Genomic DNA, 50378 nt, shown 5'->3' with positions numbered 1-50378 from the left:
ACTCTGATCCCGCCTCACGTCTGGTCTCTTTCAACGTATCTGCTCGTACCGTGACCGATAGAGTGGACAACTAGCGACTATACTATCGAGACGGCAGCCGACTTCTTCACTGAGTGGGGCGTGGTCGGGTCGACAGGGATTGCGGCGAGGAAACTGGCTGGCGTCATCGCGGGAATGGTACCAGGCGTCGGACAGGCGGTGAACGCAGCTACTGCGGCGGCAGTCACGTACGCGATCGGACGATCAGCAGAAACATACTACTTTGACGACAGATTCGTTCGACCATCAGAATATATGTCTGTTGATAGATTCACCGGCGAGTTTTGATATCAGCTCAACTTCTGTATAGGAGCAACCTATCGATGAGGATTGGTCGAATTAGTGGAGACATGGGTTGAACTTGTTATTCCTATTTGCGGTTACGGAGTGTTCATTGATCGAAAATTGACGGCATACGGTCCCGTGAGTTCTGGGAAGCAAAGAGCTGGCATTGGGCCCAACGCCTGTACTGTTGAACGACAACGCCCTCGTCGTCAGTGCGGAATTCACCCTCTACATCTCGCCCGCCGTATCCGCCAGAAAATCGGTAGTTTTCAATCGAGTTGAGAGGCGGATCTAAACCATCGGTCCCTACCATACAACACCCAGTAATCGAGTAGCCGAGTGCTCGTTCGTCCCGAGCTGTCCATAGCGAACGGCATAATGCTCAAGTCTATCCCCAGGTATTGGCTTCGCAATGAAATTCTTCACCGCTGGCGACGTCCTCGACCAACAATCCGAGATCGACTTGCGAGCGCCTGTCACTATCGACATCGGAGACACGATCTACGACGCGGTGGTCAAGATGTTCAGGCACAACTTCTCGCAGCTCCCGGTCGAAACCGACGAGGGAGTGTCTGGTGCGGTGACCTACAAATCCGTCTGTCGCGTTCTCAGATGTGTCCCTGATTCAAATATCGAGTCCATGTCCGTCCGAAGCGCCCGCGTTGACCCGAAGTTCGTCGGCGAATCACAGGACATCTTCGGGCTATTCAGGACGTTCGCCCGCGACGAGTACGTCCTCATCGGATCGCCGCCCGATCTCAAAGGCATCCTCACACGCTACGATGTCTTTTATTTCCTCCGTAACCAATTCGAACCGTTCATCAAGATCGGTGAGATTGAGCGGAGCCTCAGACGGATGTTCGTCGAATCGATGGATGACATGGATAGAGCGATCGAAGAGACGTTCAGTTCCCGTGATAAGGAGGATTCGAGCTTCTCTGCACCCGACTCCGTAGAGATGTTCACCTTCGAAAACTACAAAATGTTCATCTCTCAGAACATGCAGGACCTACCGGATCAGCTTTCCGACGAAAGTGAGTTCGTTACCGATCTTCTCCAAGAGGTCCAACGGAATAGGAACGCCCTGCTGCATTTTCGCTCTGGCGTCGACGAGATTGACCGCGAGGTAATCAACGTGGCGCACAGCTACTTTGACGGCATTACCGAGTAAGTTAGCTTCAGAGGGGCTGTTGTAAGTCCTACCGTATTACGCTGAGACAGAGGTCACCGAGTACCGGAAAGCAGTCACAACAATCCCTAGCAAGCAACCATTTATCAGTACCGAGATCGGATGAGAGATGTACGCGAGCGGCTGGAAATCGTCCTTGATGCAACGATCGAGTAGCCAGGGTCAGAGCAAAATACCACCATGAAAGGAGTCAAAGGAACGGAGTTAGAGCAGGCGGTTGCGGAACGAATCGGGGACGAACGCCACCGATGGGTCGCCATCGAGTTCCGCTGTCAAGGTGAGGTCAACTCACACTATCAAATTCTCGACGTCCATCATAACGTCACCCGACTGGATGCCGAGTCGATGACGGAACTCGACGATATCATCGACGAGTGGGATTTGACGGTACAGGAGAAGGCGAACCCGCAACCGGGGTTCGGTTACCGAACGTTGACTCACGATTCGGAAAATCCCCGCGAGCACCGCCACCTCGCCGAAACGATCCTCCGTCGAGTCTACGGTACGACACTCGCGAATGTCGACGGTATCGAGCAGGCCGACGGAACCTGACAGGTGTGACTGAGATCCTCATCGCAGTGCCGTTCGCCGATACGGTTATACACCCCGAAAGAAATGATAGCAATGGACATAGCTGAGAAACCAGGGGAACGAGAGGGCGAAGATGAAATCCAACTTTGAGAGAGGGAAGTTATTCGAGTCGAGGAGGCGGTACTACTGGAACGACCGAAGCGACGTTCTGGATGTTCATTCGGACACGTATGGACCGACGGATCTCGCAGTGATATTCAAGCAGTACGTGGACCGGGAGGCCAAGGTGTTGGTCATCGAGATAAAGACGAACGGCTCTCTCAATCCCGGAGAGCGTAGCGAGCTGAAGGAATTTCTTGATTACAAACCAGACGCCGTCGGGTTGCGGATCGAATACCTGAAAGATCTGGACGGGGGACACGGCCACGGCAACACGACATATACCGAACTCAAGACACCCGAAGACATCGATCGACACATGGAGAAGATCAGGTAGCGTTTAGAATAACCTACTGGCGACAGGGCGAGAGAGGATCTGTTTGCTCAGACGACAGCCTCATTCATGGCGTGATATCGCCGAGCCGACCCACCCGTTCGATGTTCTCGACGGTAAATCACTACATCGTGTCAGGGTGTCATAGAACTCTTCACATACCTCACCAGCGGCCTGAGAAACGGTGTCTGATAAGCAGCAGGTGTTGTCGCAATTCAGGGCCAGCGGTAGCGGATCTCTTGACCGATACGCGAAAACCATGCCAACGGTTCTATGACACCCTATCGTGTATGAATTGGGAGCGGCGGATCCCGCCGCTCGCCGAGGACGCTCTGTTTGTTCTTGTTGAGGTGATCGGCCGTGCAGACGATGATAGCCCGAAAGACGATGTGAAATTACTGCTAGCTGACGATGTGTGATTCACCGAGGCCGGCGTTGAGTACGCGCTTGACGTGCTTCAGAATCGGGGCTGCATCTACTACGTCAGCGAGCGGATCTATACCACGCCCATGGACGAGTAATCGACAGATTCCCACCGAATTCACACTACAGGAGCAACCGCCTGGGGAGTTTTGTGAGGTGCTGGGCATTGGTTACTACGGTCGACGCTGAACTGTGCCTAAACGCGCCGCTACGGTTCCCGTAACTCCTCAGAAGCTCCTATCTGGTTCATCCGTTCTTTGGCTTCCTCAAGAGAATATCTTCTCTCTCTCACTCCTATTGCAACATCATTCACGTCCATGACAGGACCATGGGGTGCCGATGAATCCATATTCGCGAACATCCTGTTTGCAAGTGCAGTCACGTACTCATCGTATTCTTCAGGGTCCTCTATATCCTCATGGGTTTCCCACTCTTCTACTTTTTTATGGTGCTCATAGCCATTAATACGTGAAGAAGTGAATGCAGCTTTATCCATCGTGAGAATATTCACCTCATAGGTGCGCTCTGATATCAGGTCGGCACCGAAGAGAATCTCGTTGACACCCATAAGGAAAGTCTTGATTTCTTTTGGGCTTTCTAATTCCATTCCGCGGTCTGCATCGATAATCAACTTCTTTTTGTTGTATGCAAATTCTATTCTCTCAGAGATGTCAATATCATCTCCGAAAGTCGACAACAATCTCTTCAGTTCCGTTCCGTCTTCTATCTTGATTTCTTTTGACGCATCAAACTCTTCGCTAAGCTCATCATTGGATGTGTTGAGTTCTACACCTACGGGTTCAGGGATTGGTTCATCGTACTGATATTCGTCTTGATATGGAGTGTCAGTCATATCCGATTTAATAGTAGAATCTACTTCAATCTTTCCGGGATCTACTATTGACTGCAAGAGCGCTCGCAGGACCACATTACCAACTCCATGAGTCCCCTGTCAATAGCCACATGACTACTGACAGGCTGTCAGTAACCCCGGTTCTTTATATGCAATCCACCCTGTCAGAAAGACGCCCTCAGAATGGCCCGCTACGCCACCTATATCCGTGCGTCGACCGACGACCAGGAAACCTCTCACCAGCGCGATGCGATCGACGAGTGGCTATCGCAGCATGAGCTTGATCCCTCGGAGGTCGATCACTTCGTCGACCTCGCGCAGTCGGGTGCCGATCCCGGTCGCGAACAGTTCACCGAGCTCGTCGAAGCGATCCAATCCGAGAGCTACGAGTACGTGGTCGTCTGGGAAATCTCACGGCTCGCAAGACTCGGGAGCATCTACCAGCATTTCTTCGAGCACTGCGAGGATGCTGGCACCACGGTTGCGATCACGGATGGATGGGTCGAGGAAGTCCACCCGGATGGAACTGGGAAGCTCATCGCCGACATCTCCGCAGCGGTCGCCGAGGAGGAACGACGCCGACTCACCAAACGGATCGAGTCGGGAGTCTCTCGCGCGCAACGCGAGGGCAAGTGGCTCGGAAGAGTCCCGAAGGGCTTTCGTCGCGACAACGACGGGTATCTCCAACTGATTCACGAGGCCGATCGAGATGCCGGCGAGATCAGCTACCTCGAGATGCGTAGTGCAATCGAGCGCGTCGATGACGGCGAATCCTACCGATCGGTCGCAGCGGATACGCCGAACATCGGCCGATCAACCATCATGAGCATCGACAAAAACGAGGACCGCCGCGCGTGGTATCTCGACGCCGAGGCCGACGACGATCGAATTGAACAAGTGCTCGTGGGTGCCACAAACTGATCCTGAAACAATCACTGTTGACAAACCGAGGTCTCGGTTCCCAGATCCGAATTCGCTGCACTCACTCGTCGAAGAAAGCCACACGTGGAACTTCGTGGCGATGCGTTCGCGGCACTCAGCCTCTTCGGGCTCTCGGACGGTCTCAGGCCTTCTCCTCGACCCCACTCCCCAGATGCAACTCCTTGAACTCGGCCTGCACGTCGTCGAGGATGTCTTCTCCATCTGCGTCGACATTGGGCTCTTCTTGCTCGTCTACGGAGTCGGCACGAGCGGCGGACCTGATCTCGGGTTCTGCCGGTGTCGCGTCCTCGTCCAGTAGCGCATCTACTGCGGCCCTGTCCTCCTGCCAGTCGTCGACATCCTTGATAGCGTACTTCTGACGCCGACGCCACTTCCCATCAACCTGCTGCCACAGGTATACAATCACTTCCTGCGTTTCGTACGACCCTTTCTGGTCGATAGTGACGATTGCTTTCCACCAGTCATCCGTCTGAAAGACGGTTTCCCCGCGGGCTACGCGATAGTAGTCACTCACTGGAAACTCGTCCTGCACGTCGACTTGCTTGCCTCCTCCCGAGAGGTACTCATCGACCAGTTGTTTGTCGGAATTCCACGCCTCCGCAGTCTTGACTTGGTACTTGTTCTTCTGCGTCCACTCGTCGTCCCTGTGCCAGAGGTAGATCGCGATCTCCGATTCCCCGGCCTCGTACGAGTTGGTGACCGCTGCCTTCCACCAGTCGTCAGTCCTGTAGATGGTCTCGCCGGCGTGAACATCAACCGACGAGTGGACTGGATAGTCCTCAGTCGACATAGCTCTACAATCGCCCGCCGAGAAATCAACCTTTCGTGGGATTCCACGAAGGGTGACACGTTCTGCAGAAGACGAAGCGACGGATCAGACACCGAGGCCCTCGAAGTTCCTGAGGATGGTCTGGAGTTCGTCGTCCTCGCGCTGGGGGTTCCCGTCCTCCGTACAGGAGTTAATGTAGTTCGCAATGGCATCCGTCGGGTCTCCGGCGACGTCTCCGAACTTCTCCTCGTACACCTCAAGACCGCCCGCCGCGTACTGAGGAATCACATTTGCATGGACCTCCACGTCGGCCATCGCCTCCGGGTTCCCACGACGCTGGTAGGCGAGACTCGCAACGATGGCGTGGTAGTGGCTGTTGCCGTGGAAGCGCTCGATGCCGATCGACCCACGCTCTCCCTCGCCCCCACCCTTGTAGTCGTCCGTCTTCGGTTCGCCCTCCCGGTAGCACAGTACCGCGAGGAACATCATCACGTCGTAGTAGTGCTCGAAGATTTCATACCCGTCTGTGAGTTCGTCGTACAGTTGCGTTTTCTTGTAGGGGACGTTGACCATGGTCAGTACGTGGTGGGGGTCTGTTCCTGCTTGATTCTGGTGCATGGATACTCTCCAGAGCCGGTACCGGGGTCGAAGTCGAACCGGTAGTGTTTCCCGACTACATCGGACATCTCCTCCTCGACCGGACCCTCCCACTGAGAGTCGGTCGCAAAGACGACTACCTGCGACGCCAGTGTCGGGAGAATTCGGCTAATCTCCCGTCTATGGCTCTTATCGAGTGCGCCGAACGGCGAGTCCATCACGAGTGGGTATATTCCACCGGTGAAGTACTCGCTATTGCCGTCCGACTCGTATCGCTGGCGGGCGATCTTGACGAGACTGCCGATGAACGCAAGGCTGGCGATCTGCCGTTCGCCCGTGGACTTCTCGACCTCAACGCGCCGGTCGGGGAGGTCCTGGTAGATCTTCAATCGGAACTCCTTGGTGATCTCGGCGTGGAGGTCCTTGCTGGCGACCGACCCGAACGTCCCGCTGACAGTCTGGTTTGAAAGTTGTCTGACCCGTTGCTTGAGGTCTTCGAACTTCTCCTCGATCTCCCCGCTCACGAGTTCCGCTGCACGCTGCCGCCGCCGGGCCAGTTGTGCTTCCTGCCGGTCCTCGCGTAAGTCATTGATTTCTTCCTCGAGATTCCCGATTTCCTCTTCCTTGTTTTCGATTTTCTCCTTGAGCCGGGACCCCTCTCGGATCGCGTCATCCTTTGCTTGCGATTTCCGGTCGCGCTCGGCTTCCCACTCGGCAATCGACTTGCTGCCCTCGATTGCGTCGTTGATCTCCCCCAATTCTGTGGAAATATCATCGATATATTCTAACAGTTTGTCGATCTCCTGCTGTTTCTCGTTGCGTTCCTGGATGTGCTGTTCGAGACGCTCGGTGAATGCGGACCGGTCATCCGAGAACTGGCTCAGTTGTCCGATAATCATCAGTGCCGCCTGTTCGACCCCTTCAGCGGGTGCGTCTCCCTTGCTAGACTCGATCGTCTGGTACTCGTCGGAAGCGGATTCTAGTGGGCGTCCGCAGATGCACTGCTTGTTCTCGAGCAGCGAATCCAGGAAATCGTCCGTCAGGTCAGATGGAATGACCCCATTCTGACGAAGTTGATCCAGTTCCTCTGCGGTTTCCCGAATCAGCGGCATCGAGACAGGAGCGTAACCCTTGTCGTTGATCTCGTCGCGGATGCGTTCAGTGATATTGTCGATGTCCGCTTTGAGTTGCTTTTCACGCTCGCGGTACTCCTTGCGTTGGTTCTGCAAGCGGCTGCTGTCGTCGAAGCCCGACAGTTTCTGCTCGATATCACGCACTTCCTCGGCGAACCGCTCCTCCTCTCGCTGCTTGTCCTTTCTCTTTCTCTCCAGGTTGTCGATCTCTCCCTCTAGATCCCGCTTCTGCTGTACCAGTTCACGGAGTTCGTCGCTTCCGTACTTCGCGTACTCGTCCTCGAACTCGCCAGCGACGTGATCCAGATGCCGGGTCGCTCGTTCGAGGATAGTGAGGCCCATGATGTTCTGGATGGCCTCCTGGATTCGGTCCTGATTGTCGACGCCCGCCAGTTCGTCGATGTCCTCGCCGTCGAAGAAGAACAGTTCGCTCAAGCGCTGGGGGATGATGTTGTTCAGTGCAGTCCGCTCGTTCTCCACCTTAGTTGCTCTTCCGTCCTCACGATACTCGACGACCACGTCGCTGTCCTCGATCTCACCGTTGAAGTCGTCGTTCGAGCGTTTCCGGAACATCGCCGTCCGGGTGACGGTGTAGTCCCGTCCCTCGTGTTCGAATTCCAGCGTCACGGATACCTCAATCTTCTCCCCAGGATTTGCTGCCGCCATCGCGCCCTCCGTCGCAAGGCGTTCGGGACGGGTGTCGAAATCCACGGCGTCGTAGAGCGCCCAGGTGAACGCGTTCAGTAAGGTTGTTTTCCCGGACCCGTTCGATCCGTGTACGACGGTAACGTTCGCTCCCTCTCCATGGGCGAACTCTATCGAATCGTCGGTAAATTGCCGGAAATTCGTGAGGGAAAGTCGCTGCAAACGCATCAGTTGATTTCTTCTCTGATTATTCGCTCGATATCGTTGTTGATGCCTCGTGGAAGCCGTAAATTGAGTTTTTCCTTCTCGGCTTCCAGAACACGTTTTCGGATGCGAGCAAGTTCTCGCTCGGAGTGCTCCATTCCATCGGTAACCTCGTCCATACTGGTCAATACTGCAGGAGCACCATATATTTTCACCCCACAGCGGCAAACTGCCCGCACTGGCACAATTCAATTAGGCGTCGAGAAGGTCGTACCGTCGCTTGAGTTGCTGGAGCGAGCCATCGGTTGTCGGAACGCCGCCGACCTCGGCGTCGGGGTGATTAAGAGCATCGTCGGCGAACATCGAGACGCGTCTGAGTTCCTTCTCGAATAGGCGTCGCTCTGCGGTGTACGAGTCCCCACTGAGCGACGTGAGGCTCCCCTGTTTCGCAGGCACCGTGATGAAATCGTGGATAACGGCGAACTGTTTGCCCTCGTAGGTTCGAAGGATTCGCCCGCGACGCTGGATGTATTGGCGAGGGTTGGAGCTACTGGCGAGGATGTATGCAGTTCGTGTCGCTGGCACGTCAACTCCCTCGTCCAGACAGCGTATCGCGGTCAGCACGTCGATTTCTCGCTCTCCGAATGCCTGGAGCAATTCCTCGCGCTCGGCCTGTGACTCCTCAGCAGTAAACGGTTCGACCTGAAGGCCACGCTCTTTTCCGAGTCGTGTGGTCGCGGCATCGACGTGGCGCTCGCCGTCCCCCTCGGGTCCCATCGACCCGTCGCTACAGTAGACAAGTGAGTAGGACACCGAATCCTGTCTGTCGATTAGATCGACGAGCACGTCGAGTTTCGTCCGTGCGGTGCCAACCAGTCGTGCGCGCTTGATAAGCAGTCGCTGGAGTCTCGGGTCGTCCTCCAGCGAGAACCCCTCCTCGTCGTCACGGCGACTCATCAGCCGCCCGATCTTCTCGCTCAACTGGAGATACACCTCCGTCTCCTCCTCATCGAGTTCGACAATGTGAGGGACGTAGTAGTACTCGCAGAGTGCGCCAACCTCGATGGCGTCAGCGAGATCGTACTCGAAAACGGTATCCCCGAAGTACGCGTGGAGCGCGTTAGTCCCCTCCTCGTCGAACCAGCGTTCTGGGGTCGCTGAAAGACCGAGCCGAAAGTCGAAGGCATCGAGCAATCCGCTCTGCATATGTTTCGAACCCAGATGGTGGACTTCGTCCGCGATGAGCATGGACGGCCCCTCGGCCCGTTGGAGTGTCGTCCGGGCCCCCTTTATTGCAAGTGTCGTATGCGTCGTGACGACTGTGCAGATCCCCCGCGAACCTGTATTGTACTCAAGTATCTCCCGTTCCAGTCGGGGCTGCCAGTTGCGGCGTGACTGGTACGCGAGCACTGGATTCATTCCGAAGTCGTACAGGTCCTCCGCCCACTGATCGACGAGATGCTGGTACGGGGCGGCAACAATCAGCAGTAGTTGGCCATCCATCGCTGCCGCGACTCGTGACGCGGCGAGCAACCCGGTCACCGTCTTCCCTGTCCCAGTAGCCATTCTCAGAATCCCCGCCCCACCTTCGTTCATCCATGCTCGAATCGCCTCCTCTTGATACTCGCGGGCTTCGATCCAATCGGGGGGTGAGAGTGAACGGGTCATTATGATCCTTTAGTTCGTCTGCTAGTCCGTGAAGTAGGACTCCCTACATCCTAAAGAGGTAACGAAGCCGGTAAGTGTTGTTCTCGTATTGCCCGGAGACGCTTCGCCGTTCCGAAGGTCTTTAGGTATTCTGCAGCTATTATCTTATATGCCAAAGATTAGCGTGGATGTTCCACAGGAGTTGCTGGATGATCTCGATGAGCATGTCGGGGAGGGGGGGAAATTTGTGAATAGAAGTGACGCCATTCGAGCTTCAATGCGCAAAACACTCGATATTTTGGATGATATCGATGACCGACATGGACGGCTTGAACGCGAAGATTGATCTAGTTTCGATAACCACCTATCTATAAGTACGCGAGAGATAATATCCCAGTATGTCCGGAGTTGCCTCGAGCGAGCATGAAGACCATCAATCATTAGTCAGTGATGAGGAACGGGTACTCTCGATTGGATCTGACCGACCTATTCGCATCAGCGCCGGCCATCGGTTGCTACATCATGAAGGGAAATGCAGTCGGCCTCATGGACACAACTACGAAATCGCTGTCACGGTTACTGGAACACTCCGAGAAGAGGGGTGGGTTGTCGACAAAGGTACTGTGACCGATATCGTCGGAGAGTGGGATCACCGGTTTCTGCTTGAGCGTGGTGACCCACTCATCGACGCGTTCGAGCAAAGCGGCGATAGCGATGCCACTGTCGTTCTCGACCATCCACCCACAGCCGAGGTGATGGGTATTATTCTTGAAAGCAGGTTACGAGACCGATTGCCTGCATCAGTTAGTGAGGTGGATGTTGAGGTGCGTGAGACAAGCGAACTGCGGACGCACCCCTCACGATAATATGCCGGTCAGTTCAGAAGTCGATACGGCCGAGAGACCGCAGGATGGATCCGAAACAGAGAGTCTCCCAATCAACGAACTCTTTTATTCGATGCAAGGAGAGGGTAAACTCGCGGGTGTCCCGTCAGTTTTCATTCGTACAAGTGGTTGTAATCTTCGCTGCTGGTTTTGCGATTCGTATCACACATCTTGGGAACCTACACACGCATGGATGAGTACCGAAGAGATCATCGAAGAGGTCTCCTCTCATGCCAAAACGGACCACGTTGTTATCACCGGTGGTGAACCGCTGATCCATGAAGAAACGACAAATCTCATCGACACCCTCGCCAGCAAGGGTTACCATATAACAATTGAAACGAACGGGACGATCTGTCCGGATGCGGCAATCGATCTCGCAAGCATCAGCCCGAAACTCTCTAGCAGTACACCCACAGCATCAAAAGATCCGAAAGGCGATGGCGAATGGAGTGAAGAGCACGAAGAACGCCGGATCGATATGACGGCACTGATGAACCTGGTTGAGAACTATCCGTTTCAACTCAAGTTCGTTGTCACCTCCTCGGCAGACATTGAGGAACTCAATGATATCATCGACCGTATTCGTCAGCAGACGAATGCTCGCGTACGAAACAAGGACGTTTTGCTCATGCCGGAAGGACAGACTGAGGCCGAAATCGCACAGAAGCGTGCAGAGGTTGCCGACCTCGCGATGGAACATGGATATCGGTACACCCCACGCTTGCACGTGAACCTCTGGAACGACGAAGCGGGACGGTGAGACGGAATAGAAAGTGATCGGACAAGCAAATGCACGCCGGTCGTTTATCTCGATCAACTCGCGCACGGTAAATGAATAACAGACACACTCCGACAATGCACGACAACAATTCCAGCGAATCGAAGGCATTCGTTCTCCTCTCAGGTGGTATCGACTCGGCCGTTTGTTTGAAGAAAGCGTCTGAAGAGCACGACGATCTCGCAGCTATCCATATCGACTATGGCCAGCAAACCGAAGACATCGAACGCTCCAACGCAGAGGAGCAGGCAGATGGTCTCGGTATACCCCTCTACACCTGCAATTATCGCGCTGTATTCAGCGAATTCGGCGAAGGGACCATTGAGGACAAAGAGTACGACCGCGAGCGCACGACCGACGATGACCACAGCGTCGGATACGTTCCACAACGAAATCTCCATTTCCTCACAACTGCTGCTGCGATCGCCGAGCACAATTCCGAGTCTGGTGAAGACATCGTTCTCTATCATGGTGCTCAACAGAACGATGGGGAGGACTACCCGGACTGTCGTCCGACGTTTATTGAAGCCGCCGAGAATGCGATCAACCGATCGACTGACCAACACATGATTCGAATCAATACACCGATCATCAACCACTCGAAGCCGGAAGTGCTGCAACTTGGTGAGCGCTTGGAGACCGACTGGAAAATCACATTCAGTTGTTACAACGATGAGAATGGAGAACCCTGTGGAGAATGTCCTGCATGTATCGAGCGGGAGGAAGCGTTCGAAAAGGCTGGCATCTCCGATCCGGTCACATAAATAGCGATTATGCAGATGTCGACTCTTTCGATTCTTCTGATACACATTTCACGGGACCGGTATTAAATTCCTCCCCGTCGGCTGAGATTTCGCAATAGAATGCATCTCCAATGGGATAGATGGCCATTCTGTCTTCCTCAGCGTTTTCGATGTGGCCCACACCGCTGATTTCCCAGTTCGATTTTTCTGTTCCCCACCATGTATAGTACTCATCCTCGCTGCTCACAGCAAAATCCAGCACGCCAGATCCACTTGACAAGATGTGCTCTACGTCTTCGAGGACGCGATCGGAAGTGATGACGGGCATGATCTCGGATTGTACGCCACTACACTTAGGCGTAGCTGCTCATCGCCACCAGTCTCTAACGAATACCACCGCTGTAGATTGAGCACCTTCATATACCAGACGTGGCAACCCGCTATCGGTGACTAACAACGGTGCGCTTCTATGTCCCTGAGTGGGACGACCACGTAGACGCGGCGTACGATTTCGTCCATGATGAGCACTCGGACCTTTCTCCTGCAGACCGTGACCTCGCATACATCTGGGATGTCTTCGATCGCGAGTCGACACCGATCGACGGTGTCCTCATTTCTCGCGAACAGGTTGAGGACTCGCCCACAAAGTTCGACCGTATCACTTCACACGGTGTTTACGATGATCCACGCCTCGATCTCCCGGAGTGGCTCCCCACGATCAGCGACTGTGGGGCATGGGGTTACAAGCAACTCCCTTTTCCACCGTACGGGAATTGGGACATGCTGGAGTTCTACGAGACGCTTGAGGTTGATGTCGGGGTCACAATTGATCATCTCGTCCTAGGCTCCGGACATACTAGCCGACTCTATCTTGATGATCGTGCCCTCGGCGACGAGTTTACCACCAGTGATCTCCCGGAATGGTTGGCCGAGAGTGATACTGACGTGATGACCGACACTTGGCCGGACGAGTGGCCAGACTACGTTGCTGAGTACGACTCTACACTCCGAGATACTGCTGATAGCGAAGTCGACAGCTTCCGCGCTGTTGATTTCGAGGGAGAGAAACAAGACGTTCTCACGCGACTCAAAGATGATCCTCGGGCAGTGTATCGAGATGACGATATGGCCTTCCGGTACGAGTTGACTCTCGACAACGCCGCCGAGATGCAGGACTTGTACCAAGATGGTGACTATTCCTTCCGACTAATGGTCGCCATCCAAGGGTGGGACCCTGACTCCTACGAGAGAGCCGTTGAGGACGTGCTTGACTTGGGGTACCAGTACATCGGTATCGGTGGAGTTGCCGGAAGCAGCGAAGATGCCGTCAAACGCACAGTCTCTGCGGTCGGGAACGCGGTCAAACATCACGAGCGCACGTATCGTACGCGCATCGATACCCACGTGTTCGGGTTTGCCAAGACCGGCGCGTTCGATACGATCGGCCGTGCTGGTATGGCGAGTTTCGACAGCGCCAGTATGCTCCGTGCGGCGTGGACCGGTGGCGATAACTACCACCTCGACAGCACTCGACGGTTCGATGCGATTCGAGTACGATACCCGTCGTACAGTGCAGACCTCGAAACCAGTATCGAGTGGGCACTTCGCGCTCAGGAACTGCTTGTTGCACTCCGGGCGTTCGATAGGGACGAGTCGATCGCCGACGCACTCCATTCGTGGCAGGATACTGCGCTCACAGCCCTCGCCAACCTCCCTATGTACCTCCGTGAGCACCGGCACGACGCTCAGTTCGACGAGACGACGCTTCGGCCGATCACGAGTTCCTTCCGTGATCACTACGAATACGGACGTGAACTCAAAGCCAATTTCAGTGATGACTTCCGGACTCGACTCATCAAACTCCTCCGCGACGACGACTCCGAGAATCCCCTTTCGTTCACTGCGTACAAGAACCTCATCGAGACGGCCACTGAGGTAACCGAGGGTCGCGCCCCGACGAAGATCGGCACTATCGAGCGCCGCGAGACAAACACTGGGACGGTCGGAACGTTCGACCAACTCTGGGTACTCCTCGAAACGTATGCCGAGTTCGTCGGAGACGGGAACAATCTTGATTCCTACGAACGCATCCTCCGGGCCGAACCCTGGAGGGAGTGTGACTGTACTATTTGTCGTGAACATGGCATTGAGGTCGCCATCTGGCGGGGCAACAATCGCAACCGTCGGCGTGGGTTTCACAACACGCGACGCTTCTACGACCAGTTCGAGCGTGCCTTGCCGAAGGTGCTGGTCATCACCCGTGGGAGCAGTGCGCTTTCACGGAGCGATACTGGCGAAGAATATCTCCGGGATGAACACGAAACGCTCTGGACGCACGTTCATGACCTGCCCGTCGCAGAGATCGGCGTCGCCACCGCCGATGGGGTCCAAGAATGGTGGGACGATCCACCGACGACGATCTCACTCGATATGGATCGGATGGCGAACGAGCTTGCGACCGTCTGTGAGCGGTATCAGGACCTCTACGTGGATGGAAGCGATTGGACGCTTCCCGAGAAGGTTCGCTCGGCCCTCGAAGAGACAGGCTGCACAGTCCACGTCCACGAGGAACCTAGCGAACTACGCAGTGCCGTGCTCAGTCGTCTGGGCTACCAAGAATCGTTCCTCCCGAAACATCTTCAGCAGTCGGGCCTCACTGAGTTTTGAGGATGCGTGTACTCGTCGTCGATCAGTGTTCGGGATCGAAGCAATCGCCCGAATGGTTCGACTCGTTTGACGCCGAGACCATCGACGATTTTTCCCTCCCCGAACTCCGTGAGCGGGAACGGACGCCGACCTATTCCGCTCACGACCTCTATACTGGCCGCCAACAGCAATATATCGACGTAGCCGTTGATCGTCTTCGGGAGTCCGGAGACACCGTTGATCGGTATTATATCAGTGCAGGATTCGGTTTCGTTGGTGAGGCGACCGAACTCCCGCCCTACGAAGTGACGTTCCAAGACTACGATACCGAGAGCGTCCACGAGCGATCCTCGGAACTAGAGATCCAGAGCGACCTGCTCAATCGACTAGACGACGACCCCGCCTACGATCTCGTCTTCCTTGCACTCGGGAGTGACTACTACGAGGCACTCGACCTCTCCCGACTGCTTGATACATTCTCCGACTCGACAATGGTCGTGCTGTTCAATCGTGAAGCCGACGCCGAGCAACGGCCAAATGTCATTTCCATCCCCGCACGAACGGCCGAGGCGAAAGAACAGGGGAGTACCGTTATTGGACTAAAAGGACAGTATCTAAAGCAATTTGCCGCACACAGGGCGGAGGGTACAACGATCGATTCTTTCACGGAAGTCGTCGAGTACTGTACGACGGAACCAACACGCCAGTCCGGACTCGGTTCGTACGACTAGTCGCCGCGGGAGTTTTGGAGAAACTCATCTACTTCTTCGAGATGGGTGAGAAACATTCCCCCATCCTGAGTGAGCGAATACCGGACGTTGCGTGAACTCCGCTCTTCGCGCTCAACTAACCCGTACTCTTGGAGCGTTTCCAATCGCTCAGTCACTACATCGCTCGATGTCGGCACAGCATCCTCAATCGTACTGAAGTTCGATTCGTCGTGTTCGCTGAGGTAATCTAAGATCTCCAGCGACCGCTTCGGACAGACTACTTCGTCGACCGCGGAGTGCATACTCTTGGCGTTGCCCCCGCTCACTATACATCCTCCGTCCTCAGCACCTCCTCGCCGTGGTTGCTTTGTCCACACAAAGCTTTAACACGGAGCCCGAGCTACCCGAGCGCGTCGCGCATGCTGTACAGACAACGAACGCTCAACACGCCACACGGGTGCGTTAAGACGCCCGTCCTGTTCCCGGTTCGGAACATCGGCAAACGATCCTCCGACAACACGCCAGCGTACGCCGATGCGATTCCGGACCTTCGGACAGCGATGGTGAATGCACGAGCGATCAGACAACGTGATCCACAGTGGAATCGCCTCCTCAACGGGGCTACTCTCCGCGAAGAGATGGACATCCCAGAGGAAACCGTCATCTTCGCCGACAGTGGGGGGTTCGACTTCCAAGCGGGAGACGTCGACACTACCCCAGCACGGACGCTCGAAACACAGCGTCAGATCGGCGCGGACATCCTCGGGACGGTAGATCGGCCCATCTCCCGAGAGAACCGAGACAGGGAAAACCAGCGGCGCATCTCCGATAGTGCGGAGTATGCCCTTGAAGCGAGTGACGAACATGACGGTGAGGAATTACTGTTCGCCAGTATCCATGGTCTCGATCCGGAGACGGTACAGAACAACGTCCGGTACTTAGAGCGTAACGGCGATTTCGACGGGTACGCGCTCGGGAGTCTCGTTCCGGTCAGAACGGATTACAAAAAGGTGACAAGTATAATACTTGCGGCCAGACGGGCGACCGACAAGCACCTGCATGTGTACGGATTGGGGGGGTTAGTATACCAACCCCTACTGCTGTACCTGGGGGTCGATAGCTTCGACTCCTCGGCATTCATCCGGAGCGCTGGAAACCGGAATTATATGGTTCCAGGGTTTGGTGGTCAGGAACTCAAACACGTCACCGAACTCTCGTACCTCCCGTGTTCGTGCCCAGTCTGTCGTGACACGCCGTTTACGGAGTTGCGTGAGGATCGTAATGCTCTGACGAAGCACAATCTCTGGGCGCTCACGATGGAACTCCGACGCTTCCGCTACATGGTTGCTGCCAACGAGGACGTGGAGGCGTACCTCGACCTACGGTTTCAGGGGAACGAGGTCACCAAACGGGCGTACCGACAGGTGAAACAGCAGGTCAGGAGACTCACGTGATAATGAGCGACGAACGCCCAACCATACGACCTGTAACGCTGGCGCGACTCGTGGAAACGTCCCATATCTGCGAGGGTGGTCCACGGACGCTAGAGGACATCAAATCGGCACTTGATGTGACCCACCGCCGCGCCCGTGAAACTACTCTCGAGACACTGCGGATCGGTCTGCTTGGATCGGAACAGCAAGAGGATGAGGACGAAACGTATGAGAGTACGCATATTGGCGATCGATTTCTTGAGGCGGTTCGTGCTGAGGAGTGGTCCAAGGTGAGTGACGTGCTTGCCACGCAAAGCCCACACTACAGTGCGTTTCTGGAAGCACTCGACAGCGTTGCCCCTGCCTCGCTTGAAGCAGTGCTTGAAGAACTCGAATCGCTTGAAGAATTTACCAACCATTCGTACAACCAAACGAGTGTCGAGGTCGTGGGCGACTGGGCTGAACGCCTCGGTACTGTTCAGCGGAATTCGTTTACGGGGGGCTACTACTCCGTCGAGCGGAACGGAGTACCGTCGAATTTCCCGTTCGCGCTGCTCGCGGTGTACGACGATCTCGAAGAGACGGCAGGCGTCGACCTCCGACAACGATACCTCTCGATCCCGTTGCTCCGAGAGCACTTCTGTGAACGTCATGGCTGCCCCCGAAGTGTCTTCGACGAGGCGCTGAGACGACTTGCTCAACAGAACGTTGGCCATATCGAACTCTCGGGAGCGCCGATGGATACGGGGGCGAAAGAGGCCCAGCTCGGTATCAAGGAGATCGACCTCGGAAGTAAGGAGGGTCTCGTCACGACCGACCAATCCACCGAGCGCGTGATGGCCGGTATCGAACAGTTCGGCAAACAATACTACTACCTCGCGGTCTACGACCGCAACCTCACCTTTACTCAGGAGAAAGAGACATGACCAACGATACATTCAGTATTACGGACGAACAGCGCGACTACTCCCAATTCGGCTTAGAGGAGAATCCCTTCCCATACAGTCCAGTTCCGGATAACGACCCAGCACTCTACTGTGGGCAGGAGCACGCCACGAGAGCCATCAGCGACACCGTCTCGACGATGCTCTCGACCGGGAAGTCGAAGCATCTCGTTGTCACCGCAAAGTACGGAAATGGGAAGTCACACACGCTCAAGTACACACGCTCGCTCGTGCGTGACCGTGAGGATGTCGTCGTCGGCTACGTCGCCCAACCAGGCGAAGGTTTCCGCGATATCTATCACGAGTTCGTCTACGATCTCGGGTTCGACCGCATTCAGACGCTCGCTTACGAGTACCTCGCTCAGGTGGCCTGCAACACCACCGATTGCAATCCAACGGACGCAAGCGCGGTAGAGCAACTCATCGATGACGGAGAAGTATTACTATCGGAACTGGTTCCGGAGGCTGTCCAGCAACTCAACAACGTGACGAAGTTCGCTGACTTCGCTCGTGCGATCGTACATATGGTGTACGAGGATACGAATCTCTATGCCTGGCAATGGCTCACTGCCGAGGGCATTCGCTATGAGCAGCGCAAAGAAATGGAGATCCATAGTGCACTCGACGACGACACTACCAGTGTCCGAGCGTTCACGGCGCTGAAAAACCTCCTGCTCGATCTGGGTTATACAGGCGTTTTCGTCTTTGTCGACGAGTTCGAGAGTATCGCCCGACTCAACACGAAAGCCGAACAGGCGACACTGAACAGCATCCGTCACTTGATGGACCAGAACAGCCATGGTCTCTGTATGCTCTTTGGCTGCGCACCGGAAGTCTGGCAGGACGTGATGAGTGAGTACCACGCGTTCTCTGAACGCATCGGTCAAGAGGTGGCACTGCGGCCGCTCACTGACGAACATATCAAAGAGTTAGTGTCGTCGTATCTTGACATCGAACGAACGGACAGTGCTAGGGACGTCGATCCATTTGAGGAGGAATGTATTGAGTTAATCCACCAGAGATCCCAGGGGAACGTCAGACAGACACTTCTACTGTGTAGTCGAGTTCTAGACGCTGCGGTGGACGATGGGCGAAAGACAATAACACTCGACCTCGTTCGCAATGTGATCTCTGAATAAAGACTGGCCCTGGGGAGAAACATTGTTGCACTTGGCGCTCGGGTAATGACTGAATGCAACTCCATCGACACCCAGGCGATTGAACAGTACGCTCTTCTCGCATAGATCACTCGCTGTCTTCGCTGATAGCGTGACCAGCACCATCACTATGGCCCTGTGGGTGATTTATCGACTATGAGCCGTATCACGCAGACGACGTGACTCGAACGGGTCGAACACATTCTCGGTATGGTACTGGAATCCTTGATTTTACCGTCGAAGGAGAATCTGCCTACCGATCATGGTAGGGGCGACGAGGACATCGACCGGGCCGTTGAGGGCGTCGACTCCGCCGAAAACACACGGATGAAGACCGATTCCCTATGCATCCCGAGGGATGCATGCTTCACGTACGAGTTCGATGCTGATTGCGGCGTCGTCCGCTGTTGGTGTGACGAGTAGCCGCTACCGGTTCACTTCATACTCGGTCGTGATGGCATGATCTCGCCGTAACTTTTGTTCGACGCGCTCACTCCGACAATCGACGTCAAGTCGACATCGCTGCCAATCGTCTCCCGACTTTTCGTTCCAGACCCCGTAGACCGTCACCTTCGGGAGTTCGAGGACGCCGAAGAGAACGGTGAGGATGTAGAGCAGGTCGTGGAGTTCGTCCCACGTCACAGAGATTTTTCGTGGGACATCGACGGGAAAGCTGATGTGCTGTGCGAGGATGTCGGCGTCGCGTGCCCGTTCGACGAAGCCATAGTCATTACTGAGGAGGATTACGCGTTTGCGGTTGTTCGCGTCGTATTCGGCGTAGGCGTCGACGATCGACTCGTCGCCTTTCTCGCTCTCAATCGTATCCGCATAGCGGTGGTCGCGGAGTCGCCGGTATTCGTAGAGGCCGAGGAAGCCCTCACGATTCGCGCCAGCGGGCTGGTTGTCAAGCCGAGCGAACTCCGGACCAAACGCGTCCTCGAGTGACCGCGTCTCGTAGTGGTTGTAGTGCCAGTTGAGTTCGTCGTAGATTCCCGTCGCGAGTGCGAATCCGTTGACCGGACTCCGGCCGGCCGAATCACTATACGTAGTCGGGTCGAGCTCCAAGACATCGGGCATTCGCCACGCCATGAGGTTCGTATCGATACCGAGCGCGATCGGTTCGTGTCCGGCGTCGAGGTCCGGATAGCCGTGCCGGCGGAAGAACGTCTCGATGTCGTTGGTGTTCTCGACGTCGATGAGGTCGGCGGCGACGAGTGCACGTGCATAGGTCTCGGCGTCCGGCAGATCGTTGTAGACTTGCTCGCCGTGTGTCGCATGCATCTCCTCACGCGTGTCCTGATAGGTGAGTGCGCCCTGCGTGAAGTGAACGGTCGTATCAGCTGGGTCCGAGATTTCGAGGCGGAGCAGTTCCCCGATGTCCTTACATGGATGTTTGACGCTGACTGTGGTAATGTCCGACGTGTAGAGGGCGTTGAGCAAATGCGTGATGTGGGTTCGTTCGAGGTGCATTAGAACACCTCTTGGAAGTCGATTAGGTCAAGCGCTTGATTCGGTACGTCCGGGAAGATACGACCGTAGAACTGCCCTTCTGAGAGGTAGAGATAGAAGACGTGCTCGGCGTCATATTTGATGCCGGCTTGGAACGCAATCGCAGACATGAACTTTCGACCTGGCGTGACGTCGACGGCCGCTATTCCGTCTGTTTCACGCGCTGCGAGCACGGGTGCACGATAGTGTTCAACAATCTGTTCGAACTCCGTCTCGCTGTCGAGGCTTGTGACGGCGATCTCGGGCTGTTCACTCCCATACTCGACGACGACGCGTTCCAGCATCGAAGTGACACGGTCGAGGTAGCCACTGAGGCCCGGGTTCTCGAGAATATAGATTTCGCCCGGAATGTACCCGGATTCACAGGCTGCGGCAAGCGGGTTCGTTACCGCTTCGACATTCGGACTCATAGACGTGACCCAGGCCCTGCTCATAGACGGACATCTCGACCGGAGGACAAAACTCTACCGTAGCCCTGTTTTGGGCTGTGTTGAGTCGCTGTAAGGCGGTGGATTTCACTGTCTGACGGAGCGCTTGATGTTGTAGACGACACACATCAGGGTGATCTCTCGGAACTCGCGGTACCAGTCACGCGCTCGCACGGCGTAGCCGAGCGAGCGCTTGACGGCCGAGTTCACGGTCTCGGTCATCGACCGCTGTGCGTAGAGATCCTCGTCGATTCGGGCGTTGTGAGCGTGGTCGTACGGTGCGCGGATGCAGTGCTTGATGAGCGGGCGAATCTCGAGCTCACGCAGTCGTTCACGGAGAGCGTTCTTGTCGTAGCCCTTGTCCGCAGCGAGGGTCCGCAGATCGCCCGCGTTTCGGCGGGCGATCTGCTCGCACAGGTCGGCGTCGCTCCCTTCGAGCGTGGTCGAGGAGTGTACATCGAGGATAGCTTGGGATTCTGTATCCACGAGTTTCGTGACCTTGAGCGTCTGTACGTGGTAGTTGGTGCGGTGGCAGTAGTGGCGACTGGCGCGGTCTCGTTCGTAGAATGTGGCGTCGAGGGCGGCGTGTTCGGATGGGTCGTGTAGCTGCGCCGACTGGCGCAGCAGCACTCGACAGAGGCTCATCTCGATCCGATCGAGTGCCTTACACAACGTCGACGGAGCAGGGAGATCGGCCGTTTCGAGGCCGATCTCCCGGGATATTTGTGGCATCTCCTTCAGCAGATCGATGGTCATGCGGTAAGACGTATCGAGGTAAATCCGGAGACAGTGGAGGGAAACGAAGGCATAGTCGGCGAATCCGCCGCCACCGTCCGGGGCGGCGGATTCGTCTCCATCGCCAGTAACTCTTTGAGCAACCAGTACAACTTCCTCGGTGAAGCGGGAGATTTGAGTCATGGACAACTGAAGTCTCCCGCTTCAACGCCTTCGGTTTAGCGACCCATCCTGCCGCCGTCTAGTGATTCAACACAGCCCTGTTTTGCGATCTCCGTCTCGGCCTCCAGTCAATACTATGTCCGAGAGATCAGAAGACATCCGCTCGTGGTTAACTCAACGACTTTTGTCTTGCCGTGCGTCTCGGATGTGACAAGCCCTTGTCGTTCAAGGAGTTTTACGTGTCGGGTGATGGTGCTCTTCGAGACATCAGCGGCGTCGGTAATCGTGGTAAGCGAGACGGGCGTGTCAAGTGCGTTGATAGTCACGAACGTCGACTGTGTTTGCGCGGGTGCGTTCGCAGTAAGGTCTGGGAGGGGTTGCTCCCGAACTTTACCGTCGATGTCGCTGAATTGGTAACTCGCGTGAATTTGGTGCGTTCGCGAGAGGGCGGCGACGGTGAGGGGTAAGAAGATGTCACGGGCACCCCCTCCAAAAATGACGACGACCTCACCATCAGCACTGTCAATGACTGAACCACAGGTCTCGATCGCCTCTTCAAACGCCTCGTGTGATACTTCGACCATCTCAATATCGACGTCCGGTTCGATTTGTTCGACCATCCGGCGAACGTCGTCGATAGCTTGCGCACTACGGCTATCGTCTGTGGTCGTGGTTGGGATGAGAAGATCGATACGGGTATCGCGCTCAATGCCTTGGCTGAGAATAGGGCGCGTTACGCGAGTGCTATCGTAGCCTATCGGAGCGATATATGTTCTCACTGCTTTATTTCCCACCCGCCACCTATGTAGTACTGTTGCGTGCTTCTGGAACGGTTCGGCCTCGCTATATTGTTCCCGCCCGGTTGTATACCGGAGTTCGGACGTTTCTATCCATTCAACATATTTCCTGTGTATAAATTGCTGGAATATTCGATATCGTCTACTGATTTCTTTCCTTACTTGCAGTGGTTGTGGCTATAGCGACAATCCTAATATGCTGTCGAGTACTATCTGCGTTCATGAACCACTATGTAGCGACGAGAGATCTAACCATGATCAACCTGCAATATAGCAGTATAAAACACTATCTAACGGTGGACTTATGACAGGCCCCTCTCCATGTGAACACGTGTCTAGTCCGCCCCTTATTGAGGATATCCTGCAGACGACGACACCAACAGTCGTCATGCGGGACCCCCAACTCCAGAAGCGTGCCCAACACGCACGCGCACAACTTCGGAGTATTCCGTTCTTCGATGAACTCGGCGTCGACACTGTCGTCCACGCAGACGTCTACGACAATGACTTCAAACTCGTTGACTACACGCGTCACTCCTCACAGGAAGTCGTAGACACCCCCGATGACGTCGAGTTCCCTCTCGTCCACATCATCACCCAACAGGGGATCGAGGAGTACGGCGAAGAAGATCTCGTTCGCGCACTGCTCAAACGTTCTGCTGAGGAAGATGCACGCTACATTCTTGTCACCGACACGACGTCTCCACGTCTCCCGACGTACATTCAGAAACCGGGGCGGTCGATCGTCGACGACTATGATGTCGCGATAAAAGGCTACGAAATACTCACATCCCGATACCTCCGAGACTACGTTGACTCTGCACTCCCGGCGTCAGTGACGCGCAATCTCCACTATCACCGTGCATCGGAGCACCACAATCAGCACGATGCACCCGCGGACACTCTCGAGAACATCTACGACTACACATGTGCTCCCTCGGGCAGTCCCATCTGGGAGTCGCTCTACTACTTCGTCGAACACGACCTCGAGAACGTCCTCGACGACTACTCCGAGCGCATCCGTGACGCACTCCGCTCGTGGACCGAACGCGGCGAAACGCAGAAAATTGCGAACCAAATGCTCGACGCACTCCGCGTCTGCGAGTTCGAGAAAGCACAACTCAAAGAGTACCAGCAGACTGACCCCAATCTTCGTTAACCATGCCTGACTATCAAAGAGCAGACGACAAGCCGAGTCAACCACTCATCAACCACAACACAGTCCGTGCAGCGGAGCTGAAGGCCGTATATAACTCGCTCGTTAGCGACCGCACGGTACAGAACATCGTCTCGGATTTCGCTCACGAAAACGGGGATAACGTCCGAGACTGCATCGGCTTCCTTCACGCGACCGATCTCATCAAACGCGGCGGCGACGACCGGATCGTCTCGCGACTGAACCACGATGTCTTTCCGGATCTTTCGTTTGAGGCGCGACTCCTCTATCACCTCCGAAAGCAGTCATACCCACAAGACCATCTGACGTGGATTCAGGACGCTGCTCTCGAAACCGCTGACCGATCGGTCACGATCGACGTGCTTCTCCCGCAGGTGAAAGGGAACCTCGATCAGTACGACTTTGCGTGGAACGAGACGAAACTCCGCATGTGGCGTGCACTCAGTACTCAAATAGGGCTTATCACCGAGACTGACACGCGTGGCGTGATTCTGAGTCCATGTCGCCGCCTCCTCTACGATCTCCTTGACCTCCACGAACAGCATCAAGACACGACCGACCTGTATGGTGCCCTCTTGTGGATCGAGGAGAACTTCTTCGACGTCTTCGAGACGACGACCGGCACGCCACGAGTGCATCCCGCGGTTTCGGACGTTCTCCAGAATATGGAATCGGAGGGCGTTCTCGAGTTCCGAGCGCTCTCCGACGCGAAGAACGAAGTCACCCTCCCTGAATCCGTACATACACAGACCTCCCGCTCGGTCAGCGTCTACGACCTCGAAGCAATGCCCGACTCGCCCGCCTACCAGTATCCGCTCACGCAGTCCGAGCAGGTGATTACGCAATGAGCACGATGCCCAAACTCTGGGACGACAGCGTCGTCCGCAACTACCTGACGCCGGAAGCCCATCAGAAGTCGCGCGAACAGTTCCTGAAGACGCACATCGATATCGACAAGATCCGAGCGGACTACCTCTTCCCCCACGAGGGCACCGACGAGTTCGTCACCCAGGGAGAGTTCCGCGACGCCATCCTCAAATCGAAGGTCGACGACGACAACCGGATCTTCATCCTCCGTGGTGAAACCGGGAGCGGGAAGAGCCAACTCTGTCAGTGGCTCGAGTATCAGATCGGCGCTGAATCCGATGAAGGCGATGAGACGCATATCGCGCTTCATGTCTCTCGGAGCAAGACAGGGATTGGGGACATTCTCGACATCATCTCCGGCCCGATCGACACCGACGTCACCGTGAGCAATGTCTCCGACCTCGATCCCGAGAAGGTCGCGGACGCGATCATCACCACGCTACAGGCGTTCGGTGCCGGAATGGAGAAGTTCAGCGAAGACGAAATCGAGGCTCTCACCGCCGACCGCTCGAGCGCGACCGACCTCCGGACGATCCTCGGGCAAAACATCGCTGAGTATCAGGAGACGGCGACGAGTGAGGGGGAAAAGCGGATGTCCGATCTCATCACGAAGACGGACTACCGGGACCTCGCGATGGCGGCTTTCGGCTCTACAAAAGGCGCTGATACACTCTTTCCCGCCTTGCAAAGCCAGGTCCACGAGATCCTCTCACGCAACCTCGGCGTCGAGGACTTCCAAGGCAAACTCGAAGAACTCTCCGAGGAATACAAGGATCGAAATCTCCGTCCCGTGCTCATCTGTGAGGACCTCACGACGTTCACGGTCCTCAAAGAGCAACTGCTCGATCACATCTTCCAACTCGATAGCGGACACTACGACGTTGTGCTCGGTTGGACGTCCGGTTGGGAGAAGGATGACCTCTCCCGCGCGCTCGGCACGAGCCAGGGCATTAGCACGTATATGGAGGATCGGGCTGAGGGCTATCTTAGCACGACCGACGAGAATGGTCGGGCATACTTCCTCGACGACGACATCACTATCCGTCTCGCCCGGAAGTACATGTCAACCATCATTGAGGAATCAGGTGCGGACGACTCTCTTCCCGATGCCGTCCTCAAGACGTTCGATGGCCTCTACCCGTTCAACGAGACGTTCATCGAGGAGTCATACAACCACCTCATTCAGGACGGGAATAAGCGCCGCACCCCCCGCCTCCTGCTGATGCGGGTCATTCGGGAGTGTCTCAGTTCGACTGTCCTGCCGTTCGACGCAATCGAGGACAACCCGTACGTCGAACCGTTCCCCTCCCCCGTTGATCTATCGTACTCGGAGAGTCTCCAGCGACTCGGCAAGTGGTATGGGAGTGCCACGACAGACCGCCGACTCCGCGTCCATCGCCAAATCTCCGAAACATTCGATGTCCCACTCACCGATGTCGACACCGATGACGACTGGGCGTACTTCCAGGCTGACGTCCCCGCACCGACACTCGATCTCGGTGTTAGTGACGGAACAACTCAGCCCGGCGAACACATCACGTTACGTGCGACACTCGATGGCCGTGGCGAGGACGGCGTCACTATTCGTCGCGATGGCGAAGAGGTCGCAGCAACCGACGAGAACGGTACTGCCTCTGTTCGGCTTCCGGACGAAGAGGGCGACATCACAGTCCTTGCCGAGAAAAATGGCGAGACGGACACGACGACTGTCACAGTCGTCGAACCAACCGATGACACCACCGTCTCACTCACCGTCAACCCGAAGACACCGACGGTGAGTGATGACGTCACGGTCACGGCGCGCGTGAACGGCGAACCGCGCAGTAGTGTTCGCATCTTGGTCGATGGCGGTGAAATCGGCGAAACTCAAGGTGACGGTAAAATTCACTTCAACGCGCCGGACGCTGATTCGGCCACCATCGAGGCCGTCTACGACGACGTGCACGACGAGGCCACGATCGATATCGAGAGCCCAGACATCCACATTCCCGTCGGCACTGACCTCGACTCATCAACGATCACGGAGTACCTCCTCCAGTATCGGAACTGGATCCAGGTCGGCGAGATGTACGACAGTTCGACGATCCTCCGAAAAGGGGCCGCTGGCGTTCTCAACGAGTGGCATGACCCGACGCTCCTCGGCAACCTCAATGCCCGGAACAATGGTGTCCACGGCATCTACTACACGCGCGGTACCGACATCCCGATCACCCTCATTGGTGCCGATGAGCGGCAGGGACTCAGTTTCGATCTCGACTTCGGCGTCGAATACGACGATATCTACGAACCACTGTTCTGGTACGGAATCAGTGAGTCCGGTGAGTTCCCACAAGAGGACAAGTACAACCTCAACTACGACCTCCTCCGTGCGTGGACCGACAAGCAGGTTGCGGATTTCCGGGCGACGATGCGCGACGAGTTAGAAGGATGTATCGACCCGATGACGCTTGAAGAGTTCGCTGTGCTCGCACAGTTCCTCATTCTCAACGCAACGACCGGCCAACGCGAGGTCAGAGCCGACATAATGTTCGAGAAACCACCTAAACAGGGGGAAGGATTCATCCCGGGTCTCGAAGATGAGAAATCAACTGATCGAAAGGGGCGTCAACCTTCTCGGCAAGACCATAGAAGTGAGACTGGAGATGGTCAACCAACTGACCTACAGGAGCACACGAACGACCTCCTCAAGTCTCGGAACGCTCCGCACAACCTCGCCCAGGGGTTGTTCCTCATCAAGTCGAACGTGATCGATCATCAGCGCCTCTCAGAGGCAGTCGAGAACGTCTCGGAGAACCTGGAGCGCTATCTATTGCAAGCCACGAAGATCGACACTTCTGGTCTGTCTGGGCCCTACCATATCAGTACGACTCGCTCGAAAGGCTACGATGTTGGCGCTCTCTTTGAGCGTGTCAAAAACTACGCGACGACGCTCGACGATGTCTCTGCCGAGCAGAACGCTGCTCACGTGATCGAGTCTATCGAGCAGGTCATAACCCACTACGACAGTACGCACGATCAGGACGATCTCCACGATACACTCATACGACTGCACGACATCCTCGACAAACTCGGCGGGGGTAAGTACGAGTCGTGGAAAGACGCCCGTGATGCGGTAGCAGGTGACAAGGATGTCGATCTAGGACGATTCCGACAGCGGATGCGGACGTTCGAGGACATCTCCGAGAAACAGGGCTATGAACTCATCGCGACGCTCCACGACCACGAGGAGAGTCGGTCGGCTGAATCGGCGTGGGAGAGCTATGAGGCGATCGCTGAGATGATCGAGGAAGCCGAGGGTATCGCGCTCCCCGACGACGTCGGCTTCCGTGATCGCGTCAGAGGCCTCTCGGAGTTCGAAACGTACGAGCAGCGGAGGAATACGATCGAGACGGCACTCAAAGGAGACTAACAATGGCGATACAGACCACATCACTCGACTCGAAACTCGATAGTCTCGAACAGAAGGCAACGGAGTACGACACACGAACGAACACCGAGCAGCGAGTCGACCAAGCAGAGAAAGACCTGAAGGAGTTGAACCGCGCCTTTCGTAAGCTCGAAAACTCACTCGACGAGTTCGAACGACACACAGGCATCCTTACTGAGATCTTCAAGCAATCGCTTCCACCAGAGGCGGCAAGTGCCCATGACAAGGCGCGATCCATCTCAGACATCACGCAGGACGATGTTCTCGACATCATCGACGACGGTAGTCGATCGCTCTCGAGCCACGTCGACGAGGTCCGGGAGACGCGAGAAACCGTGGTCGACGCACAACGCACGGTTGACGAGCAACTCAAGACGATTCAGAGCCAAAAGCTTGCCGACGCAAGTACTGCGGAGAGCATCCAGAAACTCGTCGGTGAGGATCCGGACGCGATGGACACGATCAGCCAATATCGCTCGTTCCTCAATTCAATCCTCAGTCCAAACGACTCAGTCTCATGGTTGAAGTCACGGTGGCAGGGTCTCGAGAAGGGCTTCCAAAATCTCGACACTGACTGGGAAGGGTTCCGACAACGACATGGACTCAGCCAGCAGACCGTTGAGGATCTGAAAAGGCTCAGTCGCGAGGACGAAGTCGACCTCGACGAACTCTCTGATACAAGCGTCACCGAAATGCTGGACGTTTCAGAACTCTGCTCGACGATCAAGGTGAGTCTCTAAACACCGATGGAGAACCCTGCTAGGCGTGCTGAAGCGGCGATGGAGGCTTACCGGAACCACTTCATCGGGACCGGTGGACGAGCTGCGCGAAACGTCGCCCATCGCTTCGAAACCACTGACAACGGTGAGGATTCTGTTATTGGCTTTCGTGGCCCGTATCTCCAGGCGCTCGACGTCGCGAATTGGAGCACCGAGTCGTGGCTCTCGTTCAGCAAGCACGCAGGTCTCCATCCACTTGTCCGCCTCGCGTTCGAGGATATCGGGTTTCGGCGACTCTACGACTTCCAAGAGCGGAGCATCGAGACGATCCTGAACGGCCAGGATACCGTCATCACGGCTGCAACTGGTCGTGGGAAGACTGAGGCGTGGCTCATCCCCATCCTCGACTACATCCTCAACGCGAACCAAGGGAAGGTCGCTGCAAGCGACCCCGACGACGTCAAGGCGGTCCTCACGTATCCGACGAAGGCGCTCGCCCAAGACCAGTTGAAGCGTCTGATTCAGTACCTCTACCGAATCAACTCGAATCTCCCAACGAACGATCGCATTACGGTCGGCATCTACGACGGTGACACGCCGAGCAACATGTCCTCGCGCGCGGAGGGCTACCTGAATGCGACCTTCAAGTACTTCGAGTGTCCGGGCTACAACGACGCCCTCGAGAAGTGCCAGAACTGTGGGAAGAGTGTCCACGTTCGTAACGCCGGCCAACGGTACGAACTCGAACCCGAGAAAAAGCAGTGCGTCGACGATGTCCCGCTGGATTTCCTCCGATTGACGAAGAACGAGATCCTCGAAGAGGGTGTCGACATCCTCCTCACGAACCCGGACACGATCAACCTCAAACTCATCAATACGAACGCGAGCGACGAACACGACGCGTTCGTCTACGAGCCCCAGTTTTTCGTCCTCGACGAGGTACATACCTATGACGGCCTCTTCGGGAGTTACACGGCGGCGCTCACGAAACGCATCCGTGCATTGCGTGAGGCACGCGGTGTCGACGCCCCACAGGTGATCGCGAGCAGTGCTACCGTCGAGAACGACGTCGAACTGTTCCGACGTATTAGTGGAGCGGCGGACATCGCACATGTCGACGAGAATTCACGTACTCTCGACCCACCAGTACTGGAGGAGTTGCCGTCGACGCTCTATGAGGAGTCAATCACGGCCACACGATTGCGCCATGCGGTCCGCGACCAAGAACCGTATCCGCCAGCACTCGACTCGTTCGAACCGTCCATAGACGATCCGGATACGGTCGACAACGAGAGTCTTGACGAACTGCTTGGCGACGCACTCTTCGAGCACTTCACCACGACGTCAAGCGATCCGGTCGTGCATGCCGTACAGCACCTTCACCAAGAACTCGCTGAGGAACCCCAGGCGCGCGAAGCATTCCTCGACAGTCTCCGGATGGAGTACTCGCTTACTGACGAGGAGGCGAAGACCGTCATTGAGAACTTCCGCACGCTCGGTGAGTATTCGGGCTTACTGGAGAACCGCAGCCATCTCTTCTCGTGGCCTCTCGATGGGTTCTACGCTTGTGCGCAATGTGCGGCCGTCTATCGGTCTCCACAAGACACGTGCTCGGAGTGTACGTCGGGATTCGTCACACGCGCGACGTACTGCCGTCGGTGTGCTGAGGAAGCCCTCGTAGCGTGGTATTGCCCCGAGTGCGACCAAATTGAGTCCTATACGCCGTCCGAAGAGGGGAATTTCGCCTCGCGAGACGAACAGTACTGTGGCCGCTGTCAGGCCGCCCGTGACGAGGAGGTTCGTCTACTCCGAGTGACGTTCACGCCCGATCTGGAGTGTCAGTCCTGTGGTGCCATCGAGGAGCGCAGCGTCATCGAAACCTGCACCTGTGGAGCGGCGATGACGCGTACCGCCGCCGACGCGTGGACGTGCACGAACCCTCAGTGTGCTCAAACGACACCCGCAGATGCGGGCTGTCACGAGTGTGGCGCAGCACAGCGGGTTCCCCGTAAGAGCGACGCGACCATCGAGTGTCCGTCCTGCGGGCGGACGTACGACGCTGCTGACACACCATGCCCCTGCGTATGTGGACATTCGGTCGCGAACACTCGCCTCATCCCCTGGGTATGTGAGCACGACGGCTGTACACGCCAGTATTACTCTCCGACACCGCCAACAAAGTGCCAGTGTGGTGCGGAGACGTTCCTTAAACCGGGACTTTTCGAAGTCTTCGAGAACGAGTACTGTGGCGAGTGTGATACGGCCCTCCTCCCCGGTTTATCCTGCGAGTGTGACGACCCGGAACTCCAGCGGCAAGCCGACGCCTTCCAATCCTATCAGACGGTTACCGCGGACGGGTGTATCGTATCGGTTCGTGGCCACACGTCGGTCGTCCCCTGTCGACACCAGCGACTCGGCTATCGGATTGGACAGCGCTACGACGAACTAGTCCGCAGCCCGAACAACATCGCCGTCACCACCTCTCAATACTTACTTCGCGAGGTCGCGGACGACGAGGACTATTCGTCGGCGAAGCTGCTGTCGTTCGCCGATTCTCATCGCGACATGAAAGAACTCGGCCGCGACTTCAACGAACCCGAGGTTGCAACACTCCTCGATCAAGCACTCATCGAGGCGATCCGTACTGCTGACGACTCATGGCCAGTCCTTGAGGATGTCCTGACAGAATCGCTGGCGTGCATAGACACACTTCATGACGAACTTAGCCCACCGCGAAACCTCCAGGACGTTACGTTCGACCTGAAAGACCATCTCGTCGATCGCGCCCGTCGATTTATGGATACCGAGGATGCGATCCGGGATCGACTCCGTCGGCGGGCGGTTCCGCATAGCTACACGCAGCGGTTTCGTGAGCGTGGAGGGTCACTCGCCTCGGACGGCATTATCGATATTCGAATCAATCCAACAGTACTCGCGGACCTCACCGATGGCGAGCGTGATCTGCTGGGGAGTATCATCGAGCAGGGGAGCGGCTGTCCCGTCGACTCGATCGCGGAGCGTGTCGGGGGCCAGTCTCGTGACGATGTGGTTGACTCGCTGATCGAGCGTGATGTTCTAGACGACCAGAGCGACGAGTATCTCTCCCCGAGTCCAGCGGTGCTCGAGTTGACGCTCGCAGGTGTCGATGACGGCATTCAGTACGGTCCCGAATCGGCGCGGTTCTCGCTGTCGTGGCGTGGGCAACTCGGGCTCCGATCGCGTGATATGGTCCCGTTCGAAACGGCACTCGAGGAGCGTGCTGATCCGAGCCACTCGCAGTTCCATCAGCGGGCGTACCGTGCCGAGTACTCACGAGCGCGCATCCTCATCGCGAAAGTCTACTTGGGGATGACGGACAAACGCGAGCGACGCGAACTCGAGTACCTCTTCCGAGAAGGAAACTATCCACATTTCCTCTCATCGGGGCCGACAATGGAACTTGGCGTTGACATCGGTGATCTCGATGCACTCCTCCTATATGGGGTGCCACCGAATATGAACGCGTACCTCCAGCGCGTCGGTCGCGCCGGTCGAAGCTCACACTCTTCGCTCGTTCACAGCGTCAGCCAACGCAGTCCGATCGATTACTACTACTACGAACAACCGACGGACCTCATCAGCGCGGACCCGAAACCCGTTCCGCTCAACGAGCACAACGAGGAAGTCCTTCGCGTTTCCCTCTCGTGGGCCGTCTTCGACTATATCGCAGCAAACTTCGTCGTGCCGTGGGAGATCGACGGGTGGGGACCGAACGCGACCGTTTCCGGTGGCGACGATTTCGTGCGTCGCCGCAGCGACACGGACGATAGCGATTATGGAAAGCTCACCCATCTGATGACGCTCCCCGTCTCGAAACTCGGTCTCGATACTGACGTCTCGAAACTCGCCGCACTCGGGACGATCGTCAGCGACAACGAGCGGCAGATCCGCGAGTACTTGCGCTCGCTGCTCGCGTACCAGTACTGCACTGACTGTAGCGCGAAATACGACCGCTCAACCACGATCGACACCTGTCGTGCCGAGGGCTGCAACGGGCAGATTCTTGACGCACAGACCGAATTCGGCGAACTCGTCGACGAGGCGGTGGCGTCCTTCCAGGATCGCTATCTGAATCAGTATCGGACGTACCGTGACCGACTCATGGGGGAACAGCAAGCGCTAAGCCAGGAGCGGACCGAACTCCGCCGGGAGAAACGACGAACGACACGCGACGAAGCGGCACGTCTCCGTCATCGCGAGAGCACGGTCGCAGAACGGATCCGCGCGCTTCAAGACCATCTCGACACGCTTGAGCGACAACCGTATTCCGAGTTCCTCCAGAGCGCTCGCACCAGCAAGTTCGCGTTCACTATGCGGAACGTCTCGAACAACGTCGGACTGACGTTGGTCACCGAGCAGGACGGCGAGTACGATCGCCGCGAGGTCGGTGGTAGCTATGGTGGACGGAACGTCCGTATGGCCATTCAGGAACTTCACCCCGCTGCCGCTTATCTCGACGACGGTGAGACGTACGTCGTCAGTCATCTCCGCACGGACGATTTCGAGTCCTCGACACTTCGGGAGCAAGTCATAGACATCGATACCGATCACGATGAACTCGCTGAGGAGAAGGTCTGCAGTGCGTGCCATACATCACATTCGCTCTCCGCGTCCGAATGTCCTTGTGACCACGACGCGCCGCTCAAACGCCGACGACTCGTCGCAATGGACAGCGTCGAGACCCACCGCGATGACCTTCGTATGAGTAAAGGCGGGGCTCCGGCCCGCGAACTCTATCAAAAACCCGAAGAAGAAGTCCAGAACACCTATGCAGAACGCGAGACAGCCGTTCTGGAGTTCGAGCCAGTCGATTCGTTCCACATCTGCACTGGCGACGGGACACTGGTCGGAACGCTCTCGTATGGGAACTACACCGTGCTCACGCATACGGAGAGCTATCGCGCGAAGTACAAGAACGGGGAGACTGATCCGCGTCCGTCGCCCTTCGAGGTTTGTGGCGAGGAGAACTGTACCGGCGTCGTCTATCGCGATGACGAGGGCCACGCGCAGTGTTCTGCCGACTCAGAGCACAGTCCGAACCGTCGCGGTGCTGACTCCGAGTACGTCCGCCTCGGCTACTCCTACGAGACGAGCGGCGTCCGTGTCTCACTTCCGGACGCCGAGCAGTCACACACATTCGTTCACGGACTCCGCGTCGCGCTCCAGTCACTCGGCGGAGTAAATATCAGGGAACTCAACGAGACGACGGCCGACGACCATGTCGACCTACTTGACGCCCAAGAAGGCGGTGCGAACATCGCCAAACTACTCGTCGAGCGTGACGCAGGCGATTTCCAGAACTTCCAGCACGCTATGGACCTAGTCCGCGACCACTTCGTCTGCGACTGCGAGGACGGCTGTCCGCTGTGTCTCTACCAGTACGGATGTGACGAACACAACCAGCCGCGGTCGTTCGCACGTGACTCTGTTCTCGACTATTTCGAACCCGAATTACCGACGATCGAACCGATCAATCCGGACACTACTAACCCATGAGCCACGACACACTTGAGCACGCTGAAGACCTGAAACGCGCATACGGAGACCACTACGTCGCTAGCCAGAACACTGCGACGCTGAAGGACATCGTCTCGCGCTACGAGGGCGGGGCCGAGAAGTCGCTCCATGACCGCCTCCCCGAGTTCATGCGGACGCGCGGTCCGTTCCTTCAGGCACTCGATCTGCCACAGCAGAGCGACTCCCCATGGTCGGAGTTCGCTGCGACTCGGCAGTCGATCGCCGACGACGCGCCTGCCGGCCTTCACGACGACATCGTGCGCACGTTCTCCGACGCGGGTTTCGAGCGACTCTACGCATTCCAGGAGGACACCGTGGACGCGATGCTCGCGGACGATCATACGCTCGTCACCGCCGGAACGGGCCGCGGGAAGACCGAGAGTTGGCTCATCCCGATTCTCCAGTATATCTGCGAGGCGAAAGCTGGCTATCACGACGCCGACCCACAGAGCGTCAAGGCGGTCCTCACGTATCCGACGAAAGCACTCGCACAGGACCAACTCAAGCGCCTCATCGAATACCTCTCTACGCTCAACGAAACCCGAACCGGCACTGACCGGATCACGGTCGGAATTTTCGACGGCGACACGCCCCACAACGACCCGGACGCCTATTCGTACCTCAACACCTCCTTCAAGTACTTCGAGTGTCCGTGCAGCAACTGCTCGGCCTCGCTGACGGTCGAGCGAACCGAAGACGGCTATCGAGTCACACACGACTCGCCTGTCGAGATGGGCATCGACCTCGGCTTCATCAAACTCACCCGCGAGGAGATCGTCGAATCAGAGGTCGATATCCTTCTCACGAACCCCGACACCATCAACTATCGACTGTTTAACGTCAACGAGCAGGACGAACAGGCGGTATTTGTCATGCAACCAAAATACATCGTTTTCGACGAGATCCACAACTACTCCGAACTCTTCGGGTCGTTCACTGCGACATTGATGCGGCGCTATCTCCACTCTCGGCGCTCGCTACTCGGTCTCGACGACGCGGACGACGACCTCCGACTCGTCGGCGCCAGCGCGACCGTCGAGAACAAGCGCGCGATCTTCCAGCGCATCAACCCATTCACGGACGCCGACATCACCGTCGTCGAAGAAGACCCACGAACGCTCGAACGACCACTCCCGGACGACCTCCCCGACCCACTCACCGAACATGACATCGACCCGGATCGACTCGCCAACACGACCTCGGAGTGGACACCCGCCGAATCGCTCGTCACGGACGTCCTCGGGGCACTCCCGACTGACACTGATACCAACGAACGACGACGAGTCGCTGGCGACCGACTCTACGATACCCTCCTTGATGAGTCCGGCGACGACCTTGATGTCGTGCGTGCGCTCTACACGACGCTATACGAGGAAGCTCAGCGGCCGGCGGACCTCCGAGAGACGCTCGCGGAGACCTACGCTCTCACTGAAGAGCAGGCAACTCGACTCGTGGATAATTTCGTCACACTCGGGCAACTCTCTGGTGTTCTCGAGAGTCGTGCGCATCTGTTCAGTTGGCCACTCGACGGATACTACACGTGCGTGAACTGTACCGCCGTCTACGACACTCCGCAATCCGAGTGCGGCCAGTGTGGCCATCACTTCCTCACCAAACTCGCGTACTGTAACCATTGTGGCGAGGAAGCACTCGAATCGTGGTTTTGCCCCGACTGCGAGCGACTCGCCCCACTTGCTGTCACGTCCGGCGAGGGACGCTTCGAGTACTTCCAAGACCATACGTGCAGTTGCGGAACGGAGACGATTCGGACAGTGTGGCGGCCCTACTACGAGTGCTCGGGGTGCGGTGACCGACAGAAGATTGATCGGATCACCCACTGTCCGGACTGTGAGACTGTCATGGTGCTCGACGACGACCAAGACGAACTCGTCTGTCGAAACCCGGACTGTGACGGAACCGTTGAAACCGGGACGGACATCACTTGTGAGAACTGCCACTCACATGACCTGGAACCGCTCAGCGATGACTCCACCCTCTACTGTGAGGACTGTGGAGACGCTCGCGAAGAGGAGGCCGGCCAGCAATGTAGTTGTGGGGGGACACTACGGCCGAAGCGCTATCTCGGCTGGGCGTGCAGCGATCCCGATTGTGACGCGGTCTACTTCGGGGAACCGCCGAACGCCTGTGACTGTGGGAAGCGGCGGTTCGCTCGAACTGGCCTCCTCGACATCAACGCGATCGATCACTGTTCGAACTGCGAGACCGACCTCCTACCGGGTGCTGAGTGTCGCTGTGACGACCCCGAGATTTCCTCGACCGTTCGCGGGTTCCGCGAGTACAAACTCGTCGATGAACTCGGGCAGATTCGCAAACCGTCCTCATTCCACGGCGCCGTGCCCTGCTACGACCCGCGGAAGACCTATCGGAAGTCCTCACGCTACGAGTCGATGATTCGCGGGCCTGGGAATACCGCCGTCACGACCGCCCAGTACTTCCTTCGTGAGATCGCGGACGTCAATAACCCGGAATCGTTCCGCGAGGCGAAGATGCTCTCTTTTGCCGATAGTCAGTCGGATATGAAGGAACTCAACCGGAACTTCACCGAACCCGAGCAGACGCTCTTCGTCACCCAGCTCGTCGTCGACACACTCGACGAGGCAGACGACGGCTGGGTGTCGCTCGCGGACCTCCAGTCTACGGTCATCGAGCGCGCCACCGAGTACGAGCAGTTACTCACCGAGGGAGACGGTGGACTACTGGACTCCATGACCGGCTATCGCCAATCCGTCGATGACTTCCTCCAAGAGGAGATCGCAGCACGGATCCTCCGTGGTCGCTACAACAACCGCTGGCGGAGTCGCAATCACCTCCCCTCTGATGGCGTCCTCGATGTCACACTCGATGTCGAATGGAGCAACCTCGCTTCGGCTGAACGCGCCGTTCTCGAAGCACTGAGCGACCAGAGCAAGCAGTACGTCAGTTCGCTCAGCGACGAGATCGAGGACGCGGGTCGGCACGTCGAATCACTCATCGAGCAGGACATCCTCCGTCGTATCGAGACCGACTCCGGGTATATTGTCGGCTTCGATGAAGACTGCGTGCGCTGTACGACCGTCGATACGGACACGCCGATCACGTACGTCCCTACGACGGACACCTTCTATTCGACGCTCGATGAGGTTTGCACCGACCTCGATCCGGACATCGAGACGGTCACGTTCAGCGCCGACTATGAAGCCCGCAGTGTGTTCACACACGCTCATTTCGATCTCACGGCCTACCGCGTGAACTACTCGGATCCGCTGATGCTCGTCTCCCGCGCCTACTTCGGGCTCACGGAGAAAGACGGGCGCCGTCGCATCGAGTATCAGTTCCGAGAGGGCCGCTACCCCAACTTTCTCTCCTCGGGCCCGGCGATGGAAGTCGGGATGGATATCGGTGACCTCGATGCGCTCCTCCTCTACGGCACCCCACCGAACACGAACTCGTATCTCCAGCGGATCGGTCGCGCTGGCCGCCAATCCGGGTCGTCGCTCGTCCACTCGATCAGCCAGCGCAACCCGATCGACTACTACTACTACGAGCAGCCGAACGAACTCATCAAGGCCGAACCACAGCCCGTCCCGCTCAACGAGACGAATGAGGAAGTGCTTCGTATTTCGTTGACGTGGGCGATACTCGACTATTTCGCTGCCGAATACTGGATTCCGTGGCGTCGCGAGAACAGCGACGTCGTCGACCAACTCTACTGTGAGGACGAACTTCTCCCACGGAGCGAGCCGCGGCCGAACGACATCGTGACGTTCACCGCGCTACTCGCAAGCGAGAACGAAGCTATTCAGTACGTTGACGAGGAGGCCCCGTTGCAGACGCTCAAGACAGCGTACGAGGAGCACCACTCCGACGTCCGCGCGTGGCTCGAGGATATCCTCGGGTTCAGCTACTGTCGTGATTGTGGTCGGAAGCACGACGTCGGCTACGAAGGGCCCTGTAGCCGATCGAAGTGCGACGGTCGTGTCGTCTCCGCAGTCGACGTGCACGAAGACGTCATCGAAGAAGCGATGACGGCATTCGTCGACGAGTTCGTCGAGGGATACTTCGACTTCGAGGACGACATCCTCGACGAACTGGACGAGGTTCAGACGAAACTCAGCGAACTCAACTTGGAGTCGCGCGGCCGGCGAAACCGTCGCCGACAGGACTCGAACGAACACGTTGAAGAGCGAGACCGGCGTGATCGACTACAGAGTCGAAGCGCCAACCTGAACCAGTACTTGGACCGACTCGCACGGATGGACTACGGGACGTTCCTTGAGGGCCACAGTACTACGCCATTCAGTCTCCGCTCCGTTGACGATACGGTTGAGTACGAACTCATCGGCGAGGACTTTGAGTCAGTAACTGATGACCTCCAGTCCCGGCCGATTCGGATCGCGCTCTCCGAACTCCACCCCAGTGCGGCCTACCTCCACTCGGACAACCAGCGCTACATTGTCACGGGGGTACGAACGCACTCCTATCAGAGCTCACAACTCGAGAACAGTGCTGCGATATGCCCGACGTGCGGCGGCGAATACGACCTCGGCGAAGGCCCATGCGAGGAATGCGGTGCTGACCTCAAACGCCTGAAGACGATCGTTCCCGAACGCGTCACCGCATACAAATCCGACCTCGTGCTCGGTCAACTTCCGAATGGCGATCCCCTCCTCCCGACTCGCCTGTACCAGTCGAATTCGGATATCCAGGACACCTACGCACCGACTGAGACGAGTGTCACTGAATTCAAACCCGACCCGGAGAAAGCGTTCACTATTACGACAGAGGACGGCAATCCTGTGGGACGATTCGACTATGGCGACGTCACGATCAAGTCCTCGGCCCGCCAGTTCCGCGCTCGCTACGTCGGTGGTGGATCCGATCCGCTACCGAACGTCTTTGAGCTCTGTGGCAAGGAGAACTGCGACGGCGTCGTCGCACGCGACGACGAGACCGCCTACTGTATGCGGCATCCCGAACACTCAACGGAGAATACAGATATCGTCCGCCTCGCGACCGAGTTCGACACGAAGGCCGTCCGAATCCAGTTCGATGACGAAGACCTCGAGCACGCGTTCTCTCATGGCATCCGCATGGCACTCCAGTATATTGGTGGCGTCGGCGTTCGCGCCGTCCCCGAATCACTCGGCGAAGATGGCACCTACGTCTTCGACAACGAGACCGGTGGGAGCGGTGTCACCGTCCTCCTCACCATGGGCGGCGGTGATTCGCGCGAGAAGTTCGACACTGCGATCGATCTCATCGAGGAGGCGTTCGAGTGTGACTGCGATAACGGCTGTCCATTCTGTATCTACCAGTACGGCTGCGAGAATCAGAACGACCCCGAGACGATCGCGAAAGATAACCTCATGGACTTCATCGACGCCGGTTTGACGCTCTCCCAGCGCGACATCGAGGCGAGCGATGTCGAGTAACCTCCCGGACGCGATCCATGACCTGCGGACGCGCTCCCCAGAGACTCTCTGGGGTGTCTCAGCTGAGAGTCTCTACCTTGCTGTCTGCGCCGTCGCGACCGACACAGACCTCGCACACGCGCTCAAACCACACCATACGGCCGCCATCCTCCGAACGAACGACGAACGCGCTCCCGGGACCGTCGCCGACGCCCACCATTTCCTCTTAGCCGAGCTGGGTCTCATCACTGACGACCACGAATTGACTGACCAGGGTCGATTCGTCCTCGGAACCGAGCAACCCGGTGACGCTATTCGGCTCGTTGCTGTTCGGCAGTTGCCGCGTGTCCAGCAATTCCTCCGTGAATTCGCTACTCTCGACACCGACCAACTTCCGCGGGGCGAACTCAACACGCTCCTTCGCGATACGGAAGACGAGGTCTTCATCGCACCACTTCTTTCCTCGCTCGCGTTCGTTAACCTCTATCCGGAAGGCGTCATCCTTGACCACGATACGATTACGCATACGATCCGTCGTCTCGAACAGAACACGACACGACCGACTGCGGCGATCGCGCTCATCGCCGTGCTCACGACACTCGACGACCCCCGACTCATCGCTCGTGTCGTGACTACCTACACCGACACTACCGTCACGCCGACGGGCGTCAGTCAGACGACCCCACTCGACGCACTCGCCACCACCGAGCTCGCCCCTCCAAGTCGCACACCTACTGCCGAACTCGCTGACGCGATCGACGACACGCGAACCGCCATCTTAGACGACGCTAACGCCTTCAAGACCGCCTTCGACCCCGAGGATCGAACCGTCACGCGTGAGGACGTGACTGTCGACGCCGACATCGTCACAAACTCCCTTCCGGACGACTTGTCCAGCGAGTTCGTCATGACCGTGCTTGACCTTATCGCCACTATCCACGCCCATCCTACCGTTCACTCGATTCCTCTCACCTCACTCAGCGACGCCATCGATATCGGACCCTATCCCCTCTATCAGGGCGTCTCCAGCATCCCTAGCGTCGACTGCTCGCTTCAGGACGATCTCCTCCTCATGTTCGATGCCGTCCCGAACGCCCCCCAAGGTACCGATCAATATGCCTCCGTCCGTGACGACCTCTTCGATGCTCTTCATACGCGTTTTGTGTGGCGCGACACCCTCACCGACGTTTCCTTCCGGGAAACACCGGATGCGAAGGTGGACATCATCGAGTCGATCGTCACGGGCATCAACGACGACATCATCGCCCCGACGTATTTCGTCTATACGCTCCCGGATCCGGACGCCTTGGGCCAGGAACGTATGGAGCAGTATGTCGACGACCAACCCGCGTTGCGACGCGAACGCGCGCGTCTGAAGCGCTGGAAGGACCAACGGGATAACGACCTTCGTCGCTTTACGGAAATGACTGACCGCCTCTTCACGCGCGGGCAAGAACGTGACCTTGAGGAGCGCGTCGTCCGCATCATGACGCCATACGACGACGACACGTTCTCCGAGTACACTTCCCAACTCCGCAGTCTCCTCCGGGATGGCTACGAACTCCGCCTCCTCACCCGACACACGAAGCAGCGCTGGGAGTGGGAGCGCCTCCGCGACAACCTCCTCGGCGACCTCGAGGAGAACCGCGAAAATGTCACCATCAGGACGTACTCCCGATACAAGGAGTACCAACGAATCACGAGCGAGACGGATGAAACCGACCTCGCTGAATTCGGGATTCACGCAAAACTCCAGACGATCGGACACCCAACCGAGGGTGCCGCCCTCCTCGGGTCGGCGAACTTCATGGAGAACAGCTACAACTGGAACCCCGAATGCGGCGTCTACACCGAAAACTCGAACTTCGTCGCCGCCGCGATCGATTTCTTCGACCACGTCTGGGAGCTCTCTGAGGCCGACGAAGTTGACCTCACCAGCCTCCAAGAAATCCCGCGGCGCTCCTTCTATCCCTCCTACTACACATAATTGCAGTCGGGCGAAATTGAGGCCATCAGCCGTCATTTTTGAGGTGAACAGACCTGTTGAACCCAGCGTTCGAACGTATCCCCCGACAATCGCTTTACGCTCTACATCGCGCCATAGGTCGCGCTCACCAACGATCAGGCGGATACACTCTCGGCCCTCGCTCACGGTCTCGGGTTCGGTAGCCGCGTCCGCGTCGACCAGTACACCGGCCGCCTCTCGAAATCGGAGAAGCGCGACGTCCACGACCGCCAGCCTACTGTTCTCCTCACCACGCCGGATATGCTCCACTACAAGATTCTCCCGCATGGAAGTTGGTCACTGATTTCCGACTCATGATGTCGACGACGAACTCGCGCACCCGTTTTACGAGGTATACCTCGTCGAGGGAGGAGTCGACGGCCCCGACATCGAGTGCTTCAGGGACAGACCCAACAACGCTGCGTGCAGTCAGCGAGGAGACGGGCCCAGCACCGATGAGTCCCCTCCAGTTGTGTTGTCAAGACGTCTCCTTCCGTCCTTGCGGCGGTATCGGGTTCGAGTCTCTCAAAGTGTGTCCTGACAGTGCCTTTCTGTCGGACGAAGATTGCACAAAATCAACTATTCAGTCCGGTCTATAAGTTCCACTCGTTCTACCTCAGGCACGGAGTTTATCGATTGCTGAGAATACGGGACGCCATTGCTTAGGGATTGCCGATCATCTTTGTCTGGTTGCACCCATGAATATATACGCAACCGACGGTGATAGTTTTGTGCAGATGGTTACGTTCGACCCATCAATCGACTACCCAATTGAGAGCGAAACGATAGAAGAAGTGGCTGCCGAATATGATCTGGAGACTGACGAAATTCGAAATAATTTACCTATTGCTGCCGGTGAAGAGACACACCTCGCACATTCTCCCGGCAGAAATCACGATTATTTAGAAGGAAATCCAGATTATGTGTGCTTTGCCCCGACGGGATCACCCATAGCCCATAGTTGGGTCGCATGGCTTGGCAACAGTTACGGTGCACTTGAGGAAGGCGGCACAAAAAAGGACCAACACAGGGATGCAGTGCGAGTCACTTTCAACCGCCAAGCCGAGAAATTGGGGATTCCATACGATACTGACGTTGTGTTACTATGGACTCACCCAGTAGGTAGTTTAGAACACTTCGGATTTACTCGAGATGAAGCACGCGCATATATCCGTTCTGATGCGGGAGAATCGCTCTCTGATATCGCCAACAAACTTGAAATGAGCTCTGAAGAGGTTCAAAATTTAATCAGCGAAGCCGAGAGCAAGAGAGCTGATGCCAAGCAAACACTTGAGGATCTGGATGAAGACGTACTTCAAGCTGTGATCGCTATGAGGCCTCCGATGGGTACGAGTATGGAGGACATCGCCCACAAACTTGACAAAGACACCACTGAACTTTCGGACGTTTATGAAAAAGCAGCTCAAGACGACTTTTCTGACAAAGATCCCACTTCGTCCCTCATTCTGTTCACCAAAGGAGGCGAATCGTACTCAGAAGTCTACGAAATGGCATCCCTCCATCCCGCAGACTGACAAATATACTACATTCAAAACGTGCCAAGAAGCCCTGTCTTGAGATTACAGCCGATCGTTTGATGGAGATAGTCAGATATTAAGCAAATATAGCCTCCATTGGTGCTGTAGTCTACCATTCCGAGCCAGGAATGGCTAGATGGGAAAAACGCCACAAATTCCGACCCCATGTCAAAATATTGCTTCGGGCGTGCTGAGTTTCCGGGCTAGACCGCGGAGTTCGTCGGTTTCCATGAGTGCGTCGAGCCAGCGCTCGGGAAACGCCGACGCCCCGAAGCGCGCGCCAGCAACCGCCCCGGCGACTGCCCCGATCGTATCCGTATCACCACCCTCATTGACTGCGTTCACGATAGCTGTCTCGGTGTCGTCCGCTGTCAGCGCATGGTAGAGGCCAGTCTGGAGGGTATGAAGCACAAAGCCGGAGTTCGATAACTCGCCCGCTTCGATCCCACCGGGGATCGGTTCAAGGACATCTCGAAGACTCTCCGGCGCATCCCTATTCAGAGCATCGAGAGCACTGGCGAGGGGATGCTCGTCGCCATCGAGCAGTGCCGCGATAGTGAGATTCAACGCCGCACAGCCATGCGTGCACCGCGGATCGGCGTGTGTGATCCGTGATGAGTCGCGGCTCACCCGCTGGAGGGTATCCCAGTCATCGGCGAACGCGAGCGCGAGCGGCGCACACCGCATCACGCTGCCGTTGCCAGCATTCGAACCCTCGGGCTTTACCTCCCAGACGTCCTGCCCTGCGTCGTCCCATGACGCACCGTCGTCGATGCGTCTCAGCGCGTCGGCGGTCATGATCCCGATATCGAACGGACCACCGTTGTACCACGCGACGAACCGCTCGGCGATGTCTTCCGGGTCGAACTCGCCACGTTCGACGAGGCTGCGAGCGATGCACAGCGCCTGCTCGGTATCATCGGTAATGGTCCCGGCGGGCTTGCCGTGGGTCCCGTTGCCGACCATCTCTCTGAGCGTGCCGTATTCGGCCTCGATAGCTCCTGGCGAGCGAAATTCGACGGGTCGACCGAGCGCGTCGCCGCAGGCCAACCCCAGCAACACTCCCTCGGCTCTGTCTTGTCGGTCCATAGCTGACCATATGGTGGATAACTGTTAATAGCACGCCCTCTCTGCCCGCCGTATGACTCAGGAAACGGGGCAGTATCCATGATGGTGTTCGCGTTCGACCGCGACTGGACGGTCGATGTAAATCCCCATCCTCAGCACGAGGCGGTCCCACTCGACTGGGTGCGTCACCTCGCTCACGAAACCAATCATGAGATCTGGGCGATCGGTAATCAGGACCTGAAACACGAGGCCGAGATCCCCGGAATCGTCGAGTTCGCAGAGCGCTACTACGATGAGGGTATCGACTGTCTCGGCGAACAGGACTCCAATGGCCATTTCGAGTTCTGGCCGCTCCGCCGCGAACCCCTCCGGATACTCGGTGAGTTGTTCCCCGATGCTACCGAGCATATCGTGGTCGACGACCTCGACCTGAGTGACGTCGAGGGCTGGAGTCACTACCATGCATGGAGTTCGTCCCCGCTGTTGAGGGGTGCGAGATCACGATCGATCCACCAACCAGAACGTAGCAAAGGCTTTCTATTCGCTTTGGCGACCACTATTCGTTGTAGTTGCGATCCCAGACATAGAGAAGGGTATAGACGTCAAGCAAGGTCGCGTTGTCCAGATCCCGGGCCAAATCGTCGAGTATCTGTGTTTTGCAGGCAGTATTGAGCTTCCAGTACTGATCGGTGTTGAACCCCGTACGAACGTTATAATCGGCGAATTCATCGAAGAAGTGGTTCATGCGTGAGTACTTGTAGAACACGTAGTCCTGCGGATACGCGAACGTGAGGAATACCGTTGCCAGCGAGAGAAGCGGTCCACCCGAAGTGTCCAAGTTCCGATAGAATGTCGCAAAACGGTCAAGGCGGATATTGACGTCCTCGTCCGTGTCGAAGAGATACGATAGCGTAGCGGCAGCCTCTCCTGGATCCTCCAGCGACGCATTCTTGAACTCGCTCCAGAGGATTCCTCCTTGTTGCCCACCGAGCATGTACGAAGGTACTGGAGTCGAGAGAGTCGTCGACTCCGTGAGATCGTCCAGTAAAGGTTCAACGTCCGCGGCCGAAAGGTCGGTTAGATCGTATTTTGGTTTTACGTGGGTCTCCATGTGCTGGAGGTACTCGTCCTTCCAATCTTCCCAATGTCCTTTGTTCCAGAGGTCGTCAGGCCCGTCGCGCTCGAATCCACCCTGCTTCTTTGCCGTAACGTACCCATCCAAGATAGGCATCAACCCGGAAAATTGAATATCGTTCGAGAGTGGCGTTTCATTCCGCCAACCAACGAGAGGACGATATTCATCGACACCCGCGAGGAGGGTTCGCCTGAGTTCGTCTTCATCGGTCGTTGCCACGAACCAAAGAAATTCGCTCATCTCGTGGTTGAGCGGCACTTCATGGTCGGTTCCAGCGGTGGCATGGCCGACGTGAGTATCGTAGACTGATCGAAACTCGTTCCACTCGGTCTGCGCACCCGTGTATGCCGATGGTCTGGAAAATCCCATGAACGCGAGTCCACGACTGCACTCGCTGTTGAGGATCGGAGCTGTCTCGGGATGAAGCCGTCCGTACAGTTCCCAGACCCCCTGATTCGTGAGAAAGTGCCGCTCCCAGATCGGGTCGTACTCCGTCGCTTCTTGGATCCGTTCGAACTCTAATGCCAACTCGTCTACCTCGCCGTCCCACTTCTTGAGGAGGGCAGTAGGCCCGCCGAATACCGAATCAGCGATGACATCCCGTGACCAGATCTCCTCGAGCGAATCCTCGCTCGGATTCCGGACAAATGCTTCAGTTTTCCGTTGAGCCTCAGCCGTTCTGTTCGTCGGAGTGAAATCGAAGCCGGGACCGGACTCTTCGGTCACAATGTGCTCTTTCCACGATTGGAGGAGGGCTTGTCGTCGTGGACCAAGATCAGCGGTAGTCATTCTCGTCTTCGTTTCCGCGTATTTCATCAAATGCCTTTCCCCCTACACTCGGGCACGGTTCACAGGATATTGAACTGGTTTCGATAGGACAGAGTTGACGCGTCTATTGTCGACTCAGTTGGTTCTTGGCCTGTTGATCATCGACCCTGCGTTCGACGTTGCCAGCAACTCGATCAATCGGGCTGGAGGAGGCGTTCGAGAACTCTTTGGTAGGTTTCGGCCGTTGCGATGAGTGCGTCGATGGATATCGACTCCTCGACTGTGTGAGCGTCGTCCTCAACGCTCCCAGGACCGAACAGGAGCGTCGGAATGCCCGCTTGAGTGAGGAAGCGAGCGTCGCTGACCGCATTGAACCCGGTGCGGTCGGCGTCGATCCCCACCTCGCGGGCGGCGGCAAGCGTGGCCTGTACGATCTCAGCGTCGGGATCGACCGCCGAACCGGGGCTAAAGAACTCCCGTTCGTATTCGACATCGACGGGATCGCCGTCGAGACTAACATCCTCGATAGCCTCTGCGAGTTGCTCGTCGAAAAACTCGGATCCTCGATCGGGATCGGGGAGAGTCCGCCAGTCGAGGGTCGCCGTCGCTTCGTCGGGCACGATGTTGTGTGCGAGGCCACCCTCGATCTCGGTGATACTGATGGTGGGACCGGGCGTGAACAGGTCGTGCTCGTCGATTCGGACATCATCATCGAGCAGTTTGACGTGATCGAGCACGCGCCGTAGTCCGTCGATTGCGTTGGTTGCGAGGTCTGGACGACCCGAGTGACCGCTCTCGCCGGAGACAGTGAGCGAATAGCCCACGGCACCGTACTCGGCGATGGCGACCTGGAGTTGGGTAGGCTCGCCGATGACCGCGGCGTCGGCCTCGATCCCGCTCTCGACGAGCGCTTCGGTGCCCATCCCGCCGACCTCCTCGTCGACGACGAACGCGAGGATCACCTCGCCGGTATCGTCGTACTCGTCGAGGAACGCCTCGACGGCCAAGAGTTTCGCCGCGAGCGCCCCCTTCATGTCGGCGGTGCCGCGCCCAATCAATCGGTCGTTCTCTCGGCGGAGTTCGAACGGATCCCCCGACCAGTCATCGGGACTGACGGGCACGACGTCCATGTGGCCGGTGAGGAGGAGGCTTCCCTTTGCTGGGTCACCCACTCGTGCGATCACGTTCGGCCGACCGGGCTGAACCTCCTGTAGTTCGATGTCGAACTCGACCGACGAGGCCTCGAACTGCTCGACGAAGTAGTTCGCAAGCGCGCTCTCGTTACCCGGAGGGTTGACCGTCTCCCGGGCGATGATTTCGGTGAGGAGGTCTACAAGGCCGTCTTCGGGGGCGTCGGACATTTCGAAGCGATATGGAGCACGCTCCGATAGTCTTGCCGCTGAAAACGCGTTCATCGCCAGCGACTGGCCAACTCTCCCCGAAGGCTCACCTGCAATCACCGCATGATTGGAGTCAATGGAACCCTCAACGGTCGCAGTTGTCGGGGGCGGAGCCATCGGTGTCACCGCCACTGCAGAACTCGCCACACGAGGGACGGACGTGACGTTGTACGAGCGAGGATCGCTTGCTGCCGGAAGCAGCGGACGAGCCGCAGGCGTTTGCTACGACGCATTCGGTGATCGAACTGACGCGAGAATCGGCACTCGCTCGCTGGAACGGTTTCGAGAGCTTCCCGACGTGTTTACCGAGTTACCCTACGTCTGGTTGGCCCAGTCCGGTGACGAAAAGCGGGCAGATGCGATCCGAAAGCAATCGACACGGATGCGCGAATTGGGACTCGATGTCGCGCTCGTCGATCCGGATGACCTCCAAGACAGGTTTCCGGGACTGGTCACCGACGACGTCGCCGTGGCGGCGATCGCACGAGGAGCTGGCTATGCCGAGACCGAGGAGTACGTCGAAGCGATGGCGGAACGGGCTGCGCAAAACGGTGCATCGCTCCGGACCGAGACGGCGGTTACGATCGCCACCGATCCGCTGCAAGTCGTCTCGGAGGACGGGAAGCGATCCTTCGATGCAGTACTGGTCGCCGGCGGAGCCCATTCGAAGCGGATACTCGACACCGCTGGCGTCTCGATCCCGATGAAGCCCTATCGAGTCCAGGCTCTCGTGACTGAAACGACTCCGAACAGCGAAACCGTCCCGATGTGCTATGATGCAACGGGCAACTACTATTTCCGTCCGCATACGGGTGGTCTGCTCGTTGGCGACGGGACCGAACGAGTCGAGAGCGACCCCGAACACTGGAAACGCGACGCTGACGACGAGTTCGTCCACCAGACACGCAAGCGGATCGCTGAACGGGTCCGGCAAGACGAGATAGGCGTCCGTGAGGCATGGGCGGGACTCTGTACTGCGACACCGGATGGAGATCCACTGGTTGGAGAAATCCGATCAGGACTGTTCATCGCGACGGGATTCCATGGCCACGGATTCATGCGTGCTCCGGCACTCGGTGAGCGAATCACGGACGAAATACTCGGCGATGACGGTATCCGGCGATTCGATCCGACACGCTTCGATGGGAACGAGACATTTGAGATCGTTGCCGGAATGGATATCGAGTAATATAGTGTACCACCGGAAGGAAGCATCTCTAAACCCCATACCAGGTTCCAGGCCTTTGCTCGCTCTGGCGCAGCGTGTTCTGATAACGGCGATCCCAGCCGGTTCGTCGCAGCGTCAATCTCCTCTATCAAACATCGGGCGACTGTCCTCTCATATGTTCGGCGAGAGACGAACCGAAACCGTCTGTCGGGCCCGAGAATTCGTTGACTCCATCAATAGGATAAAGTGAGCTCGCTCAGGCGTACCGATCATGCCTGAATGTGGGAACTGTGGCGCGTTCGTGACCACCCAGTATGTACGGGTGTTCGCACCCAGCGAGCTGGAAACCGTCCGAGTCTGTCCCGAATGTCCTGACATGGTCCGTAGCGGCAACGACGTTCGAGAGGCTCAGTCACCGCGTAAATAGCGGGAGAACGATTTGGCGAGACATCCTGGCTATGGCCCAGGAAAGATACCGATCACGCCACAGCCTCGGTAGTTCGGCTCCCTCGTGAGATCGCACTCGTTCGGCAAGGGAGAGCCCGATTCTGAGCGATCGAGCCGAGGACTCATGTTCAGTTCAAACAACTGTACCGAACTTCATACATGTTGTGATGTAGGAGTTGAAAACATCTTCCGCTGGTATGGCGGATCATCCGTTCTCCCTCGACAAGGAACATCCCGATCGCAAGGCTGGAACTGGCAACCCGCCGGCGCTATAACTGGAATTCAATATCTGAGTCGGCAAGGCGCGTCGCACCCTGTTCGAGTGCCTGCTCGGCCGATAACTCATCCTGCATCACGAACACGGTACTGCCTGCCTGGCTCGTGTGATACACCGAGTTCCGGAGGATGCCCGCGTGGTCGGTATACTTCTCTTTCACTACGCAGAACGGCTCAATCGCTCCGGGCGCGATACGCTGGAGGTCGTGGCAATGCTCGTCCAGGAATGGCTCGACTCGATCGATCTCCTCGGCAGGCACCTCGAAGCGATACTTCTCGCTATTGTACCACTCACGGAGTTCGTCGAAGATCTCGTCCTCATCGAAGTACTGACTGAAGATATACAGGCCGGCGTCTTCGACTTCGAACGCGTTGATGTCCGTGGTGTCAGCGTCGAACGTGGGCATGAGTTGAATGTCACTCTAATTCTGGGTGTTCTCGGTCTCCTGTACTGGTTAGGCAGCAGTACTCATCCCGAACATAAATCGTTTTGCTACCGATTACCACACTCGCAGCAATACATTCGCTAGTTGTCCACTCTATCGGTCACGGTACGAGCAGATACGTTGAAAGAGACCAGACGTGAGGCGGGACCAGAGTGTAACCCGCTTGGAAGGCAGTTCCCTGAGAGAATCTGTCGAGTTGCGTACTTCTCGTCGATCATTCCTGGATCTACGTGAGCGTAGAACGTGGCTGTCGCTCCTCGCCAGCCTCGCTTCGGTCGAAGCGAGGCGGCT

General features: G+C 57.0%; 39 protein-coding genes and 1 pseudogene. 23 read left to right on the top strand and 17 right to left on the bottom strand.

Annotated elements, in window-relative coordinates; genetic code table 11:
• The first annotated feature begins 736 nt into the window (after positions 1 to 736).
• From PHA81_RS18395 to PHA81_RS18385, 3 genes are all read left to right on the top strand, one after another.
• A complete protein-coding gene (locus tag PHA81_RS18395; protein WP_273838097.1) occupies positions 737 to 1495 on the top strand; it encodes a CBS domain-containing protein in 759 nt (252 codons plus the stop codon).
• Between the two features lie 198 nt (positions 1496 to 1693).
• Positions 1694 to 2065, top strand: coding sequence for a hypothetical protein (locus PHA81_RS18390; RefSeq protein ID WP_273838095.1), 372 nt, complete (start codon positions 1694 to 1696; stop codon positions 2063 to 2065).
• A gap of 112 nt (positions 2066 to 2177) precedes the next feature.
• On the top strand, positions 2178 to 2540 hold the full coding sequence (locus PHA81_RS18385; RefSeq protein ID WP_273838093.1) for a hypothetical protein: 363 nt from the start codon (positions 2178 to 2180) through the stop codon (positions 2538 to 2540).
• Positions 2541 to 3168: 628 nt separating this feature from the next.
• Here the strand turns inward: PHA81_RS18385 and PHA81_RS18375 are convergent.
• Complete coding sequence (locus tag PHA81_RS18375; protein WP_273838092.1) at positions 3169 to 3813, bottom strand: hypothetical protein; 645 nt, start codon at positions 3811 to 3813, stop codon at positions 3169 to 3171.
• Positions 3814 to 3996: 183 nt separating this feature from the next.
• Here PHA81_RS18375 and PHA81_RS18370 point away from each other — a divergent pair, with 183 nt between their 5' ends.
• Entirely contained in the window at positions 3997 to 4734 is a 738-nt protein-coding gene (locus PHA81_RS18370) for a recombinase family protein (RefSeq protein WP_273838091.1), read from the top strand.
• Between the two features lie 142 nt (positions 4735 to 4876).
• Here PHA81_RS18370 and PHA81_RS18365 read toward each other — a convergent pair whose 3' ends face one another.
• The 5 genes from PHA81_RS18365 to PHA81_RS18345 all read right to left on the bottom strand — a co-directional run bounded on the left by PHA81_RS18365 (position 4877) and on the right by PHA81_RS18345 (position 9771).
• Positions 4877 to 5545: a hypothetical protein gene (locus PHA81_RS18365; RefSeq protein WP_273838090.1), complete on the bottom strand. Its 669-nt coding sequence runs from the start codon at positions 5543 to 5545 to the stop codon at positions 4877 to 4879.
• Positions 5546 to 5629: 84 nt separating this feature from the next.
• Positions 5630 to 6142 (bottom strand): hypothetical protein, encoded by a 513-nt coding sequence (locus tag PHA81_RS18360; RefSeq protein WP_273838089.1) that lies wholly within the window; start codon positions 6140 to 6142, stop codon positions 5630 to 5632.
• A complete protein-coding gene (locus PHA81_RS18355) occupies positions 6100 to 8121 on the bottom strand; it encodes an AAA family ATPase (protein WP_273838088.1) in 2022 nt (673 codons plus the stop codon). Before PHA81_RS18355 ends, PHA81_RS18360 begins: the two co-directional genes overlap by 43 nt.
• 5 nt (positions 8122 to 8126) lie before the next feature.
• On the bottom strand, positions 8127 to 8282 hold the full coding sequence (locus tag PHA81_RS18350; RefSeq protein WP_273838086.1) for a hypothetical protein: 156 nt from the start codon (positions 8280 to 8282) through the stop codon (positions 8127 to 8129).
• A 73-nt stretch (positions 8283 to 8355) separates the two neighbouring features.
• Positions 8356 to 9771: a DEAD/DEAH box helicase family protein gene (locus tag PHA81_RS18345; protein ID WP_273838084.1), complete on the bottom strand. Its 1416-nt coding sequence runs from the start codon at positions 9769 to 9771 to the stop codon at positions 8356 to 8358.
• A 148-nt stretch (positions 9772 to 9919) separates the two neighbouring features.
• On the opposite strand from PHA81_RS18345, the gene PHA81_RS18340 reads away from it, so the two are divergent.
• The 4 genes from PHA81_RS18340 to PHA81_RS18325 all read left to right on the top strand — a co-directional run bounded on the left by PHA81_RS18340 (position 9920) and on the right by PHA81_RS18325 (position 12179).
• Positions 9920 to 10096 carry a ribbon-helix-helix domain-containing protein gene (locus tag PHA81_RS18340; RefSeq protein WP_273838083.1) on the top strand — a complete coding sequence of 59 codons (177 nt, stop codon included), beginning with the start codon at positions 9920 to 9922 and terminating at the stop codon, positions 10094 to 10096.
• 52 nt (positions 10097 to 10148) lie between these two features.
• Positions 10149 to 10616 (top strand): 6-pyruvoyl tetrahydropterin synthase family protein, encoded by a 468-nt coding sequence (locus PHA81_RS18335; RefSeq protein WP_273838082.1) that lies wholly within the window; start codon positions 10149 to 10151, stop codon positions 10614 to 10616.
• 1 nt (position 10617) lies between these two features.
• Positions 10618 to 11397 carry a 7-carboxy-7-deazaguanine synthase QueE gene (locus tag PHA81_RS18330; RefSeq protein ID WP_273838080.1) on the top strand — a complete coding sequence of 260 codons (780 nt, stop codon included), beginning with the start codon at positions 10618 to 10620 and terminating at the stop codon, positions 11395 to 11397.
• A gap of 95 nt (positions 11398 to 11492) precedes the next feature.
• Entirely contained in the window at positions 11493 to 12179 is a 687-nt protein-coding gene (locus PHA81_RS18325) for a 7-cyano-7-deazaguanine synthase (protein ID WP_273838078.1), read from the top strand.
• Between the two features lie 7 nt (positions 12180 to 12186).
• Here the strand turns inward: PHA81_RS18325 and PHA81_RS18320 are convergent, their stop codons facing one another.
• The gene (locus PHA81_RS18320) at positions 12187 to 12486 is read right to left on the bottom strand and encodes a hypothetical protein (protein WP_273838076.1); all 300 of its coding nucleotides are present in this window, start codon (positions 12484 to 12486) and stop codon (positions 12187 to 12189) included.
• A gap of 131 nt (positions 12487 to 12617) precedes the next feature.
• Between PHA81_RS18320 and PHA81_RS18315 the strand changes: the two genes are divergently transcribed.
• Both PHA81_RS18315 and PHA81_RS18310 read left to right on the top strand, forming a co-directional pair.
• Positions 12618 to 14825 (top strand): queuine tRNA-ribosyltransferase tRNA-guanine transglycosylase, encoded by a 2208-nt coding sequence (locus PHA81_RS18315; RefSeq protein ID WP_273838075.1) that lies wholly within the window; start codon positions 12618 to 12620, stop codon positions 14823 to 14825.
• 2 nt (positions 14826 to 14827) lie between these two features.
• Positions 14828 to 15535, top strand: coding sequence for a hypothetical protein (locus PHA81_RS18310; RefSeq protein ID WP_005040978.1), 708 nt, complete (start codon positions 14828 to 14830; stop codon positions 15533 to 15535).
• On the opposite strand, the gene PHA81_RS18305 is transcribed toward PHA81_RS18310, so the two are convergent.
• Complete coding sequence (locus PHA81_RS18305) at positions 15532 to 15840, bottom strand: winged helix-turn-helix transcriptional regulator (protein WP_273838073.1); 309 nt, start codon at positions 15838 to 15840, stop codon at positions 15532 to 15534. The two genes, PHA81_RS18310 and PHA81_RS18305, sit on opposite strands and share 4 nt — an antisense overlap.
• A 93-nt stretch (positions 15841 to 15933) precedes the next feature.
• On the opposite strand from PHA81_RS18305, the gene PHA81_RS18300 reads away from it, so the two are divergent.
• The 3 genes from PHA81_RS18300 to PHA81_RS18290 are packed head-to-tail and all read left to right on the top strand — an operon-like array spanning position 15934 to position 19030.
• Positions 15934 to 16968, top strand: coding sequence for a tRNA-guanine transglycosylase (locus PHA81_RS18300; protein WP_273838070.1), 1035 nt, complete (start codon positions 15934 to 15936; stop codon positions 16966 to 16968).
• A 50-nt stretch (positions 16969 to 17018) separates the two neighbouring features.
• Entirely contained in the window at positions 17019 to 17873 is an 855-nt protein-coding gene (locus PHA81_RS18295) for a hypothetical protein (protein WP_273838069.1), read from the top strand.
• A complete protein-coding gene (locus PHA81_RS18290; protein WP_273838067.1) occupies positions 17870 to 19030 on the top strand; it encodes a BREX system ATP-binding domain-containing protein in 1161 nt (386 codons plus the stop codon). The genes PHA81_RS18295 and PHA81_RS18290 overlap by 4 nt, the downstream gene beginning before the upstream one ends.
• A 444-nt stretch (positions 19031 to 19474) precedes the next feature.
• Here the strand turns inward: PHA81_RS18290 and PHA81_RS18285 are convergent, their stop codons facing one another.
• The 4 genes from PHA81_RS18285 to csa3 all read right to left on the bottom strand — a co-directional run bounded on the left by PHA81_RS18285 (position 19475) and on the right by csa3 (position 22661).
• Complete coding sequence (locus PHA81_RS18285) at positions 19475 to 20518, bottom strand: hypothetical protein (protein WP_273838065.1); 1044 nt, start codon at positions 20516 to 20518, stop codon at positions 19475 to 19477.
• Positions 20518 to 20991, bottom strand: a complete 474-nt coding sequence (locus tag PHA81_RS18280) for a hypothetical protein (RefSeq protein ID WP_273838062.1) — start codon at positions 20989 to 20991, stop codon at positions 20518 to 20520. The genes PHA81_RS18285 and PHA81_RS18280 overlap by 1 nt, the downstream gene beginning before the upstream one ends.
• An 81-nt stretch (positions 20992 to 21072) precedes the next feature.
• Positions 21073 to 21903, bottom strand: coding sequence for an IS5 family transposase (locus PHA81_RS18275; RefSeq protein WP_273838060.1), 831 nt, complete (start codon positions 21901 to 21903; stop codon positions 21073 to 21075).
• Between the two features lie 113 nt (positions 21904 to 22016).
• Positions 22017 to 22661 carry a CRISPR-associated CARF protein Csa3 gene (csa3, locus tag PHA81_RS18270; RefSeq protein WP_273838058.1) on the bottom strand — a complete coding sequence of 215 codons (645 nt, stop codon included), beginning with the start codon at positions 22659 to 22661 and terminating at the stop codon, positions 22017 to 22019.
• Between the two features lie 349 nt (positions 22662 to 23010).
• Between csa3 and PHA81_RS18265 the strand changes: the two genes are divergently transcribed.
• The 9 genes and pseudogenes from PHA81_RS18265 (at position 23011) to PHA81_RS18225 (ending at position 43376) form a co-directional block, all read left to right on the top strand.
• On the top strand, positions 23011 to 23838 hold the full coding sequence (locus PHA81_RS18265) for a hypothetical protein (RefSeq protein WP_273838056.1): 828 nt from the start codon (positions 23011 to 23013) through the stop codon (positions 23836 to 23838).
• 2 nt (positions 23839 to 23840) lie between these two features.
• Entirely contained in the window at positions 23841 to 24704 is an 864-nt protein-coding gene (locus PHA81_RS18260; protein WP_273838054.1) for a hypothetical protein, read from the top strand.
• Complete coding sequence (locus tag PHA81_RS18255; RefSeq protein ID WP_273838053.1) at positions 24701 to 28132, top strand: hypothetical protein; 3432 nt, start codon at positions 24701 to 24703, stop codon at positions 28130 to 28132. The genes PHA81_RS18260 and PHA81_RS18255 overlap by 4 nt, the downstream gene beginning before the upstream one ends.
• A 2-nt stretch (positions 28133 to 28134) precedes the next feature.
• Positions 28135 to 28890, top strand: coding sequence for a hypothetical protein (locus PHA81_RS18250; protein ID WP_273838052.1), 756 nt, complete (start codon positions 28135 to 28137; stop codon positions 28888 to 28890).
• Between the two features lie 39 nt (positions 28891 to 28929).
• A complete protein-coding gene (locus PHA81_RS18245) occupies positions 28930 to 34404 on the top strand; it encodes a DEAD/DEAH box helicase (protein ID WP_273838050.1) in 5475 nt (1824 codons plus the stop codon).
• Complete coding sequence (locus PHA81_RS18240; protein ID WP_273838048.1) at positions 34401 to 39857, top strand: DEAD/DEAH box helicase; 5457 nt, start codon at positions 34401 to 34403, stop codon at positions 39855 to 39857. Before PHA81_RS18245 ends, PHA81_RS18240 begins: the two co-directional genes overlap by 4 nt.
• On the top strand, positions 39847 to 41823 hold the full coding sequence (locus PHA81_RS18235) for a phospholipase D-like domain-containing protein (protein ID WP_273838046.1): 1977 nt from the start codon (positions 39847 to 39849) through the stop codon (positions 41821 to 41823). Before PHA81_RS18240 ends, PHA81_RS18235 begins: the two co-directional genes overlap by 11 nt.
• Before the next feature lie 62 nt (positions 41824 to 41885).
• Positions 41886 to 42129 (top strand): annotated as a pseudogene (locus PHA81_RS18230) (DEAD/DEAH box helicase); the annotation flags it as partial.
• A 449-nt stretch (positions 42130 to 42578) separates the two neighbouring features.
• On the top strand, positions 42579 to 43376 hold the full coding sequence (locus PHA81_RS18225) for a hypothetical protein (protein WP_273838044.1): 798 nt from the start codon (positions 42579 to 42581) through the stop codon (positions 43374 to 43376).
• 171 nt (positions 43377 to 43547) lie between these two features.
• On the opposite strand, the gene PHA81_RS18220 is transcribed toward PHA81_RS18225, so the two are convergent.
• From PHA81_RS18220 to PHA81_RS18205, 4 genes are all read right to left on the bottom strand, one after another.
• Positions 43548 to 44468, bottom strand: a complete 921-nt coding sequence (locus tag PHA81_RS18220; protein ID WP_273838043.1) for an ADP-ribosylglycohydrolase family protein — start codon at positions 44466 to 44468, stop codon at positions 43548 to 43550.
• Between the two features lie 57 nt (positions 44469 to 44525).
• Entirely contained in the window at positions 44526 to 44909 is a 384-nt protein-coding gene (locus PHA81_RS18215; protein ID WP_273838042.1) for a hypothetical protein, read from the bottom strand.
• Between the two features lie 94 nt (positions 44910 to 45003).
• Positions 45004 to 46371, bottom strand: coding sequence for a hypothetical protein (locus tag PHA81_RS18210; protein WP_273838040.1), 1368 nt, complete (start codon positions 46369 to 46371; stop codon positions 45004 to 45006).
• Positions 46372 to 46544: 173 nt separating this feature from the next.
• Complete coding sequence (locus tag PHA81_RS18205; protein WP_273838037.1) at positions 46545 to 47711, bottom strand: M20 family metallopeptidase; 1167 nt, start codon at positions 47709 to 47711, stop codon at positions 46545 to 46547.
• A 115-nt stretch (positions 47712 to 47826) separates the two neighbouring features.
• Between PHA81_RS18205 and PHA81_RS18200 the strand changes: the two genes are divergently transcribed.
• On the top strand, positions 47827 to 48939 hold the full coding sequence (locus tag PHA81_RS18200) for an FAD-dependent oxidoreductase (RefSeq protein ID WP_273838036.1): 1113 nt from the start codon (positions 47827 to 47829) through the stop codon (positions 48937 to 48939).
• A 695-nt stretch (positions 48940 to 49634) separates the two neighbouring features.
• Here the strand turns inward: PHA81_RS18200 and PHA81_RS18195 are convergent.
• Entirely contained in the window at positions 49635 to 50048 is a 414-nt protein-coding gene (locus PHA81_RS18195) for a hypothetical protein (protein ID WP_273838035.1), read from the bottom strand.
• Positions 50049 to 50378: the final 330 nt, after the last annotated feature.

Source organism: Halococcus sp. PRR34 (assembly GCF_028617175.1).
Lineage (GTDB): Archaea > Halobacteriota > Halobacteria > Halobacteriales > Halococcaceae > Halococcus > Halococcus salifodinae.
This window is presented reverse-complemented; position numbering and strand designations above follow the sequence as displayed.

Excerpts from the sequence above, each read along its gene's own strand:
- PHA81_RS18280 (WP_273838062.1), bottom strand. The coding sequence starts at position 20,991 with ATGAGCAGGGCCTGGGTCACGTCTATGAGTCCGAATGTCGAAGCGGTA.
- PHA81_RS18205 (WP_273838037.1), bottom strand. The coding sequence starts at position 47,711 with ATGTCCGACGCCCCCGAAGACGGCCTTGTAGACCTCCTCACCGAAATC.
- PHA81_RS18275 (WP_273838060.1), bottom strand. The coding sequence starts at position 21,903 with ATGACTCAAATCTCCCGCTTCACCGAGGAAGTTGTACTGGTTGCTCAA.
- PHA81_RS18220 (WP_273838043.1), bottom strand. The coding sequence starts at position 44,468 with ATGGACCGACAAGACAGAGCCGAGGGAGTGTTGCTGGGGTTGGCCTGC.
- PHA81_RS18365 (WP_273838090.1), bottom strand. The coding sequence starts at position 5,545 with ATGTCGACTGAGGACTATCCAGTCCACTCGTCGGTTGATGTTCACGCC.
- PHA81_RS18390 (WP_273838095.1), top strand. The coding sequence starts at position 1,694 with ATGAAAGGAGTCAAAGGAACGGAGTTAGAGCAGGCGGTTGCGGAACGA.
- PHA81_RS18250 (WP_273838052.1), top strand. The coding sequence starts at position 28,135 with ATGGCGATACAGACCACATCACTCGACTCGAAACTCGATAGTCTCGAA.
- PHA81_RS18395 (WP_273838097.1), top strand. The coding sequence starts at position 737 with ATGAAATTCTTCACCGCTGGCGACGTCCTCGACCAACAATCCGAGATC.
- PHA81_RS18255 (WP_273838053.1), top strand. The coding sequence starts at position 24,701 with ATGAGCACGATGCCCAAACTCTGGGACGACAGCGTCGTCCGCAACTAC.
- PHA81_RS18375 (WP_273838092.1), bottom strand. The coding sequence starts at position 3,813 with ATGACTGACACTCCATATCAAGACGAATATCAGTACGATGAACCAATC.
- PHA81_RS18350 (WP_273838086.1), bottom strand. The coding sequence starts at position 8,282 with ATGGACGAGGTTACCGATGGAATGGAGCACTCCGAGCGAGAACTTGCT.
- PHA81_RS18385 (WP_273838093.1), top strand. The coding sequence starts at position 2,178 with ATGAAATCCAACTTTGAGAGAGGGAAGTTATTCGAGTCGAGGAGGCGG.
- PHA81_RS18245 (WP_273838050.1), top strand. The coding sequence starts at position 28,930 with ATGGAGGCTTACCGGAACCACTTCATCGGGACCGGTGGACGAGCTGCG.
- PHA81_RS18370 (WP_273838091.1), top strand. The coding sequence starts at position 3,997 with ATGGCCCGCTACGCCACCTATATCCGTGCGTCGACCGACGACCAGGAA.
- PHA81_RS18335 (WP_273838082.1), top strand. The coding sequence starts at position 10,149 with ATGTCCGGAGTTGCCTCGAGCGAGCATGAAGACCATCAATCATTAGTC.
- PHA81_RS18310 (WP_005040978.1), top strand. The coding sequence starts at position 14,828 with ATGCGTGTACTCGTCGTCGATCAGTGTTCGGGATCGAAGCAATCGCCC.
- PHA81_RS18345 (WP_273838084.1), bottom strand. The coding sequence starts at position 9,771 with ATGACCCGTTCACTCTCACCCCCCGATTGGATCGAAGCCCGCGAGTAT.
- PHA81_RS18215 (WP_273838042.1), bottom strand. The coding sequence starts at position 44,909 with ATGGTAGTGACTCCAGCCCTCGACGTCACTCAGGTCGAGGTCGTCGAC.
- PHA81_RS18235 (WP_273838046.1), top strand. The coding sequence starts at position 39,847 with ATGTCGAGTAACCTCCCGGACGCGATCCATGACCTGCGGACGCGCTCC.
- PHA81_RS18285 (WP_273838065.1), bottom strand. The coding sequence starts at position 20,518 with ATGCACCTCGAACGAACCCACATCACGCATTTGCTCAACGCCCTCTAC.
- PHA81_RS18225 (WP_273838044.1), top strand. The coding sequence starts at position 42,579 with ATGGTTACGTTCGACCCATCAATCGACTACCCAATTGAGAGCGAAACG.
- PHA81_RS18360 (WP_273838089.1), bottom strand. The coding sequence starts at position 6,142 with ATGCACCAGAATCAAGCAGGAACAGACCCCCACCACGTACTGACCATG.
- PHA81_RS18210 (WP_273838040.1), bottom strand. The coding sequence starts at position 46,371 with ATGACTACCGCTGATCTTGGTCCACGACGACAAGCCCTCCTCCAATCG.
- PHA81_RS18330 (WP_273838080.1), top strand. The coding sequence starts at position 10,618 with ATGCCGGTCAGTTCAGAAGTCGATACGGCCGAGAGACCGCAGGATGGA.
- PHA81_RS18195 (WP_273838035.1), bottom strand. The coding sequence starts at position 50,048 with ATGCCCACGTTCGACGCTGACACCACGGACATCAACGCGTTCGAAGTC.
- PHA81_RS18290 (WP_273838067.1), top strand. The coding sequence starts at position 17,870 with ATGACCAACGATACATTCAGTATTACGGACGAACAGCGCGACTACTCC.
- PHA81_RS18325 (WP_273838078.1), top strand. The coding sequence starts at position 11,493 with ATGCACGACAACAATTCCAGCGAATCGAAGGCATTCGTTCTCCTCTCA.
- PHA81_RS18240 (WP_273838048.1), top strand. The coding sequence starts at position 34,401 with ATGAGCCACGACACACTTGAGCACGCTGAAGACCTGAAACGCGCATAC.
- PHA81_RS18340 (WP_273838083.1), top strand. The coding sequence starts at position 9,920 with ATGCCAAAGATTAGCGTGGATGTTCCACAGGAGTTGCTGGATGATCTC.
- PHA81_RS18320 (WP_273838076.1), bottom strand. The coding sequence starts at position 12,486 with ATGCCCGTCATCACTTCCGATCGCGTCCTCGAAGACGTAGAGCACATC.
- PHA81_RS18200 (WP_273838036.1), top strand. The coding sequence starts at position 47,827 with ATGGAACCCTCAACGGTCGCAGTTGTCGGGGGCGGAGCCATCGGTGTC.
- PHA81_RS18260 (WP_273838054.1), top strand. The coding sequence starts at position 23,841 with ATGCCTGACTATCAAAGAGCAGACGACAAGCCGAGTCAACCACTCATC.
- PHA81_RS18300 (WP_273838070.1), top strand. The coding sequence starts at position 15,934 with ATGCTGTACAGACAACGAACGCTCAACACGCCACACGGGTGCGTTAAG.